Raw genomic sequence first — 57,671 nt, 5'->3', positions numbered from 1 at the left:
CGGCATGGTCGAGGACAACTACTACAAGCGAGGGCTGGCCATCAACGAGGTCATCGAGCAGGACGAGCATGCCGCCAGGCTGGGCCTGAGGGCCGACCTGCGTATCGATGACCTGACTGGTGACATGACTCTCGACCTGTCGGGAGAGCAGCGCCCCGAGCGCCTCTATCTGGCACTGATCTTTCCCACTCAGGGCGATCGCGATCTGGACCTGGTACTGGAACATGTCCGCGACGGCCGCTATGTCGGCCAGGTGCCTCGCCAGTTGCAACATCGCTGGTATATGCAGTTGCGTCCCACGCAGCAGGCCCCCGCCTGGCGGCTGACGGCCGAGGCCCGCCTGCCGACGCGCGAAGCCATCGCCCTGACGCCGGCCACCCAGAAGGACAACTGATGGGGTGGCCAGCATGAGCGTGGACGCCGGCGTGGAGGCGGCCGTTCGAGAAGGCCACTGCTATCATTGCGGCAGCGAGTTACCGGCGGGAGCCCCCTGGCGCATCCAGTTGGCGGACCAGGAGCATTTCCTGTGCTGCCCCGGCTGCGAGGCGGTGGCGCAGGCCATCGTCGCCGGGGGGCTGGAAAGCTACTACCGCTTTCGCAGCGAGCTCCCCGAACGCCCCGACGATCGTCAGGCGGTCCGCGCCGAAACCTGGGCGGTCTTCGACGACCCCGAACTGCAACGCCAGTTCGTGCATGCCGATAGCGGCGACGAGGGAGCACGGGTCACGACGCTGGCGGTAGACGGCATCACCTGTGCCGCTTGCGCCTGGCTGATCGAGCACCGCCTCAATGCACTGGACGGCATCGTCTCCAGTGCCATCAATCTTACTCATCACCGCCTGCGGGTGGCCTGGGATCCGCAGCGCCTCGCGCTGTCGCGGATACTCGCCGAGCTGGCAGCGATCGGATACGTCGCTCAGCCCTACGAACCCGACCAGGCCCAACAACGCCTGCAGCACGAGGAGCGCATGGGCGTGCGGCGCCTGATCGTTGCCGCCGTGGCGATGATGCAGGTGATGATGTTCTCGATCCCCCTCTATGTCAGCGGCTCGGAGGGACTGTCGACGGACTTCCTGGCACTGTTCCACTGGCTGTCGTTTGCCCTGACCACGCCGGTGGTGCTGTTCTCGGCCATGCCTTTCTTCCGCAACGCCGTACGCGACCTGCGCACCCGGGTACTGGGCATGGATGTGCCGGTGTCGATCGCCATCGGCGGCGCCTACCTGGCCAGTGGCTATGCGGTGATCAGCGGCACCGGCGAGGTGTATTTCGATTCGGTGGCGATGTTCACCTTCTTCCTGCTCTTCGGCCGCTACCTCGAGATGCGCGCCCGACGCCGAAGCGGCCAAAGCGGCAATGCCCTGTCCGGCGCCCTGCCGCTATCGGCGGTGCGCCTCACGGAGAGTGGCGCGGAGCGCATCCTTCCCGCCAACCGGCTCGAGGTGGGCGATCGTGTCCTGGTCAAGCCCGGTCACGGCGTCCCCGCCGACGGGGTGATCGAGGACGGCGAATCGAGCCTCGACGAATCCATGCTCAGCGGGGAGTATCTGCCGGTGACCCGACGCCTCGGCGACAGCGTCACCGGTGGCAGTCAGAATGTCGAGAGTCCCCTGGTCGTCCGCGTGACCCATGCCGGCCGCGATGCCCGGGTCGCCCGTATCGTCGACCTTACCGACCGCGCCTTCGCCAGCCGCCCCAAGATCGCCGAGGTGGCCACGCGCATGGCGCATCTGTTCGTGCTGCGCCTGCTACTGGTCACCGTGGGCGTGGCCGCGGTGTGGTGGTTCATCGACCCCTCGCGGGTACTGTGGGTCACGCTGTCGGTGCTGGTGGTGACCTGTCCCTGCGCCCTGGCGTTGGCCACCCCCACCGCCCTGACCGCCGGCCACGGCCAGTTGCGCCGACGCGGCGTCCTGGTCACGCGCGCCCATGCCATCGAAGGGTTGTCCCAGGCCACACGCGTGATCTTCGACAAGACCGGCACCCTGACCAGCGGCAAGATGCAACTGGTCGACACCCGACTGATCGATGAGAAAGGCGGCAATGCCGAGCAGGCGCGCTCCCTGGCCGCGGCGCTGGAAGCACACTCCGAGCATCCCATCGCCCGGGCCTTCCGCCCGTTCCGCCTGGCCTCGGTACACGCCAGCGACGTGACCAGCCATCCCGGCCTGGGCCTGGCCGGCCGGGTCGACGGCCGTCACTACCGCCTCGGCAAGCCCGACTTCGCCGCCCCCGCCCAGCGCCTGACGCCCCCGGGCGAGGGCCAGTGGCTGCTACTCGCCGACGAGGGCGAGCCACTGGCCTGGTTCGCCCTGCACGATCACCTGCGCGAAGACGCCCCCGCCACCGTGGACGCCCTCCGCGCCTTGGGAGTCGAAGTCGAACTGCTGTCCGGCGACAGCCCCGAAGCGGTCGGCGAACTGGCCACCCAGCTGGGAATCGGGACCTGGCATGCCGCGGCCAGTCCGGAAGACAAGCTGGCTCGTATCAAGGCGCTGCAGGCCGAAGGCGAGACCGTGGTGATGGTCGGCGACGGGATCAACGACGTGCCGGTACTGGCCGGCGCCGACGTGTCCATTGCCATGAACGGTGCCACCGACCTGGCGCGCACCAGCGCCGATGCCGTCTTGTTGAGCCCCCGACTTTTGCGTATCGTCGAAGCCATCGAGATCACCCGCGCCGCGCGCCGTATCATTCGCCAGAACCTGATCTGGGCGGTGTGCTATAACTTTTCGGCCCTGCCGTTGGCCGCCATGGGTATCGTTCCCCCGTGGGTGGCAGCACTCGGTATGTCGGCCAGCTCACTGGTGGTGGTGGGCAACGCCCTGCGACTCGGTCGCTTTCGGAGTTCGCACACCCCCGATAGCGTCTCTCGTGTGCAAGCGGAGCCCGCATGAGCATACTCTATCTGCTGATCCCGCTGACGCTGATTCTGTTGGCCATCGCCGTGTGGGCCTTCTTCTGGGCCGTCAAGAACGACCAGTTCGAGGACCTGGAAGGGCCGGCCCACCGTATCCTCTTCGATGAGGACGAAAACGACCTTCGGCCCGAGGAGCGTCGCCGTCGCGCTGAAGCCCGCCGGGTCACCCAGGACGATGCCGGCGGCGACCCGGCACCCGATAACGACGAGACATCCCCCCGCTAATGGATCCGACCGGCCTCGACCTGCCCCCCCTGGCCGCCGCCTTCGTCTTTGGCCTGCTGGGTGGCGCGCATTGCATCGGCATGTGCGGCGGCATCATGAGTGCCCTGAGCTTCGCCGTGCCTCCCAGCATGCGCAGTGCCACGCGACTCTCCGGCCTGCTGCTCGGCTACAACCTGGGACGCGTCTCGAGCTACATGCTCGCCGGCGCCATGGTCGCCGGCCTGGGTACCCTGCTAGGGGGGGTCGCCGGCGAGATACGCCTCGTGCTGCAGGTGCTGGCCGCGGCCATGCTGATCCTGATGGCACTGTACATCGCCAACTGGTGGAAGGGACTGCTGCACGTGGAGGCCCTGGGCCGCCGCTTGTGGCGCCACCTGGAACCGCTCGGCCGCAAGCTGATGCCGGTGGTCAGGATTCCCCAGGCGTTCGCGCTGGGGGCGGTGTGGGGCTGGCTACCCTGCGGGCTGGTCTACTCGATGCTGGCCTGGAGCCTGGCGGTGGCCGAACCGGTGCGGGGCGCGGCCCTGATGGGTGCCTTCGGCCTCGGAACCCTGCCGGCACTGCTGACCACGGGCTTCGCGGCGCGTGGCCTCGGCAGCCTGATTCGCCACCCGGCCACCCGCACCCTCGCCGCCACGCTGATCATCGCCTTCGCCATCTGGCAGCTGTGGAACCTATTGCCCGCCTCGCCCAGCCCTTCACATCACTGAGCCCGAAGCCCGAAGCCCGAAGCCCGAAATCAGTGTGTTCTTCAAGCTTCCAGCCGCGAAGCGGCGCTCTTCCAGCTTCGAGCTTATGACTTACAGCTCGTTGAACGCCTCGATCCGCATTTCGCGCTGACGCGCCTGCTTGACTTCCAGCCCCTGGAAGTCGAACAGCTCGCGGTCGGCGAGTTGCGAGGGCGCCACATTGGTCACCGCCTTGAACATGGTTTCCAGTCTTCCGGGATGCTTGGCCTCCCACTCGGCGAGCATCTCCTTGACCACCTGGCGCTGCAGGTTGGGCTGCGAACCGCATAGGTTGCAGGGAATGATCGGGAATTGCATCTGCCGAGCGAACTCGGCGATGTCGGCCTCACGGCAGTAGGCCAGCGGACGGATGACGATATTCTTGCCATCGTCGGAGAGCAGCTTGGGCGGCATCGCCTTGAGGCTGCCGCCGAAGAACATGTTGAGAAACAGCGTCTCGAGGATGTCTTCGCGGTGATGGCCGAGCGCTACCTTGGTGGCACCGATCTCCTCGGCGAAACCGTACAGCGAGCCACGCCGCAAGCGCGAGCACAGTGCGCAGGTGGTCTTGCCTTCCGGCGTCTTCTCCTTGACCACCGAATAGGTATCGCGTTCGAGGATCTGGTAGTCGACACCGATCGACTCGAGATACTCGGGCAGCACATGCTCAGGGAACCCCGGCTGCTTCTGGTCGAGGTTGACCGCCACCAGCGAGAAAGCCACCGGTGCATTGCGCTGCAGGCTCCTGAGGATCTCCAGCATGGTATAGGAGTCCTTGCCACCGGACAGGCACACCATCACCTTGTCGCCATCCTGGATCATCCCGTAATCGATGATCGCGTTGCCGACCTGGCGCCGCAAACGCTTTTGCAGCTTATTGAATTCGCGCTTTTCCTTGGCGGATGCTACCTCGGTGGCATCACGCCCCGCCTCATCGGGACGGGGCTGAAAAGCGGCATGGGTCATGATGGCATCGGACATGATCACACGAAGAATGACGGAAAATGGACACCCATCATACCACCGCCGGCGGGACGCTGACGATCACCCCCCGGAATCACCAGAGAGCGCAGCATCCAGCAGCAGGGGTCGCTCAGGGCTCAGCCTCCACGTTGCGCACTCTTGTGCAGTCGCACATACATCAATGCGGTGGTGACCGCGTCCCCGAGCGCCGTATGGCGCCCCATGAGCGGCACCTGAAGGGCGGATGCCACGCTTTCGAACCCCGGACACGCTTCAAGCTCGGGGTGGTTACGGCGTAGTCCACGGGCATAGCGTTGTGCGACATCGATCACGCTATTGGGCAGATCGAAGCCCACATACGGCCGCAAGTGGCGGTTGATCACCGTAAGGTCGAAATCGATGTGCCAACCCAGCAAGGGGCGGTTGCCGACGAATTCCAGCAGCTTGGTCAAGGCGTCGCCAACACAGTCTCCGCCGTCGAGGTCGATACCGCGCAGGCCATGGATACGGATCGAATCGCCGGTCAGGCTCGCTGGGCGCTGCAAGCGCAGATCCAGGGAGTCGCTGGTCAGCACGCGATCACCACGCACCTTGACCGCCGCCATCGATACCAATTCCGCGCTGCGCGGATCAAGCCCGGTGGTTGCGCAGCCGATGGCCACCAGTTCATCGCCCGTATAGGGATTGAACAACCATCCATAGTCGCCACCAGCCTGGCGGCGGCGATCGGCGGCACGCCTCAGTGTCCTCAACATCGCCATGCTCCTGTCATGCCCGGTCGCGTCATGTCGTCAATACTCGAGGTGAAAACGGTGTGAAAGACGTTGCTTGAAATCCTTGACGATATGCAGTGCCTCGCGCAGCAGGTCACGTTCGAGTGACGACAACTCCTGCACCACCACACGATTGGCATCGCGTTCCTTCCCATCGCCACCCAGACGCGCCAGTTGCTGCTTGAGACGCAACTCGGTGAACAGTGACAGCGCCTCGCCCAGATCCTCGGCAAAATGCTCCTCCAGTCGCCCCTCCTCGGCCAGCGCATCGAGGCGTTCCAGTGTCGAGGTGGCCCGGATGCGCCGTTCCAGCGCCAAGGTGCGCACTCCATGGACGATGGGAAAGATAGCGCCCTTCTTGATATCGATGCCGTGCTGCGGTTTCTTCAGCGAACCGAACAGGGTCAGCGGCGTGGAAAAGCGCAACGCGGCACGCGCGAAATGCGATAGCAGCAACTCATCGTGCGAACAGCGCTCGAACAGTTCGTCGCGCAGCCTCTCCAGCAAGCGTGGGTTACCCGTCACCGCATGGGCGTCGAGCAGGATCGCCAGGTTCATCAGGCTGTCGCCGTCGCGCCTGCCGGCCCAGCGGGCGATCTTGCCGCGCCATTCCGACTCACTGCCCACCCAGGCCGGATTGGAAACCATGATATTTCCCGGGCAAGGTGGATAGCCCAGGCGAATCAGGGTTTCGGTGACCCGTTGCATCTGTGCCTGGCAATCCGGCCAATCGGCATCGTCGGCGAGGATCAGGCCGTTGTCCTGGTCGGTCTTGAGGATCTGCTCCCCGCGCCCCTCACTGCCCATCACCATCAGACAACTGTGGTCGAGGTGATGAGCATCGACCAAAAAGCCGAAGGCCTTGGCCATGATGCGGCCATTGAGCGCCGCCAACAGCCCCATGGCGAAGCGCAACTTGACTCCCTGTGCCATCAGCGCCTGCACCAGTTCCGGTGTGCGGGCACTGGCCCTCACCAGCTCATCGAGGCTATCGGCCTGTTCCACCTGCAGGCTGACCACGTAACTGCGGCTGGAGAAGTAGCTGAGCACGTCGGTCAGCTCGACCACACCGACCGGTTTACCCTCCTCTACCACCACTACCCTGGCCACCTTGTGGCGCGTCATGTGCACCAGCGCTTCGAACAGGTACTGGTCGGGCCTGGCGGTCACCAGCTCGAAATGGGCAATACCGAGGACACGACTGGCCTGGTCGAGCCCTTCCACGATCAGGGCATTGAGCAGATCGGTCTTGGTCACCATGCCGTAACGCTCGCCACTGCCCACCAGCAGGCTGTCGGCATGGCTATCGTTGAGCGTATTGACCGCCTCGGCAATGCTGGTGGTCTCGCCGACCAGCAGCGGCTCACGCATGCACTCGCTGATTCTGGCCAGCATGAAGCCGGCCATGGTCACCCCTCCCGCGGCACGCCGCTCGGTCAGCAGTCGTGCCTTGTGAGCCAGGCTCTGGCGGAAGAATTCAGCGAAGGCCGGATAGTCGTCGCACAGGCGCTCGAACAACGCCTTGGGCATCAGGTAGCAGAGGCTTTCCTGCTCGGTCTTGAAACGGTAGCGGCTCTTGCCGTTCAGGATGCTGATAGCCCCGAACAGATCCCCCGCCGTGTAGTGGCCGATACGTGCCTGAGCACTCGGCAGCGTAGTGTCCAGCTCCGCGACTTCGCCCTTGTGGATCAGAAAGACGAATTCGCCGGGCCGGCCTGCGTCGAGGATGATCTCGTCGCTGTCGAAGTAGGCCAGATCGATGCCACTGCGCACACGCTCCCGCCCAGCCTCGTCGAGCAGCGTGAAGGGGGGTTGAGTGAGATCGACATCGATCATGAGCCTGCCCTCGTCATGTTGAACGAACCTACGCCGCCCCCGCGCCGAACGGACAGAACATTCAGTGTTTTCTTTACCGAACCACCCTGCTGCTGCTCTTTGACCCAGCGTCCCATCCAAGAATGCTTGGCTGATACCGATACATTCCATGGTCGCCGGTGTTATTCGTGAAGGTAGGCATGACGGCAGCGCCTTCCGGGCTCGACACGGCTGCATCGCGCAATCGTCTTGCCATTAGCCGACAAAATGATTCGCTCGGCATCAAAAACCTCGACGGCCTGACAGGGCGACTCGTATCGTAATGGTTCCGCCAGAATAGCAACCTAATGTTTTAAGACAAAAGCTAGACTATCGTTCTAGGCAACGCGGACTAGACTATTGTTCCATATGCTGCCGCCCTAGACCATCGTCCTATACTTGGCCTACCCAGGCTGCTCTTATCTGCAAGAAAAATTCACAACCCATTGTTTTTAAAAAACTTTATTTACAGACCACTCCATCAACTTTTCCTTATGATACCAAAGTATGGGATTTTATTTCTCCATTTGTTGATCAATATTGCTCTTGACTCATAGGGGCTAATCGCACGTCGATAATATGCTTCGACGAAGGGATAACAACTAAACTCTCAGTGCAACTCCCTCACATCACAACAAGCGGAGAGCAACACTATGGCAGACGATAAATCCAATGCCGCTGCTTACTGGAAGGCGAATGTCCGCCTGATCACCGGCTGCCTGATTGTCTGGGCACTGGTGTCCTATGGCTTCGCCATTCTGTTACGTCCAATGCTGTCCGGCATTCCCATCGGTGGCACGGATCTGGGCTTCTGGTTCGCCCAGCAGGGATCCATCCTGACCTTCATCGGCATCATTTTCTTCTATGCCTGGAAAATGAATCGGCTCGACAAGAAGTTCGGTCTTGAGGAGTAAGCCAGCATGAGTCAATTTGCGATCAACGTTCTCTTCGTCGGAGCCTCCTTCGCCCTCTATATCGGCATCGCGATCTGGGCCAAGGCCGGTTCCACCAAGGACTTCTACGTCGCCGGTGGCGGCGTTCACCCGGTCACCAACGGCATGGCGATCGGGGCTGACTGGATGTCCGCGGCATCGTTCATTTCCATGGCGGGTCTCATCGCCTCCGGAGGCTATGCCAACTCCACCTTCCTGATGGGCTGGACAGGTGGCTATGTACTATTGGCCTTGCTACTGGCCCCCTACCTGCGCAAGTTCGGCAAGTTCACCGTGCCTGAATTCATCGGCGACCGTTTCTACAGCAGGTCGGCGCGTCTGGTGGCGGTGATTTGCCTGATCGTGGCTTCGGTCACCTATGTTATCGGCCAGATGGCTGGTGCCGGCGTGGCCTTCTCGCGCTTCCTGGAAGTCGAGGCGACCACGGGCCTGATCATCGCCGCCGTCGTGGTGTTCTTCTATGCGGTGCTGGGGGGCATGAAGGGCATCACCTACACCCAGGTGGCCCAGTACCTCGTACTGATCGTGGCTTACACCATTCCCGCGATCTTCATTTCCCTGCAGCTTACCAGTAACCCCATCCCCATGTTCGGCCTGTTCAGCACACATAGCGAATCGGGCGTACCGCTGCTGGCCAAGCTCAACGAGGTGGTCACCGCCCTGGGCTTCAACGAGTACACGGCGGACGTGGACAACAAGCTGAACATGGTGCTGTTCACGTTGTCGCTGATGATCGGTACCGCCGGCCTGCCGCACGTCATCATCCGCTTCTTCACGGTACCCAAGGTGGCCGACGCGCGCTGGTCCGCAGGTTGGGCCCTGGTGTTCATCGGCCTGCTCTATCTGAGCGCGCCGGCCGTGGCTTCCATGGCGCGCCTGAACCTGGTCACCACCATCTATCCGGACATGGCGGGCCAGGTCGAGAACTACGAGGAAGCGGCAACAAACCCCATCGCCTACGAAGAGCGACCCGACTGGATCCGGACCTGGGAAGAGACCGGCCTGATCACCTTCGAGGACAAGAACAACGATGGCAACATCCAGCTCTATAATGGTGCGGCCGATTTCTCCGAGCGCGGTTGGGAAGGCAACGAGCTGGAAGTCAACAACGACATCCTGGTACTGGCCAACCCGGAGATCGCCAACCTGCCCGGCTGGGTGGTCGGCCTGATTGCCGCTGGTGGCTTGGCCGCGGCCCTCTCCACCGCAGCCGGCCTGCTGCTGGCGATCTCCTCGGCCATCAGTCATGACCTGATCAAGGGGGCGATCAATCCCAATATCACGGAGAAGGGCGAGCTCCTGGCCGCTCGGGTGTCGATGTCCCTGGCTATCATCGTGGCCACCTACCTTGGGGCCAACCCGCCCGGATTCGCCGCCCAGGTCGTGGCGCTGGCCTTCGGTATCGCCGCCGCTTCCCTGTTCCCGGCCCTGATGATGGGGATCTTCTCCAAGCGCATCAACAACAAGGGTGCCATCGCCGGCATGCTCGCCGGCCTGATCTTCACCCTGGTGTACATCTTCATCTACAAGGGCTGGTTCTTCATCCCGGGTACCAACAACCTGCCGGATACCGCGGATAACTGGGTGCTCGGCATCTCACCGCTCTCCATCGGCGCGGTAGGTGCCTTGATCAACTTCGCCGTGGCCTACGCTGTCTCGAGCGCCACCGAAGAGCCGCCGCAGGAAATCCAGGATCTGGTGGATAGCGTGCGCTATCCGAAAGGTGCTGGCGGTGCGATCAGCCACTAAGTCATAATGATCCCCGGCCCGGCAGGCCCGGGCGCGGGATCGAACCCAATCGGGCTTCCCACCGGGAAGCCCGATGTCATTGAAGAAGGGCGACACATGATTTGGCATCTGATTGCAGCACTGTTCGCCGGCCTGGCGGCGGCGGGAGTGGGGCTGCTATTGCGTTCCCTGAGTGGCAAGCGGTTGCCACGCTGGATCATTCCGGTATGCGGTGGCCTGGGCATTCTCGCGTTTCAGATACACCACGAATACTCATGGTTTCACTACAAGCAGCAGCAATTGCCGGAATCGGCCAAGGTGGTATCCACCGAGGAAGAGCGAATGTTCTGGCGCCCCTGGACCTATCTGTTTCCCCTGACCGTTGCTTTCAGCGTCGTCGACCGGGACAACGTAGTGACCACGCAGGGCAATGAGGAACGGCTGGTCGAATTCATCCTGTATCGCTTCGAGAAGGAATACATCGACGTGGTGAAGCATCAAGCGCACCTGATGAACTGCACGGCCCGGGAAACGCTACCGCTGATGGGCGACGAGCGCCGCCCCCGTGTCTCGGAACTGCGTCGCGTCGAGGCCTCCGATCCCCTGTTTCAAGCAGTTTGCCCCACGCCGTGACCCGTCGGGCTCGCCTCCGTTGCTGTCCCGCCATGGTGGCCCGGCTGCCCTCCTGGCCTGCATTGCCCTAGAATAGGCGCACACAGAGGGGGAGTATGCATGTTCGCTGGCTGGCTCTTGATCGCCATTTCGTTGACCTACATCGCCGTGCTGTTCGCCATCGCCTGGCGCGGAGACCGCCGTGCCCAGGCGCATGGCGCTACCCAGCGCCGGCCGGTGATCTACAGTCTGGCACTGGCCATCTACTGCACCTCCTGGACCTTCTATGGCGCCGTGGGCCAGGCGGCGACCTCGGGGTGGTCTTTCGCCAGCATCTTCGTCGGCCCGATCCTTACCTTCCTGCTGTTCTGGCCGGTGCTGGCGAAGATGATCCGGGTGGCCAAGCACCAGAACGTGACATCGATCGCCGACTTCATTGCATCGCGCTATGGCAAGACCCAGTCGCTGGCCGCCTTCGCCAGCTTGGTGGCGTTGATCGGCACCCTGCCCTACATCGCCCTGCAGCTCAAGGCGGTATCGGCGGCCTTCACAGTGCTCACCAACACCTCGGATATGACCCGAACTCCTCTGTTCGCCGATACCGCTTTTTATGTCGCCGCGGTGATGGCGCTGTTCGCGATCCTGTTCGGTACCCGTCACACCGACGCCACCGAACACCACGAAGGCCTGGTGCATGCCATCGCCTTCGAATCGCTGGTCAAGCTGCTGGCCTTCCTGGTACTCGGCGCCTATGTCACCTGGGGCATGTTCGATGGCCTGGGCGACCTGCTGGGGCGCGCCGACCAGCAACTCGAGCTGCAGCGTCAACTCGCCGAGCAGGATTTCGGACACAGCTTCTGGGCCCAGACGCTGCTGGCGATGCTGGCGATCTTCTGTCTGCCACGCCAATTCCATGTCGCGGTGGTCGAGAACACCCATCGTGACGACGCTACCCGGGCACGCTGGCTGTTTCCGCTGTACCTGGTCGCCATCGGCTTCTTCGTGCTACCACTGGCAGCCGCCGGCCTGACCATCTTTGCCGGCACCGGGGTGGAGCCGGATACCTATGTGCTGGCGCTGCCCATGGCCGCCGACAACGAGTTGCTGACCCTGCTGACCTTCATCGGCGGGTTCTCGGCAGCCACCGGCATGGTCATCGTCGCTGCGGTGGCGGTGTCGATCATGATCTCCAACGAGATCGTCATCCCGCTGCTGTTCCGCCTGCGCTGGTTCGACGCCAAGCCCCGCGACTACGGACGCCTGGTGCTGCGCGCTCGCCGCGTGACCATCGTGGTGATCCTGGCCCTGGCCTACGGCTTCTACCAACTGATCGCCGAATACAGCACCCTGGCCTCCACCGGCATGCTGTCGTTTGCCGCCGCTGCCCAGTTCGCTCCCGCCCTGCTGGGCGGTCTGTACTGGAAGCGTGGCAACCGCCTGGGGGTCATCGTCGGCATGAATATCGGCTTCGCAATCTGGGCCTATACCTTGCTGTTGCCGGCACTGATCAATGCGGGCATGCTGCCCGGCAACTGGTTGGATGGTGGCCCCCTTGGCATCGCCTGGCTGTCACCCAACCAGTTGTTCGGCCTCAATATCGGCGATGGCTTCACCCATGGGGTGATGCTGTCACTGGGGCTCAATCTGTTCTGCTATATCTTCGTCTCGCAGATGACCCCCCAGCGGGTGGTCGAGCGCATCCAGGCCTCGCTGTTCGTCGACAGCGTCGAGACCCGCCAGACCTCGGTCAACCGGCCCTGGACCGGCGCCACCACGGTGGGCGATCTTAAGGTATTGTGCGAACGCTTCCTGGGCGCCAGTCAGGTGAGCCGCGCCTTCGACGACTATGCCAGGCGCACCGGCAAGTCGCTGGAGGATACTGCTCGCGCCTCCATCGACGTCATCCAGTTCACCGAACGCTTCCTGGCATCGGTGCTCGGTGCCTCCTCGGCGCGCATTGTCGTCAACTCAGCCCTGCAAGGCCGCGGCATCGGTATCTCGGACGTGATCTCGATCGTCGACGAGGCCTCGCAGGTGCTGGAGTTCAACCGTGCCCTGCTGCAGGCCACCATCGAGAACATCAACCAGGGCATCAGCGTGGTCGATCAGAACCTGCGGCTGGTGGTATGGAACCAGCGTTATCTGGAGCTGTTCCGCTTCCCCGACCACCTGATCCGTGTCGGCGCGCCGATCGACAAGATCTTCCGCTATAACGCCCACAACGGCGAATACGGCCCCGGCGACCCCGAGGAGCATGTCGACCTGCTGATCGACAACATCCGCCAGGGACAGCCCCATCGCTACGTGCGCTACCGCCAGGACGGCAGTGTGCTCGAGGTCCAGGGCAACCCGATGCCCGGCGGCGGCTTCGTCTATACCTACCAGGACATCACCCAGCAGAAGCGCATCGAGGAAGCGCTGATCCGCTCGGAAAACAATATCCGCATCTACACCGACAACGTCCCCGCATTGATCGCCTATTTCGACAAGGAGTGTCGCTACCTCTTCACCAACCGCGCCTACGAGCAGGCCTTCGGTGTCGATCGCAACGCGGTCATCGGCGAGCGCGTGGAGAGTGTGATGCCGACGGCCATCGCTCGTGAGCGGGCACCATGGATGAAACGTGCCCTGGATGGCGAGCGCGTCAGCTTCGAGATCTCGTTGGACGATGGCGAGGGGGGCACCCGCTACATGCTGGTCACCTATACGCCTCACTTCGGCGACAGCGGTGCGATCCTCGGCTTCTTTGCCCTCTATCAGGACATCACCGAGCGGCGCCTGGCGGAAATCGCCCTCAAGGAGACTAACGAAAACCTCGAGGAGCGGGTGCGCGAACGTACCCAGGCGCTGTCGGAAGCCAACGCCGCCCTGCGTCAGGAGAACCGCGTGCGGGCCGAGGCCGAGCAGGCGCTGCGCCAGGCCAAGCAGGTCGCGGAAGATGCCAATGCCTCCAAGACACGCTTCCTGGCCGCCGCCAGCCATGACCTGCTGCAACCGCTCAATGCCGCAAGGCTGTTCACCTCGGCGCTGTCCCAGGACATGGACGCCACGGACATGAGGCGTACCATCGGCCATATCGACAATTCGCTGCAGGCCGCCGAGGAGTTGCTCGGCACGCTGCTGGACATTTCCAAGCTGGACGCCGGTGCCTTGACGCCCCGCCGCAGCCACTTCGCCCTGTCCGAGATTTTCCGCCCGTTGCGGGCCGAGTTCGAGGTCATGGCCGAGGATCGTGGCCTCGATCTGGTGGTGGTAGCGACCCGCTGCTGGGTCGACAGCGATGCCCAGATGCTCAGACGCATCGTGCAGAACTTCCTGTCCAACGCCATCCGCTACACCCAACAGGGTCAGGTGCTGCTCGGCTGCCGCCGGCACGGCCAGCGGCTGTCGATTGAGGTCTGGGACAGCGGCCCGGGGATTCACGAGTCCAAGCTCAGCGAGATCTTCCAGGAATTCCGCCGTCTCGATCAGGCCTCGCGACACAAGGAAAGCGAAAAGGGGCTGGGCCTGGGATTGTCCATCGCCGACCGCATGAGCCGCGTGCTCGATCACCCGATTCGGGTCCGTTCCTGGGAAGGCGTTGGGACAATGTTTTCGGTCAGTGTACCGATGGTGACACCGGAAGCACGCGAACAGGCGGCCGAGGACGCCCCACCGAGGCGGGCCGGTAACAAGCTGGCGGGCGCCCGGATCATTTGCATCGACAACGAGACGCTGATCCTCGAGGGCATGAAGGCGATGCTCTCCGGGTGGGGCTGCGAGGTATTCACCGCCACCTCCATTGGGGGGGCCAAATCGGTCCTGCGCCACCTCGACAGTGATCCCGATGCCATCCTCGCCGACTACCACCTCGACAACGAGGTCACCGGTCTGATGGCACTGGAGGCCTTGGCCGAACGTAGCGAGGGCGCCGTACCCGGGATCGTCATCACTGCCGATCGCACCGAAGAAGTCGCCGAGGAGATCAAGCGCAGCGGCTACCAGTTGTTGCTCAAGCCGGTGCGACCCGCCGCCCTGCGCGCGCTATTGACGCGCACCCTGCAGGCCAGCCGCGCGATGCGACAGGAAGGCTAGCGCGCTTCGCGCGAGCTGGAAGCTGGAAGCTGGAAGCTGGAAGCTGGAAGCTGGAAGCTGGAAGCTGGAAGCTGGAAGCTGGAAGCTGGAAGCTGGAAGCTGGAAGCTGGAAGCTGGAAGTCAGGATGGTGGGGTGCCCACCAGAAACAGCAACCCCCCAGTGAGCCTCCACGGGGGGTTTCTTCAAGCTTCCAGCCGCGAAGCGGCGCTCTTCAAGCTTCTAACTAGGTTTAGGATTCTTCCACTTTGGGCGGTTCGACCTCGAGCTTCTGGGCGGCGATCACCGCCTGGGTCCGCGAATGCACGCCGAGTTTGCGCAAGATGGCGGTGACATGGGCCTTGATGGTCGCCTCGGAGACGCTCAACTCGTAGGCGATCTGCTTGTTGAGGAGCCCCTCGGTGAGCATGTTGAGCACCCGGAACTGCTGCGGGGTCAGGGAAGCAATCGCCTCGGCGAAGCGTGTCTCGTCCTCGTCGGCTTCACCCATGGCCGCTGCCAGCTCGGGCGGCAACCACACTTCACCATCGAGAATTTCCCCCACCGCCTCGGCGATCAGCGATAGTGACGACGACTTGGGAATGAAGCCGGAAGCACCATAGTCGATGGCCCGGCGTACCACATGCGGCTCATCGCTGCCCGAAACCACCGCTACCGGAATATCCGGTGTCTGGCCACGCAACTGAATCAGACCGGAAAAACCGTGCGCACCAGGCATATGCAAGTCGAGCAGGATCAAGTCTGCGTCCGGATGACGAGTCACCACCTCGGTGGTTGCTTCCATGGTGTCGGATTCGACGATCTCGGCCTGAGGAGCCAGTTGGCGCAGCGCTTGCGTCAGAGCGGCGCGGAACAGCGGATGGTCATCGGCAACGATGAATTTCTGGGCAAAGGCCATTGGGTCTCCTCCGGTTCCATCATGCAGCGAACAGGATTGCTGGCTGCCTCGGCGCAGGTCTGGTTCGCCGTTACTCATCGGCATGTTACCCCATGGCGTACAAGATTCCCAAGCACATGACGCAACTGTCGACAACGCTTGGACGAAATATGAAAAAGCCGACCACAAGGGTCGGCGAAAAGGACAGGGGATACGCATGGCTGGCGTGCTCTGTGTAAGCCGATCAGGGCCTTCACCAAGCCGCTGAAGCTCCAAGTGAAACGTATCCCCATCGGTACCACCTTAGCGGTTGACGCGATTGGCGATCAGCTCATCGACCACACTGGGATCGGCAAGCGTGCTGGTATCCCCCAGACCTTCGTATTCGTTGGCGGCGATCTTGCGCAGGATACGACGCATGATCTTGCCCGAACGGGTCTTGGGCAGGCTCGGTGCCCACTGGATCACATCCGGTGTGGCGATCGGCCCGATATCCTTGCGCACCCACTGGGTCAGTTCCTTCTTGAGCTCATCGCTGTATTCGTACTCGTCCCCCAGGGTGACGTAGATGTAGATACCCTGGCCCTTGATGTCATGCGGGTAACCGACCACGGCGGCTTCGGCCACGGCCTCATGAGCCACCAGCGAGGATTCGATCTCGGCGGTGCCCATGCGGTGACCCGAGACATTGATCACGTCATCGACGCGACCGGTGATCCAATAATAGCCGTCCTCGTCGCGACGACAGCCGTCACCGGTGAAGTACATGCCCTCGTAGTTCGAGAAGTAGGTCTGCACGTAGCGTTCATGGTTCTTCCAGATCGAGCGCGCCTGACCGGGCCAGGAGTCGAGAATCACCAGGTTCCCCTCGGCAGCCCCTTCCAGTTGGTTGCCTTCGTTATCGACCAGTGCCGGCTGCACGCCGAAGAAGGGACGGGTGGCAGACCCCGGTTTCAAGTCGATGGCCCCGGGCAGCGGCGAAATCATGATGCCGCCGGTCTCGGTCTGCCACCAGGTGTCGACGATGGGACACCGAGAGTTGCCGATCACCCGATAGAACCACTCCCAGGCCTGGGGGTTGATCGGCTCCCCCACCGAGCCCAGCAGGCGCAGGCTATCGCGCGTGCTGGAAGCCATCACATCGTCGCCATGGGCCATCAGCGCCCGCACCGCCGTTGGCGAGGTGTACAGGATCGCCACGTTGTGCTTGTCGACGACCTCGCCCAAGCGGCCGTTGGTGGGGTAGCTGGGCACCCCCTCGAACATCAGGGTGATGGCGCCATTGGCCAGCGGACCATAGACGATATAACTATGACCGGTGACCCAGCCCACATCGGCGCTGCACCAATAGACTTCCCCATCCGTGTAGTCGAAGACGTACTGGTGCGTCATGGCGACATGCAGCAGATACCCGCCGGTGGTGTGCTTGAGACCCTTCGGTGCGCCGGTGGAACCGGAGGTATAGAGGATGAACAACGGGTCCTCGGCATTCATCGTTTCGGCCGGGCACTCGCTGTCCTGCTTGTCGACCAGTTCGTGGAACCAGACATCACGTCCTTCGTGCCAATCGATCTCACCACCGGTGCGCTTGACCACCAGCACCGTCTCGGCGACATCGGTCCCCTCGCGCGTCAAAGCGGCATCGACGTTGTCCTTGAGCGGTACCTGCTTGCCGCCGCGTACCGATTCATCGGCGGTGATCACCACCTTCGACTGGGAGTCGACCACACGCTGTGCCAGGGCATCCGGCGAGAAGCCCCCGAACACCACCGAGTGAATCGCGCCGATACGCGCACAGGCGAGCATCGCCATGGCCGCCTCGGGAATCATCGGCATGTACAGGGTGACGGTGTCGCCCTTCTTGACCCCCAACTCCTTGAGGGCATTGGCCATCTGACAGGTCCGTGCATGCAGCTCACGATAGGTCAGGGTCTTGGATTCACTGGGGTCGTCTCCTTCCCAGATGATCGCCGTCTGGTCGCCGCGCTGCTCAAGGTGGCGATCCAGGCAGTTGACACTGGCATTGAGCTCGCCATCCTCGAACCAGCGGATGTCGACATTGTTCGAGGCAAAGGAAGTGTTCTTGATACGTGTCGGAGTCTTGATCCACTCCAGTCGCTTGGCCTGTTCGGCCCAGAAGGCCTCGGGGTCATCGACCGACTGCTGGTACATGGCCAGATATTTTTCGTTGTCGGCCCAGGCACTAGCGGCGAAGTCTTCGCGCACTGGATAAACGTTCTGGTGTTCGGTCATGGAATTACCCCTATCCAGGATAGTGATCCGAGAAAGTTCATGTTGCCGACCCCCACGTTGTTGTTAGTGAGCCGACCCGGGAAGCATGTCCAGCATATACTGGGGGAACCGTGACGCCTTTTAGACATTGGTATTAACATTTTACCATTTAATATCAATGTCTTATGATAAATTTTTCGCCTCCTGGCGGCCCACATAGACCAAAGTCTGGGCACATTGTCGACATTGGTAGCGCGTCCCGCGGCGAGCCAGCGCATGGCGACGAGCGGTAAAATGATGCTCGTCACAACTACAACGATAGCAGTAAGGAGCGGGGCTTGAATGCCTCACATCGAAGCGATGGGTAACCCGGGGTTCGAGCCCGAACAGGCGGCGCATCACCGTTTGCCACTCACGGCCATGCGGACGCATGCGTGGTCCTCCCTCGAGATGCTGGATCAGCCAGTGCGCCATCTCGTGAGGCACCACCTCGCGCAGGAACGGATGGCGATTTTCGCAATAAAGCACCGGATTGAAACGCAGGCCGCCACGCCCGAAGTGCGCCTGCCCGGCACTCTTGCCGCGCAGGTCGAGCCATACTCGCGGCCTCGGCAATTGGGGATGCACCTCGCGACATCGCTGCCAGGCCGCTTCGACCTGGGCCTCCAGGCAAGCGCGTAGCGCCCTCTCATCGAGGGCCTCGAGGTCAGCCGCGGTGGGGATGGGGAGCGCTGATGTCGTCATGGGATGCTAGAATGACCCGCCATGTCGGCAGCGTCCAGTGGCGCTGCGTACCTTCGGCACGTTTACCGCCCATCACCGACTGCGAGAGTTCCGATGCCCGAGACACCCGTGCCCCAGCCGCTGCTCGATGACGATGCCCTGGATCGCCTCGACGACTTCCTCGAGTCGGAGCGGGTCGATGCCGAGGCCTTGGATCTGATCGGCGCCCATGGCTTCCTGGTGGCCCTGGCAGTGGCCCCCAGGGAAATCGATCCGGCGACCTGGATCACCGAGCTGTTTCACGGCGAGCCGGAATTTGCCGACGATGCCCAGCGCCGCGAGATCCTCGCGCTATTCGAGGCCCTCAGGGACAATGCCATCACTGCCCTCGACGAAGGCCTGCTGCCGGAACTGCCCTTCGAGCTGGAACTGGGCGACATCGCCCCGGCCGAGACGCCGATCGGCGACTGGTGCGCCGGCTTCATGGAGGCCGTGTTTCTCGACGAAGCGGCCTGGTTCGAAGGCGACGAGGAAGCCGCCGCCACCCTGCTACTGCCGTTCATGGCGCTATCGGGGCTGTTCGACGACGAGCCCGACATGGCCGATCTGGCCAATGACCCGATGCGCCTGGAAGACCTGGTGCAACAGTTGCCCGAACTGGTGCTGGACCTCTACCTCCACTACCGGGTACCGCCGGAAAAGCCCAAGCCCACCCCTCGCAAGAAGAAACCCGCGGGGCGCGGCAAGAGGCGAAAGACGTAAGATCGCTGCTTCGCGGCACTTCGTGCCTTCTTGACCATTACCGCAGCCTTGTCAGCCAAGCGTCCAGTGTGCCGAACAGCCATTCGCGCAGCCGCTGCCAGCGGGGCCGTTTGGCCCAGCGGGCCGGGTCGATCTCATGGCTAGCCGCGAAATTGCGTTCAAATAACGCAGCCACTTCACTGGCAAAGCGGCCATCATGGACTTCCTGGTTGGCTTCCAGGTTCCACTGCAGGCTCCAGTGATCGAAATTGCACGATCCCAGAGTGCACCAATCGTCGGCCAACGAGAACTTGGCATGGATGAAGGTCGGCTGGAACTCGAAGATACGCACCCCGGCACGCAACAACCGGCCATAGAAGCGCTGGCCGGCATAACGCACGACCGGGTGATCGTGGGCATCGCCGGGTAGCAGCAGCCGTACATCGACGCCCCGCTTCGCCGCTCGAGCCAGGCGCAGGCGCAGGCTGAAAGTCGGCACGAAATAGGGCGTGCAGATCCAGATACGGCGCGTGGCAGTAGAGATCTGCCGCTGCAGCGAATGGCGGATCGCTTGATAGCGATAGCCCTGCCCCCATACCACTCGCCCGCGCATGCCGTGGTAATCGGAGTGCTCAACGATATCCAGTGCCAGATGGCGCACCAGGCCGGCCTCGCCGCTACCGCGGGTCAGGGGAGAATCCCACAGCCGCGAGAACAACCGCACCCAGTCGGTGACCACCGGCCCCTCGATACGCACTGCCACCTCGTACCAGGCATCCAGGAACTGGTCCACGGCGCCGAACCCACCGGTAAAGGCCACTCGGCCGTCCACCACCACCAGCTTGCGATGGTCACGGGTCAGGTTCCTGGCCAACGAGTGGAATCCCAATGGGTTGAAGAAGCGCAGTGCCACGCCGCGTTCGCTCAGGCGTGTGCGATCCTCTTCGGTCAGCCCCATGGCCCCATAGCCATCGAGCATCAGCATCACCGTCGCACCACGTTCGGCAGCGCGACCGAGGGCATCGATCACGCCCGCTGTCAGGCGCCCGGATTCCATCAGGTACAGCTCGACCAGAATCGAGGAGCGGGCCTGTTCGATGGCCGTGAACATCTCCGGGATAAAGCGCTTGGCCTCCGGCAACAAGGTGAAGCGGTTGCCCTCTCTCCACATGCCGCGCATGTCGATCTCCTGCATTCCCTGGACCGTCATTGACGCACGTTTGCGCCCCTGGAGAAAGATTGCCCCCTGCGGCAAGGGCAGCCTTACCGCTATACTGGCGGCCACCCTTAGACACAAGGCAACGGAATGGCCTGGCGTTCCTTTCTCACGAACCTGTTGCACACGCCTTTGCGTCGCTTGCTCGCTGCCTGGGTCGAGCTGCGCCTGATCGAACCCGAGCCCGAGCAACTCGCCATCGACCGCCACCTACCGACGCTCTATGTCCTGGCGCACCCCGCGCTGTCCGATGTCCTGTTGCTGGAAAACCTCTGCGACCGTCATGGCCTGCCCTCGCCTCGTAGCCGGCTCGATGTCGGCCAGCGGCCGCTGCGCGCCTGCCTGGCACTGCCTGCCGCCAAGCGCCGTTTCGGCCGCCGCTCGTCACCCACACCGCCTTTCACTCCGCTCATCGACCACCTTGCCGCCCATCCCGAAGACCAGATACAACTGGTACCGATCAGCGTGTTCTGGGGGCGCGCACCGGGCAAGCGGTTCGGCTTGTGGAAACTGCTCGCCGCCGATAGCTGGCCATTCACCGGCCGTTTGCGCCGCGCCCTGGCGGTGATCGTCAACGGTAAGAATGTCGAGTTGCATTTCGGTGCCCCGCTGCGTCTCAGCGAACTGCTCGACACGCGCCCCAGCGCAATCACCAACCGCAAGGTGGCGCGGCTGCTGCGAGTCCACTTCCGACGCCTGCGCACCCGGGTGCTGGGACCCGATCTCTCCCACCGCCGCACGTTGATCGATGGGGTGGTAACCAGCCCCACCGTAAAGCAGGCGATTGCCGAAGTCGCCAGCGCCCAGGGCCGCTCGGAGGCAAGGATCGAGAAACGCGCCTGGCGCTATGGCCGCGAAATCGCCTCCGATATGTCCTACCCGGTGCTGCGCTTCATGGACCGGCTACTCGAACACCTGTGGAACCGCCTCTACGACGGGGTCGAGGTCCAGGGGCTGGCCCAGGTCAAGGCATTGGCCGGGGCGCATACCTTGGTATACGTGCCCTGCCATCGCAGCCATATCGACTATCTGCTGTTATCCTATGTGCTCTACCGCGAAGGCCTGATGCCGCCACATGTGGCCGCCGGACGCAATCTCGACATGCCCCTGATCGGCGGCCTGCTGCGCCGAGGCGGGGCCTTCTTCATGCGCCGTAGCTTCAAGGACAATCGCCTGTATGGCGCGGTGTTCAATGAATACCTGCACCGCCTGCTGTCGCGCGGCCATCCGCTGGAATACTTTATCGAGGGCGGCCGTTCGCGCAGCGGCCGTATGCTTGCGCCACGCCCGGGCATGCTGGCCATGAGCCTACGCTCCCATGCCCGCACCTCGCTGCCCGGCACCAGCGGCAGCGGCCGGGGGCTGGTCTTCGTTCCCCTCTATATCGGCTACGAGAAAGTGCTGGAAAGCGGCAGCTACCTCAAGGAGCTCAAGGGCCTCCGCAAGCGCAAGGAGTCGCCACTCAGCGTGCTCCGCGTGCTCGGCCAACTACGCCAACCCTTCGGGCGGGTGGCAGTGAACATCGGCGAGCCGCTGCACCTGGATGCCTTTCTCGATCGCCATACCCCACAGTGGCGGTCCCAACGCGCCCTATCCCGCCCCCCCTGGCTGACCCGGGCCGTGCCACGCCTGGGTACCGAACTGGCGCAGCGCATCAACGCCGCCGCAGCGCTCAATGCCGTCAACCTGGTAGCGCTGGTATTGCTGGCCACGCCGCATCGGGCCATCGAGGCCAGGTTGCTCGCCCGCCAGTTGCGCCTGCTGGTCACGCTGCAGCGCCGCCTGCCAGGCGCGCCCCATGTCAGCCTGCCCGAGGGGGAGCCCGAGGACTGGATCGCCCGCGCGGCCGACCTCGGCTTCATCGAGCGTCGCGATCAGGCCCTCGGCGAACTGGTGCTGGCCGATGCGGCACAGGCCAGCCTGCTGAGCTGGTACCGCAACAACGTCTTGCACCTGTTCGCGCTGGCGGGACTCACGGCCTTTGCCTTTCACTACAATGCTCGTCTGCGGCTGGCGGAACTCCACGACCTGGTCGCGCCGAGCTGGCCGATCCTGTGTCGGGAACTGTTTCTCGCGCCGTCGGCATCGCTCGAGGCTGCCTTGCACGCGATGCTCGAGACGCTTGCCGACGAGGGGCTTCTGGAATCCTGGAGAGATGCCTGGCAACGCCCCCGCGGTCAGCTAGAGGCCAACGAGTGCCTGCAGTTGCTTGGCCGGCTGATACAGCCGACGTTGGAGCGCGGTTTCCTGCTGCTCACGACCCTTTTGCGCCGGCCCAGCGGCACCCTGAGCCGTGAAGCCCTCATCGAGCAGAGTCGCCAGCTTGCCGAACGCCTGGCACTGCTCTCGGGGCTCGAGGCGCCGGAATTCTTCGACGTGCGGCTGTTCGACGGCCTGGTCGAGTCGCTGCAGAGCGAAGGCTGGCTATGGCAGGAACAGCAATGTCTGCACTACGGCCAGTCCCTGGAACGCGCCGCGCGTCAGGCCAGCACCTTGTTCGATCCGGCGCTACGCCAGCGACTGCTGCAGATCACCGAGGCGCGTTAGGCAGTGCCCTATGCACATACAGGTCGTATCGGCTGGTCTTGCCCTCGATGACATGCGCCGGCGCCGGACCGGCGATGGCGGGCGCCGTGCGCGGACGCTTGACCGCTACCCGATGGGTCGCGACATCCAGTGCCGCCTCCAGCAGGCGCGGGGCGTCATCGTCGTCGCCGGCCAGATCGCGGAAGATGCGCATCTCCTTCTTGACCAGCGCCGACTTGGTGCGGTGGGGAAACATCGGGTCGAGGTGAATCACCTGAGGCGAGAAGCCGGCCGCGGCCACCATTGCCGCCAGCCCACGACAGGCGTCGCCATGCGCCAGACGCAGGCGCGCAGTGATGGGCGCCGTTTCCGGGTCGCAAGCGGCACGCGCCAGGGCATCTTCGAGCAGGGCGAAAATCACCGGCACCCGCTCGATCATCAATACCTCGGCCCCCAGGCTCGCCAGCACGAAGGCATCGCGCCCCAGTCCGGCGGTGGCATCGACGACATACGGGGACTGCGTCTTGCCCAGCCCACATGCCTTGGCGACGAGTTGTCCGCGTCCACCCCCGAAACGCCGCCGGTGCGCCGCCTTACCAGCGACGAAGTCGGCCCTGAGCGGTTTGCCATAGCGGTGTTCGTCACCAGCCAAGACCAGCACGCCATCCTCCTGCATCAGGGTCAACCCCGCCCCGGGCGTGGCCACCCATGGCAATCCCAGGCGCTTGGCCAGAGGCTTCAAGGCATCCCCGCAGACACTCACGGTAGCCGTTTCCTTCATCGGCTCTTCTGCCAGGCAACCTTGTCACGCAGATACACCGGCTGCACCAGGTGCGCCTCGCGGCCTTCACCGGCGGCGAACTGTCGCGCGGCCAGAAGCACCATGTCCTCGGCCGCGGGTGCCAGGTCGCTCAGGTGCTGGCTGATCCCGGCCTGTACCTGGGTCGGCAGCGAGTCCCACGATGCCCAGCCCGACCCCACGCCCACCCAGTCGGCTTCCTCATGCCCCTTGGGCAACGTCAGGCGGTCGGGCGGCAGCACGGCTTCCTCGGCCAATGTTTCGAGTCGACCGTCATGACAGCGATATGCGGCGACATACAGTTCGCCCATACGGGCATCCAGCGCCGGCATCACGTAACGCAGGTGATAACGGCGATGAGCGGCGAGCGCCAGCGCTTCCAGGGTCGAGATGCCCAGCAAGGGCTTGTCGGCACCGAAGGCCAGTCCCTGGGCAACCCCGGCGGCGATACGCAGACCGGTAAAGGAGCCGGGGCCACGGCCATAGGCCAGGGCATCGAGCCGTTGGATCTCGATGCCGGCCTCGGCCAGCAATTCGTCGATCATCGGCATCAGGCGGCGGGTGTGCTCGCGAGGAGTCAAGGCGAAACGCGCCAGTACCTGCGCCTCCCGCCCTTCTTCGTGAATCAGCAAGGCAGCGGAACAGGCGCTCGAGGAAGCGTCCAGGGCCAGCAGAGTCGGCATAGCGTTATCGAATGTCGTGGCTAAGGGAAAGTGGGCGCATTATACGCCAACGGCCCGCGAGATGCGGGCCGTCGTGGTCACAAGCGAGAGGCGAGAGGCGATCAGCCCTCCAGGGCCTCGAGCACCTGCCGGCGGATATCGGTCACACTGCCCACCCCCTCGACGCGATGATAGGCCGGCGCGGTCTGTGGGTCTTGCTTGGCCCACTGCCGGTAGTAGTCGACCAGCGGCGCGGTCTGTTCATGATATACCGCCAGGCGGTTGCGTACCGTGGACTCGCGGTCATCATCGCGCTGGATCAGGGGCTCGCCAGTGACGTCATCCTTGCCGGCCTCCTTGGGCGGATTGTACTCGACATGATAAACCCGCCCGGAGCCGGGATGCACACGGCGACCCGCCAGGCGCTTGACGATTTCCTCATCGTCCACGGCGATTTCCAGCACATGATCGAGCTTGACGTTGGCCTCTTTCATGGCATCGGCCTGGCGAATGGTGCGCGGAAAGCCGTCGAACAGGAAGCCGTTGGCACAATCAGGCTGGGAGATGCGTTCCTTGACCAGGGCGATGATGATGTCATCGGAGACCAGGCCGCCACTGGTCATGACCTCCTTGACCTTGAGCCCCAGTTCACTGCCTTCCTTGACCGCCGCGCGCAACATGTCGCCGGTGGAAATCTGCGGGATAGCGAATCGCTCGCAGATGAATTGGGCTTGGGTACCTTTACCGGCACCCGGGGCGCCCAACAGGATCAAACGCATCTGTACAGCTCCTTGAACGAATTGAAAGGTATTTTTGTAAAAAGCAATTAAGCGTGACGATACCCGGGGCGCCACGCACAAACAAGCGGCCATGTCCCTTGCGATGCTTCTTCGAAGTGGGAATTGACCTTTATCAACAGCCCATTACCCCTTGAATAACACTTTGGTCTGGGCGAGGCTCAATGCGCATAAACACCAACGGCGCCCGCGGGCGCCGTTGGGTGACCGAAGCTTTCCGGTCGAGGCTTACAACAGCAGACGACGAATGTCGGTCAATACCTGGCCCAGGAAGGCGGTGAAGCGCGCGGCATCGGCGCCATTGACCGCACGGTGGTCGTAGGACAGGCACAACGGCATCATCAGCCGCGGCTCGAAGGCCTTGCCGTCCCATACCGGCTTCATCTGCGCCTTGGAGATGCCCAGGATGGCGACCTCCGGGGCATTGACGATCGGCGTGAAAGCGGTACCGCCGATCGAGCCCAGGCTGGAGATGGTGAAACAACCGCCGGTCATCTCCTCGCGCTTCAGCTTCTTGGTCTGGGCCTTGCCGGCGAGTTCGACGCTTTCCTTGGCCAGCTCGATCAGCGACTTCCGGTCGGCATCGCGGATCACCGGCACCATCAGGCCGTCCGGGGTATCCACCGCCACGCCGATATGGACGTACTTCTTCCACACCAGGGTCTCACCACCGGCCTTGAGGCTGACGTTGAACTGCGGGAATTTCTGCAGCGCGAACGCACAGGCCTTGATCAGGAACGGCAGCGGCGTGAGCTTGGCGCCCTGCGCCTCGGCCTCGGCCTTCATCGACTTGCGGAAAGCCTCTAGCTCGGTGATGTCGGCCTCGTCGAACTGCGTGACGTGGGGCACATTGAGCCAGCTGCGATGCAGGTTGGTGGCCCCCATCTTGAGCAGCCGCCCCATCGGCTTCTCCTCGACCTCCCCGAACTGGCTGAAGTCGACTTCCGGAATCGGCGGAATGCCCGCACCACCCACCGCAGCGGCAGGCGCCGCCGGAGCCTGCCCCTGCTGCGCCATCACCTGCTTCACGTAGGCATGCACGTCTTCCTTGAGCACCCGCTCCCTGGGGCCGCTGGGCCTGACCAGACCCAGGTCGACGCCCAGCTCGCGGGCCAGCATGCGCACCGCCGGGCCGGCGTGCACCAGTTTGCTGTCACGCGGCTTCTGCAGTGCCACCTGCGCTTCGGGGCTCGGCCTCGCAGCGGGAGTGGCGGCCTTCTGTTGCTGATCCTGCTTCAGCGGCGCCGGCTCGGCCTTGTCCGGGGCGGCACCCGGCGCCGCGGCAGCCGGAGCGCCGGCCACCTCGATATAGCCGATCAGGTCGCCCTCGGAAACGGTATCGCCTTCCTTGACGGTCAGCTCGACGAGCTTGCCCTTGTAAGGACTCGGCACATCCATGCTGGCCTTGTCGGATTCCAGGGTGATCAGCGGGTCCTCCTCCTCGATCTCATCACCGGCATTGACGGCGATCTCGATGATCGGCACGTCGCTGGAGCCTGACAGGTCGGGGATGCGGATCTCCTTGCGCTGCGGCTCGCCCGTGGCGACTTCCTGCGGCCCGGGCTCGCCCGGAGCCTGTACCGCTTCCGCCGCGGAGGCCGGCTCGAAGGTCTCTTCGGCGACGTCGCCACTGGCGATCTCCATGGTGCCGATCACGTCGCCCTCGGAGACGGTATCGCCCTCCTTGACGGTCAGCTCGACGAGCTGGCCCTGGTAGGGGCTCGGCACGTCCATGCTGGCCTTGTCGGACTCGAGGGTGATCAGGGTGTCTTCCTCGGCGACCTCATCGCCTGCGGCCACCGCAACGTCGATGATCTCGACATCGCTGGAGCCGCCCAGATCCGGCACCCTGATCTCCACGGTGCGCTTGCCGCCGCCGGGGGACGGGGTCGCCGCGAGCTTTTCCTCGGCGGCCGGCTCGGGCTTGGGTTCAGGGGCGGCGGTGGCCTTTTCCTCGGCCTGCGCGCCGGTGCCTTGGGCTTCCAGTTCGACGATATCGTCGCCCTCGGACACGGTATCGCCTTCCTTGACCAACACCCTGAGGACCTTGCCGCCCTTGGGCGCGGGCACGTCCATGCTGGCCTTGTCGGATTCCAGGGTGATCAGGGTATCTTCGGCCTCGATGACATCGCCTTCCGACACCGCGATCTCGATGATTTCGACATCGGTGCTGCCGCCGATGTCGGGGACTTTGATGATTTCGCTACTCAAGGTCGCGCTCCTTTCGAATCGTGCTTGCCACAGGCGCCCCCTCGAGGGGTGGCATGGGGGCCGCAGTCCCCATCACGGCGCCTGCTGCGCTGGTCAATGGCTCAAGACACCAAGGGATTGGGCTTGTTGGGGTCGATGCCATACTTCTTGATGGCGTCCACCACGACCTTGCGGTCGAGCTCGCCACGGTCGGCCAGCGCCTTGAGCGCGGCCACGGTGACGAAGTAGCGGTCGACCTCGAAGAAGTGACGCAGCTTCTCACGGGTGTCGGAACGGCCGTAGCCATCGGTGCCCAATACATGATAGTCGGTCGGCACCCAGGCACGAACCTGATCGGCGAACAGCTTCATGTAGTCGGTGGAAGCAATCGCTGGCCCCTGACGACCCTCCAGGCACTGGGTCACATGAGGCTTGGCTGGCTCGACATCCGGCTTGAGGAATGCCTGGCGATCGATCTCCAGGGCCTCACGACGCAGCTCATTGAAGCTGGTCACGCTCCAGATGTCGGCACCGATGTCGTACTCGTCCTTGAGCATCCTGGCCGCAGCCTCGACTTCGCGCAGGATGGTGCCACTGCCCAGCAACTGCACATGGCCCTTGCTGCCCTGGGTCTCGCGCAACAGATACATGCCCTTGATGATGCCATCGACGGGAATCTCGTCGAGCGCGGGGTGCTCGTAGTTCTCGTTCATCACCGTCAGGTAGTAGAAGCAGTTCTCCTTGTCAGCGAACATGCGCTTCAGGCCGTCCTGGACGATCACCGCCACCTCATGGGCATAGGTGGGGTCGTAACAGCGGCAATTGGGGATGGTCGAGGCCTGGATATGACTGTGGCCATCCTGGTGCTGCAGGCCTTCGCCGTTGAGGGTGGTACGCCCGGCGGTACCGCCGACCAGGAAGCCCCGCGCCTGCATGTCGCCGGCCGCCCAGGCCAGGTCGCCGACGCGCTGGAAGCCGAACATCGAGTAGTAGACGTAGAACGGCAGCAGCGTCATGTTATTGTTCGAGTAGGAGGTCGCCGCGGCGATCCACGCCGACATGGCGCCGGCCTCGGTGATGCCTTCCTCGAGGATCTGACCCTTCTTGTCCTCGCGGTAGAACATGATCTGGCCCTTGTCCACCGGCTCGTACTTCTGGCCTTCCGAGGTGTAGATGCCGAGCTGACGGAACATGCCCTCCATACCGAAGGTGCGCGCCTCGTCGGGGATGATCGGCACTACGCGCGGACCGAGCTTCTTGTCCTTGACCAGGCCATTGAGCACGCGCACGAAGGCCATGGTGGTGGAGATCTCACGCCCCTTGGAGCCGCCGGTCTGGGAGGCGAAGGTCTTGTCGTCGAGATCGGGGATCGGCAACGCTTCGAAGTCACTGCGGCGCTGAGGCAGGTAGCCACCCAGGCGCTCGCGTTGCAGGTGCATGTACTTCAGCTCCGGACTGTCGTCGTCCGGCTTGTAGTACGGCACTTCCTTGAGCTGCTCGTCGGTCAGCGGAATCCCGAAGCGGTCGCGGAATTTCCTCAGCGCCTCGTATTCCATGCTCTTGACCTGGTGCGCCTCCATGGCAGCCTCGCCATCACCACCCCCCATGCCGTAGCCCTTGACGGTGTGAGCCAGGATCACGGTGGGCTTGCCATTGGTGTGGTTGACCGCCTCATGATAGGCCGCATAGACCTTGTAGGGGTCATGGCCACCACGGTTGAGGCGCCAGATGTCCTCGTCGGACATGTCCTTGACCAACTCGGCGGTCTCCGGGTACTTGCCGAAAAAGTGCTCGCGGGTATAGGCACCGCCGTTGGCCTTGTAATTCTGGTAGTCGCCGTCGACCGCCTCGTCCATGCGCTTCTGCAGCACGCCCTTCTTGTCCTGCTCGAACAGCGGGTCCCAGTGCCGCCCCCAGATCACCTTCAGCACGTTCCAGCCGGCACCGCGGAACACGCCTTCCAGTTCATCGATGATCCGCGAGTTGCCGCGCACGGGACCGTCGAGGCGCTGCAGGTTGCAGTTGATGACGAAGATCAGGTTGTCGAGGTTCTCGCGCCCGGCCAGCGAAATGGCACCCAGGGATTCGGGCTCGTCGCACTCGCCGTCGCCCATGTAGCACCAGATCTTGCGATCGTGCATGGACTTGAGTTCGCGCGAATCCAGGTACTTCATGACATGCGCCTGGTAGATCGCCTGGATCGGGCCCAGACCCATCGACACGGTGGGGAACTGCCAGAAATCCGGCATCAGCCACGGGTGCGGATAGGACGACAGACCATCGCCATCCACTTCCTGGCGGAACTTGTCCATCTGTTCCTGGCTCAGGCGCCCTTCGAGGAAGGCTCGTGCATAGACCCCGGGAGCCACGTGTCCCTGGATGTAGATCAGGTCGCCCTCGAAATCGCCCTGGGGGGCACGAAAGAAGTGATTGAAGCCCACGTCGTACAGCGTGGCCGCCGACATGAAACTGGCGATATGGCCGCCAAGCCCCGGGTTGGCGCGGTTGTTGCGGATCACCTGCGCGATAGCGTTGTAGCGAATCAACGAGCGTATACGCCGCTCCATGAACAGATCGCCGGGCATGTGCGCCTCGCGGTGCACCGGGATACTGTTGCGATGGGGGGTCGTCACCGAGAAGGGTACCCGCATGCCGTCACGACGCAGCCGATCGGCCAGACGGCTCAGCAGGTATTGGGCGCGTTCCTCGCCCTCACGATCCAGGACCGATTCCAGGGATTCCATCCATTCCGTGGTTTCGACCGGATCGAAATCTTCTCTTGCCTCCAGACTCATAGACGTCTCTCCGAATGAAGATATTGTGTCGGTCTGCCCTCACCCAAAGGTGGAGGGGCGTGTGGCGCTCTTCAGTGCGGGCGTGACCTTCTCTGGGTCACATCACCGTGGAAAAATACTCGATGTTGCTTACTTACAGGATGTAGGCAATTTACAGAAATGTTCATCGATCATTCGAATTCCGGCCCCGAAGATACCGTAAACGGGCCCTCATGCCAATTAGGATAAACATGGAAATTCTTTCCATTTGGCTTGCTGCAGCGCAATACACGCTATTTCAATGGGTGATTCCCTGTTTCACAAGGGTGAAATAGAATGTAGTTAAACTACGCAGTTCGCTGCGCCGACGGCGACCGTTCTGCGTACAGACAACGACGAAAATAGGCCCAGTCGAAAGCGGGCCCGGGGTCCGTCTTGCGCAGTGGGGCAATATGCGCATGGCTAGTGATGCGCTCGGGCGACAGTGCCGGGTAATGGGTCATGAGCGCGACCGTGACCCGCGCCAGGCTGCGGTACTGGGCATCGCGGTAAGCGCTGACCTCATCGCCTTCCAGTTCGATCCCGACCGCGAAATCGTTGAGTTCACACCGCTCGCGCTCGCCATCGAACCAGCGCGAACGCCCGGCATGCCAAGCGCGACGATCGAAAGGCACGAACTGCACGCACTCGCCGTCGCGGCGAATCAGCAGATGGGCCGAGACGCGCAGATCGGCGATCGTGGCGAAATAGGGATGGGCCCGGGGATCGAGGGTATTGGTGAACAGCCGCTCGATATGCTCCCCACCAAACTCGCCGGGCGGCAGACTGATCGAATGCAATACCAGCGCCGATACCTCGCCATGTGGCCGCGCATTGTGATTGGGCGACTCTACCCGACGCGCCGCTTGCCACCACCCTGCTTCGATCGGCATCGCTCCCCCTGACGTCGACGCTGTGAATTCCCTATAATGGCTTTATTGTCGCACACTTGAGAGCCAGGTCAGCCATGCACTATTACGAAGCCCTCGCCGAAGACATCCGCACCAGCGCCGCCAAGATGCTGGCCGAAGACGTCGGCCCCGGTGACATCACCGCCCAGCTGATCCCCGAACATCAATGGGCCAGGGCCAGCGTCACAACGCGCGAAGCTGCCGTGCTGTGCGGTGTCGCCTGGGTCGATGAGCTGTTCCGGCGTCTCGACTCGCGCGTCAGCCTGACCTGGCATGCCGCCGATGGTGACCACCTCGACGCCGACAGCGTGTTTCTCGAGTTGGAGGGGCCGGCACGTAGCCTGCTGACCGGAGAGCGCGCCGCCCTGAACCTGCTGCAGACGCTCTCATCCACTGCGACCCGCACCCGGCAGTATGTCGACCTGATCGCCGACACCGGGGTACGCCTGCTGGATACTCGCAAGACGCTGCCCGGCCTGCGCCTGGCACAGAAATACGCCGTGACCTGCGGTGGCGGCCACAACCATCGCGTCGGCCTGTATGACGCCTTCCTGATCAAGGAAAATCATATCGCTGCCTGCGGCGGAATCGCGGCGGCGGTCAAGGAGGCTCGCAACATCGCCCGTGACCTGCCGGTCGAGGTGGAAGTCGAGACCTTCGAGGAACTCGACCAGGCCCTCGAGGCCAAGGCCGACATCGTCATGCTCGACAACTTCGGGCTCGACGACATGCGCGAGGCGGTGCGCCGCAATGCCGGACGCGCCACCCTGGAAGCCTCGGGGAACGTCAGCGACGCGACACTGCGCGACATCGCCGAGACCGGGGTCGACTGCATCTCTTCCGGCTCGCTGACCAAGGATGTCAAGGCCGTCGACCTGTCGATGCGCATCACGCATACCGAGCGGCGCTGAGCGGGGCTCAGGTCTCGATCACGCTCAGCCGCTTGCTCAACCTCAGCCGCGGCAGGCACTCACCGCCGCGCTCGACCCACTCTTCACCGTGACAGGTCCAGCCGCGCCGCACGAGGCCTTCGCCCAGCATCAGGCTGGCCTCGATCTCGACCCGTGATACGCCCTGTTCACGCAGGAGGCGTTCGGCGTGAATCAATAGGGTGGACCCGATGCCGCGGTGCGCCAGCGACGGCCATACATACAGCGTCTCGATACGCCCATGGGGCACATCCAGCTCGAGAAACCCCACGCAGCGCCCATCGCAATCCGCCACCAGGGTGGTGAATAGCGCCTGCCGCGCGGCCCAGGCACTGGCATCCCGCGGCAGCACTGCTGCCCAGGCCTCACGCTGGGCGAGGCTATAATGTGCGGCTGCGCCCTGCATTACCGCATGGTGAAAAACCTCGGCTTGATCCAACGCATCCCGTGGCAAGGCTTCGCGATACAGGATGCGGGATGCTGCGCTTGATTTCGCCATCGGGAGTTCAATCATCGAAACGCACGGCAGTGAAGCTCGCGGCCATGGGATGGTCACCGGTTTCCATGCCTTCCTCGCGCACCAGTTGCACCGTCTGCAAACCGGCCGCCGCCGCCGCATCCAGTTCCGCCACCACATCCGACAGGAACAGCACCTCACCGGCCGGCACGGCGATGGCTTCGACAATGCGTCGATAACTCTCCACCTCGCGCTTGCCGCCGGTGGTGGTATCGAAGAAACCCGAGAACAGCGGCGTCAGATCGCCGAAGTCGCTATAACCGAACAGCAGCTTCTGGGCCTGAACCGAGCCGGAGGAGTAGACATAAAGGGCAATCCCCGCCTCATGCCAGCGCTGCATCTCCTCGGCGGCGTCGGGATAGACGTGGCCGGTAAACTCGCCGTCCTTGAAGCCCTGCTCCCAGACCATGCCCTGCAGGGCCTTGAGTGGTGTGGCCTTGCGGTCGGCATCGATCCAGCCCTCGAGCAGGGTCGTCACATGCTCCAGGTCGGCGTCCGGCTCGCCCGCCAGCTCGCGAGTGGCATGGATCTGCGCAGCCACCTCGGGCTCATCCTGGTGGCGACGTAGAAAGTCGCTCAGATAGGCACGCGCGTAGGGAAACAGCACCCGGTGCACGAAGCTGATGGCGCCGGTGGTGCCCTCGATATCGGTGACGATGGCACGAATCATCATGCCGTCCCCTGGCCTTGCTCGGTGGGCAACGCCTCGAAACGCGGAAAGTGTGAGGCGATCGACTCCCCGGTGAAATTGGCCACCCAGCCTTCGGTGTTGGTAAACAGGCGGATCGCGGTGAAGTCCGGCTTGGGGCCCATATCGAACCAGTGCGGCGTGCCCGCCGGCACCGACATCAGGTCGCCTGCCGCGCAGCCGATCACATAGACCTTCTCTCCCAGGTGCAGATAGAAGATCCCCTCGCCACGCACGAAGAAGCGTACTTCATCCTCGCTATGGCGATGCTCGTCGAGAAACTTCGCCCGCAGGGTGCCCTTGTCCGGATGATCCGGCGTCAACCCGATCACATCGGCAGTGGCGAACCCCGACTCGGCCTTGAGCCGTGCCACATCATCGGCATAGGCGGCCAGCACGGTTTCCTGATCGGCGTCCGGAGCCAGTTCGTCGTCCGTCGACCAGCGTTCGAAACGCACACCGTGCTCGGCCAACTCCGCAGCAATACGATCGCCCTCGCGGGTGGTCAGCAGCGGCTGCTGGCCGTCGCTCTCGTGATACACATGCAGAAAACTCATGGCAGTCGCCTCCTAGGAATCGGCTCAGCGGCGCAGGGCCAATTCACACTCGAACAGAAAATCCAGCGCCTCGACATGGCGCAGGCAGGATGGCATGTCGCGCGCCCAGGTATAGAGCCCATGGCCACGGATCAGGTAGGCGCAACAGTCCTCGTCGGCCAGCCGGTAACGCACCGCCTCAGCCAGGGCAGCGATATCCTGGGTATTATCGAAGATCGGCACCGCGACGCGGGCCTCGTGTGTGGTCACGTTCTCCAACGCCTTCTGCAACTCGTAACCCATCAACCATAGGGTAGCGGATGCTTCCAGACGCGACAGCACCGTCGCCGCCTTTGAATGGGTATGCAGCACCGCGCCGGCGGCGGGCCGGTCCTCGTAGAGCTGACCGTGCAGTCGCGCCTCGTCGGACGGCTTGAGGGAACTGCCGACCGGCGTCGCCGCGAAGTCGGTGACCAGGATGTCGGCCGGCGTGAGGCGCCCCTTGTGGCGCCCGGAAGCGGTCACCGCCATATGCTTGCCGTCCAGGCGCACCGAGAAGTTGCCGCCGGTGGCCGGTACCTGGCCGGCGGCATGCAGCTCGCGGCCAGCCTCGACGATGGTTTGCTGGGCACGCGCCAGATGTTCCAGATCGATCACCATGATCGCCTCGTGGGGTGGATATCAGGCGCAGCCTACACAAGCCTGGCCCCCTCGCCAATAGCTTATCGCACCTCGGCCCCAGCCACGGCATAATGCCCGACATGACCGACAAGACACCCTCTTCCGCCTCGCCCGAACCGCTGATACCGCCGTTTGCCCTGGACGTCATCGGGCGCATCGAAAGCGACTACCCGGACAAGTTCGGCATTCCCCGCCAGCCCGGCCTGGCGCGTGCCGCCCAAGCCCGGCTGGTTCTGCTGCCGCCCTTCGATGATCCATTGGCGGTGCGCGGCCTCGAACACTTCAGTCATCTGTGGCTGAGTTTCGTCTTCCATCGCAGCCCCCCGCGCTGGACCCCACTGGTGCGCCCACCGCGCCTTGGGGGCAATGCCAAGATCGGGGTCTTCGCCAGCCGCAGCACCCACCGCCCCAACCGCTTGGGACTGTCGCTGGTGGAGTTGACGGGGATCGATACTTCGCGGGGCGTACGGCTCGAACTGCGTGGCCATGACCTGCTCGACGGCACGCCGGTGCTGGATATCAAGCCCTACCTGCCATGGGCGGAGTCCCTGCCCGAGGCATGCGCCGGCTTCGCTCCCGAGGCCCCGCCTCAGCGCCCGGTGACATTCTCCCCAGAGGCCGACGCCGCCTTGGCCATCCGCACCGATCGCGACTCACTGCGCGAGCTGATCGTGCAGGTGCTGGCCCAGGACCCGCGTCCGGCCTACCGGAACGGCGCCGAGGAACGCCGCTACGGCCTGCGCCTACGCGATGTGGATGTGCGCTTTCGCGCCGAAGAGGACGAGGAAGGCAGGGTCAGGCTGCGGGTCGTGGAGATCGTAAACGTCCGAGGGGGCCCTTAGGCCCCCCTCGGTCTTGTTTGGCGCTCGCTCAATTGAAGTCGACACCGATGCGTCTGCCCACCTCTTCATAGGCCTCGATCACGCCGCCGAGTCCCTGGCGGAAACGATCCTTGTCGAGTTTCTCGCGGGTCGTGGCGTCCCACAGCCGGCAGCCATCGGGAGAGAACTCGTCACCGAGCATGATCTGGCCGTGGAACATGCCGAACTCCAGCTTGTAGTCGACCAGCAGCATGCCTCCCTCGCCGAATAGTGTCTTGAGCACGTCGTTGACCTGATAGGTCAGCGCCTTCATCTGCTCGAGTTGAATCGGCGTTGCCCAGCCAAAGGTCTCGGCCAGTGACTCGTTGATCATCGGGTCGTGCTGGGCGTCGTTCTTGAGGAACAGTTCGAAGGTCGGCGGACTGAGTTCGCGGCCTTCCTCGACGCCCAGACGGCGGCACAGACTCCCCGCGGCGAGATTGCGCACCACACACTCCACCGGGATCATGTCGAGCTTCTTGACCACACATTCGGTATCGGAGAGCAGGCCATCGAAGTGGGTGGGAATCCCCGCTTCCTCGAGCTTGCCCATGATGAAGGCATTGAACTTGTTGTTGACCATGCCCTTGCGGGCCAGCGACTCTACCCTTTCGCCGTCGAAGGCGCTGGTGTCATCGCGGAAGTGCAGGATCAGACGGTCCGGATCATCGGTGTGATAGACCGACTTGGCCTTGCCAGCATAGAGTTCTTGACGCTTTTCCATAGGAGTCTCCGAATATTGTGACTCAGATGACGGTCTGCCAATCCAGGCCCGAGTCCTGTGCAGCCACCAATAGCCGTGCTTCATCGCCATCGAGCAGCGGCACCAGGGCTTCCAGTACCAACTCGGGGCGGTTGTTGTGTTCCGACAGGTGCGAACAGACGATGCGTTGCAGGCGATCCAGGCCCAGCGTCTTGAGCAGCTGCGCCGCCTGGCTGTTGGCCAGGTGCCCCCAGTCACCACCCACGCGACGCTTGAGCCTGGGGGGATAGGGCCCTTCGGCCAGCATCCGCCGGTCGTGATTGCACTCCAGGATCAGGGCATCGCAACCGTGGAAAGCCTCCATCACATGGGCGCTGGGGTGCCCCAGGTCGGTCAACACGCCGAGACAGCGCCCATGGGCACGAAAGCGGAATTGTACCGGCTCGCGGGCATCATGGGGTACCGTCACCGGATCGATTTCCAGCCCCTTGATCGCGAAACGTGCCTGAGGCGTGATCCAGTGGTGGCGCGGCACTTCGCCCAGACGCCCCGACAACCAACTGCCGGGGGTGAGATAGACCGGCAACCCATGACGGCGTGCCAGCGCTCCGACACCGCCGATATGATCGCCATGCTCGTGAGTCACCAGGATCGCCTCGAGTTGACGAGGATGCAGCCCCACTTGCGTCAGGCGTCGTTCCGTCTCGCGCATGCCGAAACCGCAGTCGACCAGCACATGGGTCTCGCCATCGCTGACCAGCGTGGCATTGCCCTTGCTGCCACTGCCCAGGGAAGCGAAACGAAGTGCCCCGGGCGCCTGCACGCCGGCCGCCTCCTCGTTAGGCATCAGCGCAGCAGAGCCGCCACGCGTTCGAGGAACTCCCGTGAGTCGTCGGCCGTGAAGGCCCGCTCGCTCTCATTGCTCACCCGTACCAGGGTCTGGCCACTGGCCGGCTCCAGCGTCAGGCGCAAGCGGGCCGGCGACTGGTCGGTCACCGGGCTCAGCAGGGTCGACAGGATGCCACCGGCACGCCTGGCCCGGGGCAGATAGTCGACCACGAATGCCAGCGTCGCAGGATCCTGTTGCTGCAGCATTTCCAGGCCCTGCTGGTCGAAACTGGCCTCGAGCCGATCACTGAGTTCGGCCCAGGTACGCTCGGCATCGGCCTCGACCAGCAGCAGCCAGTCATCGTTGCGACGCTCCAGATGTACGGGATTCGTCGATGCCGTCGCCTGTCGGCTCGCCAACGACGAGGCGGTGGCGCTCTGACCTCGAGCACTCAGATAGCGTTCCAGTGCCGCCAGGCAGGCATCGTCGGTGCGCCCACCCTGTTCACAGCGCACCTCGCTGACCGAGGCTTTCAGCCCCGTCCGCACGCTGAGAGTACCGCTGTCGGTGGTCAGCACACCGCGGCTGGCATCGCTGGCGGTGACCGTCAGTCCCCGGCTGCTAGCGAAGTCCTCCAGGCGCGGCCACACTTCGCCGGGAGCGGCATCGACCACCAGCCAGCGTTGCGCGCCAATTTCGCGGCGTTCGACGTAGGCCTGCATGGCAACCCCCGCATCCTGCGGTCGCGGTGGCACGAAGCCGTCGTCGGGGGTGCGAAACTCGCGACTCGCCTCGGGAACCGGCATGAGCGAATGAGAGCGAATGGCATCGCTCGAGCGGGGCAACTGCAGGGGAGCTGCGTTATGCGCCTCGGTATAGTCGATATTGCGGTCATGATAGTAGCCATCTCGCGCGCAGCCGGTAGCCACCAGAGCGATCGATACCACCAGTGGCATCCATTTCAGCGCAGGGTTCATGCATCCACCTTGAGTCGTCTATCCGCCGTTGTGAAGTTGGCGCGTTTCAGGCCTCGACCACGCCGGCAAGCTGCAAGGCCTCGCCGACCGTGGAGTGATATTTCTCGGACAGCCAGGTCAGCGGCAAACGAATGCCGGCCTCGGCATAGCCCATGCGGTTCAGGGCCCACTTGACGGGGATCGGATTGGCCTCCACCCCCAGGACGGTATGCAGTGGCATCAGCCGGGTGTTGATCTGGTGGGCCTTGTCGACATCACCGGCCACGGCTGCGGCGCACAATTCGTGCATGGCGCGGGGCGCGACATTGGCTGTCACCGAGATATCGCCGTGCCCCCCCATCAGCATGAAATCGCAAGCCGTGGCATCGTCGCCGGAATAGAGCATGAAATCGCTGCCCTTGAGTCGCTCGACGAGCTCCTCGGCCCGCTCCAGATTACCGGTCGCGTCCTTGAGGCCAACGATGTTGTCGAGCTCGGCCAGGCGGAACACCGTCTCGTTGTAGAGATCCGAACAGGTCCGTCCAGGGACGTTATAAAGGATCACCGGTAAGTTGGCGCCCTCGGCCACGGCCCTGAAATGCCGGTAGAGGCCTTCCTGGGTCGGCTTGTTGTAGTAGGGGCATACCGACAAGCAGTAGTCGGCGCCCACCTCCTTGGCATAGCGTGCCAGTTCCACCGCTTCCGACGTGGCATTGGCCCCCGTGCCGGCGATGACCGGGATGCGCCCGGCGACCTCTTCCACCACGGTGCGAATCACATCGAAGTGCTCGGCGAACGACATGGTGGTGGGTTCCCCCGTGGTGCCGGCAGCGACGATGGCATCCGTGCCGTTGTCGAGGTGGAAGTTCACCAGACGACGCAGCGCCTCCCAATCGATCTCGCCAGCGGCCTTCATCGGTGTCGCCAGGGCGACGATGCTGCCTGTGATCATTCTGCGGATCCTCTTCGGTTCAAATGACGCCCAAGTCATGCATTGACAATGGGTAAATGGTACTCAGGCGGCGAAAGCCTGTACAGCGAGCAATGCCGTTGCTTGATGCTGACTTTACAGCGGCCCGCCAGTTGCGTGTAATCAATGGCGTCTTCGTGCGTCACCCACCATTCAAGGAGCAATAGATGAGCGTCACGCTTGGACAACCGGTTCCCGATTTCACCGCCCAGGCCACCAGCGACACCACCGTGAGCCTCGCGGAGCTGAAGGGAAAGCAGGTGGTGATCTACTTCTATCCCAAGGCCAGCACCCCGGGTTGCACCACCGAGGGCGGCGATTTTCGCGACCGCAAGGATGCCTTCGCTACCGCCAATACCGTGATCCTCGGCGTATCGCGCGACGGGCTGCGCGCCCAGGAGAACTTCAAGACCAAGCAGGGCTTCACCTTCGAACTGGTTTCCGACAAGGACGAAACCCTGTGCCGGCTGTTCGATGTCATCAAGCTCAAGAAGCTGTACGGCAAGGAGCACCTGGGCATCGAGCGCAGCACCTTCCTGATCGACAAGGAGGGCAGGCTCGCCCGTGAGTGGCGCGGGGTCAAGGTGCCCGGCCATGTCGACGACGTGCTCGAGGCCGCACAGCAATTGCATGCCGGCTGACATATCCCCGCCCTGCCCGACCAGGCGGCAGGGCTCTCATTCCTCCGAGAGCGCCTCGATGGACTCCTCCGCCTCTCCCCCCTTTGACTTGATGCTGCGGGGCCAGGCATACACCAGCGCCTTCAATAACGTGGCCAGGGGAATAGCGAAGAAGATGCCCCAGAATCCCCAGATCCCGCCGAAGAACAGCACCGCCAGAATGATCGACACCGGATGCAGGTTGACCGCCTCGGAAAACAGCACCGGCACCAGTACGTTGCCGTCCAAGGCCTGCAGCACCCCGTAGGCAATGATGACATAGAGGAACTGGTCACTGATCCCGAAGTGAAAACCGGCCACCGCCGCTACCGGCAAGGTGGCCACCGCCGCACCAATATAGGGCACCAGTACCGAGAAACCGACCGATACCGCCAACAGCGCCGAATAGGGCAAACCAAAGAAAGCGAAGGTCAAGAAGGCCGTGGTGCCCACGATGATGATCTCGATGAACTTGCCACGCACGTAATTGGCGATCTGGGCATCCATTTCATGCCAGATGCGCGTCATCAGGTCGCGCTTGCGAGGCAACAGCCACAGCATGAACCCCACCAGGCGATCGCGATCCTTGAGCATGAAGAACACCAGGATCGGCACCAGCACCAGATAGATGATCAGCGCCAGCACATTACCCAGCGAAGCCAGCGATAGCGTCAGGGCCCGTTGTCCCATCTGGGTCAGCTCGCGGCCGGCCGCGCCGATCCAGTCCTGGATCTGATCCGGTGTGACCAGATTGGGGTAACGCGCCTGGAGATCGTCCAGCAATTGCTGGCCACTGGCGAACATCCGCGGGGTTTCCTGCACCAAGCCGACCAACTGGTTCCAGATCAATGGCATGACAATGAGGGCCATTGCCAGCAGCATGCCGAGGAAGGCCAGGAACACCACGATTACCGACAAAAGATGGGGGATACCGCGTCGTTCCAGCCAGCTCACCGCCCCCTGCAGCAGGAAGGCGATGATCAGCGCGGTGAAGAACGGGGCCAACATGCGCCCCAACCAGATCACCACGGCGAATCCCAGCACCAGTACCACGAGCAGGATCACCGCTTCCTCATCAGAGAAATAGCGCTCGACCCAGCCCTTGAACACCGCGCGGAGGGTCATGCCCCCGACCCTCTGCCACCCTTGCGGATCCAGTAGCGATAGACCTCACCCTGCTCCTCGCGGGCCGGCATCTCATGCTCACTCTGAGCGATGAAAGTCTCGAAATCCCGCCATGAGCCGGCATCGGTGGCCAAGACCTCCAGCAGCTGCCCCGCATCCAGGCGTGACAAGGCCTGCTTGGCTTTCAACAACGGCAGCGGGCAAGGCAAGCCGCGGGCGTCGAGCACATCATCAGGTTGCAGGGCCATGCGATCTCCCGGGAAAATATCGAATCAGGGACGCCAGGCACCGCTGGCAACGAAATCCCTTGGAATTTAAAGGCACTTTGACCAATGAATCAATGTCAGAAGAAGGCTCGGGTAAAACGAGGCAACCCATGTTCCATACCCTGAAACCCTGGCTCGTCGCCGGGCCCTTGATACTGGCCGGCTTACTGGCATCGCCGGCCGTCGCGATCGACGACTATGGCCTGCCGCAGCTCGGCACCACTACTGCCAGTGTATCGGGCAACGAGGAATATCGCCTCGGCCGCGCCTGGCTGCGCCAGTTCCGGGCCCGCGCCTCCACCTGGCAGGATCCCATCGCCCAAGACTATGTCGAGTCGCTGGTCGACCAGCTCATCCCCCATAGCGAACTCTACAATACCCGAACCACCGTGACCCTGGTCGATAGCCGCCTGCTCAACGCCTTCGCCGTGCCCGGTGGCGTGATCGGCGTCAACTCTGGGCTGTTCGCTTTCGCCAAGGATGAAGCCTCGCTGGCCTCGGTGCTGGCGCACGAACTCGGCCACCTGTCACAGAATCACTATGCGCGGCGCATGGAGCGCGCCGAGGAAACCCAGATCCCCGCCATGGCAGCGATGCTCGCCGGCATGCTGATCGCCGCCGGCGGCGGTGGCGACGCCGGCATCGCCACCGCCATGGGCTCCCAGGCTGCCTTCATTCAGGACCAATTGGCCTATTCCCGGCGCTTCGAGCAGGAAGCCGACCGCATCGGCCTGCAGACCATGGCCCAGGCCGGTTACGACCCCCAGGCCATGATACGCATGTTCCGTGCGATGCAACGCGTGGCCGCCCTGCAGGGGGGCAACCCGCCAGAGTTCCTGCTGACGCACCCGGTGACCGAATCACGCATCAGCGACACCGAAGCCCGTGCCAGGCAGATCCGCGTGAGCCAGCCACGCGACACCGGCCCCTCCTTCGACATGATTCGCGCCCGAGCGTTGCTCGACCTTAACCGCAGCAATCCGAGCCAGGCGACCACCCAATTGGTCCAGGACGACCCCGACCCGATGGCCAGGCGCTATCTGGCGGCCCTGATCGACGCCGAACGCGGCCAGACCCAGGCGGCCCTGACAGCACTCGATGCGCTGGCAAGCGAACTTCCCGACCTGCCGTTGATTCCGGCGTCGGCGGCCGAAGTGTCCCTCCAGGCGGGGCGCTACGACGACACCATCGAACGCACCCGCCGACTGCTGCGGCTCATGCCCGACTACACGCCGGCCCAACGCCTGCTGGGCGAGGCCCTGCTGCAGCGCGATCCGGGCCAGGCCTTCCAGGTATTGCGCGAACTGACCGAGCAACGCCCTGAAGACCCGCAGCTCTTCGTGCTGCTGGCCGAAGCGGCCGGTCGCAGCCATCATGAGGCCTGGGGCCATCTGGCACGCGCCGAATACCTGCAACTGACCGGGCGCATCGACCGTGCCATCCGCCAACTGGATGTCGCCGAGGAGGCGGCCAAGCGTACTGGCGACCCTACCGTCACCAGCCGCATCGAGAAACGCCGCGAAGACTTCCTCGACTATCGCGAAACGATGGAGAAGTTTTGAGCCGCGAGCCGCGAGCCGCGAGAATGATGATAGCCCGCGATATTGTTGCGAGCTTAATTGCTCGTAGCCCGTAGCCCGTAGCCCGTAGCCCGTAGCTTAGGAATGGAAATTGAGCATCCGCTCAAGCGGCTTGAGCGCCTTGGTGCGCAGCTCGGTATCCACGAACACCTCGCCACTGCCGTAACGCAACGCACCGGCCAGGTTATCCAGCGCATTCATGGCCATCCACGGGCAGTGAGCGCAGCTCTTGCAGGTGGCGCCGTTGCCGGCCGTCGGCGCCTCGAACAGCAGCTTGTCGGGCACCGCCTGCTGCATCTTGAAGAAGATCCCGCGGTCGGTTGCCACGATCAGCTTGTCGTGGGGCAGCTCCTTGGCGGCCTTGATCAACTGCGAGGTGGAACCGGTCACATCGGCCAGCCCGACCACCGGTGCCGGCGACTCGGGATGGACCAGTACCGCGGCATCGGGATAGAGCGCCTTGAGATCCTCGATGCCCTTGGCCTTGAACTCCTCATGGACGATGCAGGCACCGTCCCACAGCAACATGTCGGCGCCGGTCTTTTGCTGGATGTAATTCCCCAGGTGCTTGTCCGGCGCCCACAGGATCTTCTCGCCACGCGCCTGCAGATGCTCGATGACATCGACGGCGATGGACGAGGTCACCACCCAGTCGGCACGCGCCTTGACCGCCGCCGAGGTATTGGCATAGACCACTACGGTGCGGTCGGGGTGCTGATCGCAGAAAGCACTGAACTCGTCGGCCGGACAGCCAACGTCGAGCGAGCAGGTTGCCTCCAGGGTCGGCATCAGTACACGTTTTTCGGGCGACAGGATCTTGGCGGTCTCACCCATGAAGCGCACCCCGGCCACGACCAGGGTCGAGGCCTCGTGGCGAGCGCCGAAGCGGGCCATTTCCAGGGAGTCGGCCACACAGCCCCCGGTTTCTTCGGCGAGTTGCTGAATGGCATCGTCGGTGTAGTAATGCGCCACCAGCACGGCATTCTGCTCGTGCAGCAGGCGCTTGATTTCATTAACGTGCGCCTCGTCCTCGGCGGGAATCCGAGTCGGGCAATAGGCACGGACCAGGTGCTCGCGCACCTCGGCTCGGGAGGTCATGATCGTCATCGTGTCTACCACTGTGACTGGCAGGGGCTCCCCCTGCATGGCACCAGATGCGTCGTAGGGCCGGCTCTCCGCCTGCCGCGACGCCCCTGACGGCGCGAGCGATGCGACTCCCGCGCCGCTCGGCCATTGATCATTCTAGACCATAACATACCGCGATTTCTCCCCTTTTCTCGGCACAGGGGGTTGTGGGCACCCACAGAAAAGCGCCCTCGCCTCCGCAGAGACAAGGGCGCTGATCGAAATGCTGGTGGGTCGTGTAGGATTCGAACCTACGACCAATTGGTTAAAAGCCAACTGCTCTACCAACTGAGCTAACGACCCGCAACGCCTGCGCCGGCTACCAGGCACAGAACGGCGGCGGTGATGGTGGGTCGTGTAGGATTCGAACCTACGACCAATTGGTTAAAAGCCAACTGCTCTACCAACTGAGCTAACGACCCGCCGCCGAACTATCGCGAGGGTTCACGTCACGTTTCCCCTCCCGACAGGGCGCACATAGTACTGGCAACGCCCCGAACTGACAAGTACTTTTTCAGCCAAATCAGTGCTTGCGCGGTGACTTGGGCTTGCGCATGGCCTGCACCGGGCGACGCTTGTGCTTGTCACGACTCCAGCGGTTCTTCTCGTCCGGGGTCAGTTCCGGCACCTTGCGCGGCGCGAGCCCGGCCAGGCTCGAGAGATCGTCGATCTCGTCCTGGTTGAGCTCCGTCCATTCCCCGGCCTTGGCACGCTTATCGAGGAAGATATTCCCGTAACGCACCCGTTTGAGACGACTCACCGTCAGCCCCTGGGACTCCCACAGCCGACGCACCTCACGGTTGCGGCCTTCCATGATCACCACATGGAACCAGGTGTTGATACCCTCGCCGCCGAACTCCTGCACATCGGTGAAGCGTGCCGGACCATCCTCGAGCATCACGCCCTCGACCATGGCCACGACGCTCTCCTTCTTCACCTCGCCCATCACGCGCACGGCGTATTCACGCTCGATCTCGGTGGAGGGGTGCATCAGGCGGTTGGCCAACTCCCCGTCGGTCGTGAACAGCAGCAGGCCACTGGTATTGATGTCCAGGCGGCCGATCGCGATCCAGCGCTCGCCCTTGAGGCGCGGCAAGCGCTCGAAGACGGTGCGCCGCCCTTCGGGGTCCTTGCGGGTGCACAGCTCGCCCTCGGGCTTGTTGTACATGATCACCCGGCGCGGGACTTCCTCGGCACCACGCAAGGTTATTGGGCGGTCGTCGAAAGTCACCTTGTCGCGGGCCTCGACACGGTCGCCCAGGGTGGCCACCCGGCCATTGACCTTGACGCGCCCGGCGCCGATGGCGGTTTCCATCTCGCGGCGCGAGCCCAGCCCGGCGCGGGCAAGAACCTTCTGCAGTTTTTCGCTGGTCGTACTCATGACTCGTCAGACATCTCATCGGTTGAGGTTGTCGCGCCCGCGTGTCCGTCTTCCTCGACGGTCTCGCGGGCACGTTCGGCCAGGCGGGCTTCGAGATCGGCGAAGCTCAGCCTGGACCGTGTGGACGCCTTCTCGGCGTGTACTTCATCGTCGGCCGTCCCGGCCGGTGGGTCGCCATCGGCGCCCTCCTCGCGGGTGCCGGCCTCGACGGCGGAGGCGTCGTCCTCCGCCGGCCATTCGTTCTCGTCTTCCTGCACGGGCTCGTCTTCTTTCTGGGCGGCACGCTCCTCGAACATGGCATAGCGCTCCTCGAAATCCTTCAGCTCGTGCATCGGCGGCAGACCGTCGAGGGTCTTGAGGCCGAAATCGTCGAGAAACTGCCGGGTCGTGGCGTATACCGCCGGCCGCCCGGGCACGTCGCGCTGCCCCACCACGCGGATCCAGCCGCGCTCCGACAGGGTGCGCATGATCGAGGAACTCACCGCCACCCCGCGCACCTCCTCGATGTCGCCGCGCGTCACCGGCTGGCGATAGGCGATCAGCGCCAGGGTCTCCAACAGTGCCCGCGAATAGCGCTGGGGACGCTCGTCCCACAGCCGCGACACCCAGGGCGACAGTCGCGAACGGATGCGCAGCTGGAATCCGGAGGCGGTCTCGACCAGCTCCAGGGCACCATGCTCCAGGCGTTCGTCGAGGCGTGCCAGGGCCGCGCGCAGGTCGCGACGTGGCGGGCGCTCGTGGTCGTCGAACAGGGCCTCCAGGCGCTCCGGCGACAATGGCTCGCCGGCCGCCAGCAGGGCCGCTTCGAGGATCTCGTCCAACTGGCTGACGGGTTCGTTCATCCTGTCACTCACTTTCACCGTGTGGCGCTGGCTGCACCGCGGGCAGCGACTCCTCGGCAGGGTCAACGGCAAAAGGGCTTTCGCCTGTTTCGTCTTCGTCCTCCAGGGCGGCTTCCTCGCCCCCGGCCGCAATCCTGGCACGCAAGTGGATCGGCGACAACGGCGCATTCTGCACGATCTCGATCATCGCCTCCTTGGCCAACTCGAGAATCGCCATGAAGGTCACGATGACCCCGGCGCGCCCTTCCTCCAGGGTGAACAGCGATTCGAAGGGCGTGTAGTGCTCATGGTTCAAGCGCCCCATGATCGCCAGCATCCGCTCGCGGGTCGACAGCACCTCGCGGCTGATCTGGTGCGACTGGTTCAGCTCGGCGCGGCGCAGGATGCCCGACAACGCGCGCAGCAGCTCATCGAGCTCGACCTCGGGATGCACCACCCGGGTTTCCAGCGGCGGCAACCCGGCCTGGGCGGGAAACCAGTCACGCCCCTGGCGCGGCAGCTCGTTAAGCGATTCCGCGGCCAGCTTCAACTGCTCGTATTCCTGCAGGCGGCGGATCAGCTCGGCGCGCGGGTCGCTCTCGTCGTCCTCGTCGTCGCCCTTGGGCGGGCGCGGCAACAGCGTCCGCGACTTGATCTCGGCCAGCATCGCCGCCATCAGCAGGTACTCGCCGGCCAACTCGATCTCCAGCGCCTTCATCAGCTCCACGTACTCGATGTACTGGTGGGTGATGGCCGCCACGTCGATGCTCAGGATATCCAGATTCTGGCGCCGAATCAGGTACAGCAACAGATCCAGCGGGCCTTCGAAGGTCTCGAGAAATACCCGCAGGGCCTCGGGAGGAATATAGAGGTCCTCGGGCGCATCGAAGATCGGCTCGTCGAACAGCCGCGCCAAGGCCTCCGCCTGCTGCGCGGCGGGAGCCTCCAAGGTGGCGGTCGAAGGCGTATCGCTCACGCGTGGCCTGGCCTCCTGTGATTCCCGGTCGACGGATTGATCGTGCAGTCTAGCAAGACCTGGGCCTCCAGGGTAAGCCGCGGCCTTTCATGGCGTCTCGGCGGCGCTGTCGGCCCGGCGATAACGCCCGATGTAATCGAACAGCTTCTCGCGCACCTGCCAGTGACGACCGACCCGGCGCCCGACGACGAAGTCCGGAGCGCGCAGGCGGCTCTGACCTTCGATCACCTCATGCGGTGAAACGGGCCGCCAGGCGACTTCCGGCGCACGAAGATGATCGCGCAGGAACACCGCCGCGAAGGCAGCCCGTTGCGGCGGAGTCTCCAGCGCGAACCATTCGTTGAGCGTGGCACCATCCTCGTCGTGATAGGTGACCTTGAGCCGCTCGAGCCCGCGCCCGTTGCGTGCCGTTTCTAGTTGCATGCCACTGACCCTGAGCACTAGCGCGTCCTTGAGACGCAGGGCCTCCTTGAGCTTGTCGTCGGGGTCGACCAGGCGCGCCTGACAGTCATGGCATTGACGGGCGGCGATGTCGTTCTCGGCCCCACAGCGATCACACGTCTTGAAGCGGAAGCGAAAGTCGCACTGATGCCGGCCGCCGTCACTTTCCACCAAACCCTGACAACGACGGCCGAAATGCTCGATGACGATCTCGCCGTCGCGCTTGCCCCAGAACAGGTTGGCATGGCCGCAGGCCGGGCATTCGACCTGCACCGGTTCCGAGCCGGAATCGGGCCTGGGCGAGCCGACCTCGGGAGCGTAGAGATCCCAGGGGTTGCCGGCGTAATCGAGGATCAGGCAGTCCGACTTGCCTGGTGCCTGACGCAAGCCCCGGCCGACGATCTGCTGATAGAGGCTCACCGATTCGGTAGGGCGCAGGATGGCGATCAGGTCGACGTGCGGCGCGTCGAAACCGGTGGTCAGCACCGCCACATTGACCAGAAACTTGAGCCGCTCGTTCTTGAAGGCGTCAACCAGACGCTCGCGCTCGCCGGACGGGGTATTGCCGATGATCAGCGCCGCTTCGTCCTTGGGCAGGTAACCGAGAATCTCCTCAGCGTGCGCCACGGTGGCGGCAAAGAGCATCACACCCCGGCGGTCGTGAGCGCGCTCGACGATCTCGGCGATGATGCCGGGAGTGACACGTTGGCCACTGACCACGCGATTGAGATCGTCCTCGCTGAACAGGCCGCGTGTCGACGGCACCAATGCCGAGAAGTCGTAGCGCTCGACGGCGACGTCGATGCGTTTCGGCTCAGCCAGATAGCCCTGCTTGACCATCAAGCGCAGTGGCTGTTCGAACACGCAGTCGGCAAAGAAGCAGTCCGTCTCGCCACGCACCATGCCGTGATGATGGCGATGATAGATGAAGCCCTGCCCCAGCCGAAAAGGCGTCGCGGTCAGCCCCAACACCTTGAGGCGCGGGTTGGCCCGGCGCAGGTGGTCGATGACCTGATGGTAACTGCTATCGGCCTCCAGCGAGACGCGATGGCACTCGTCGATCACCAGCAAGGTGAAATCGCCCCACTCGCTTGCTGGGGCAGCGAAGGCGTCGAGGTTACGCACCACCGACTGTACCGAGCCGAACACCACCTGGCGACCACTCTCCTTGCGCCCCAGGCCGGCACTGAAGATATCCGCCTCGAGCCCATAGGCCCGGTACTTGGCATGGTTCTGCTCGACCAGTTCGCGCACGTGAGCCAATACCAGCACCCGCCCACGGGCGAGCCGCGCCAGTTCGGCGATCACCAGTGACTTGCCGCTGCCAGTGGGCAGCACCACGACGGCCGGTTCGTCACTGGCCCGAAAATGCTCGACCACGCGACGAACCGCCTGCTGCTGATAGGGGCGTAGCGTAGGCGTTGGCATTGCTGCGTTGACGGTGTGGTTCATGCCACTCTTCAAGCCGAAAGAGAAAGCATTCTACGCGTCGCCGGTCACCGGCCGCTAGCCAGTGCTCGCCCTTGAGACTCCTGTTCCAGCCACACTAGCCCTGAGCCACTTGGCACATTCGTCGACTGCCAATAATGTGACGGCAATCCCCAACAGGCTGGCCCATGTCTGCAGCGAGACCGGCGCGACGCCGAGCACGTCGCTGAGTCCGGGGGTATACATCGCAGCAATATGGATGCCATGCGCGGCCAGGATGGACACCAGCAGCAGCGGGTTGCTGCGCACGGGTATCCGAAAGAAGGAGCGATATTCGGAGCGACAACTCAACAGATGAACATTCTCGAACAAGACCATCAACAGTAGCGTGAGGTTGCGAGCCTGGGTTTCGCCCATGCCCATCACGGAATGCAAGTAGAAATAGACGCCGAACGCCACGAGGCCGATATAGCAGCCGGCCACCAGCACGTTTTCTATCATCCTGCGGTTGAATATCGGCTCGTCGGGCGCACGCGGGGGCCGTTCGAGCACCCCCGGCTCGGTCTTCTCGAGGCCCAGGGCGACGTCCTGGATGCCGTTGGTCACCATGTTCAACCACAATAGTTGAATTGCGGTCAGCGGGATCGGTAGTCCGAAACCGAGGGCAAGAAAGAACAACAGCACCTCGGCGGCCCCTGTAGCCAACAATAGCCAGACGACCTTGCGCACATTGTCATAGGCCGTGCGACCCCATTCGATGCCGGGGACAAGAGAGGCGAAATTGTCATCGGTGAGGATGAGATCGCTGGCACTGCGCGCCACATCCGTACCGCTCTCGCCCATGGCGATGCCGATGTTGGCACGATTCAGGGCCGGGGCATCGTTGACGCCATCGCCGGTGACGGCAACGAAATGCTCCGCGCGCTGCAACGACTCCACGATCTCCGTCTTCTGCAACGGCTCGGTCCGGGCAAAGACGCGGGCCCGGCCGATACGCTCGTCGGCGTCACTGCCCGCTTCGGACAAGGCACTGCCGGTAAGTACCTGTTCCGGTTCATCGGCCAAGTGCAGGCTGCGGCCAATGGCGTAAGCCGTATCCGGGTGGTCGCCGGTGATCATGCGCACGCCGACGCCGGCACCGTGACAGCGTTCGATCGCCCCCGGAACCTCCTCGCGTACCGGATCCATCAGTGCCGCAAGCCCCAGAAACTCCAAGCCACGAAGATGATCCTCATCCGCTGAAGCCACCGTACCTTCGGCAACCGCCAGCATGCGATATCCTTCGCCGGCCCACTCCTTCTGCTGCTGTTCGATGGCGCGGCGCGTCTCGTCGTCGAGGGAGCACATGTCCATGATCGTCTCGGGCGCGCCTTTGGCATGCGCCTTGAGCTCGCCATGCGTCTCATTGAACACCGCACCAAAGAACTTGGACGGCTCGAATGGGAGTCGCTCGCGTTCAGGATAGTCATCGGCAAGTCGCGCGCGGTCGATATCCAGCTTCTCGGCCAGTATCAGGAAGGCGAGATCGGTACTGTCACCGTCCACATTGCGAATCTCGCCATTCTCGACCTCGAGCGAGCCCTCGTTGGCCAAGGCACCGACAGTGGCGAATGCACGCAGCTTATCGCGCAGCGTATCATCAGGCGCCTCGCCATCGGCCGTAACCTCGCCCTGCAGATCTTGGGCTTCGCCACCGATCTCGACACGCCGATCCGGCGCCAGCCATATGCGTTGCACCGCCAGTTTATTGGCCGTCAGCGTGCCGGTCTTGTCGCTGGCGATCACGGTGCAGGAGCCCAAGCCTTCGACGGCGGCCAGACGGCGCACGATCACATTGCGTTTGGCCATGCGTGTGGAAGCGACCGATAGCGCAACAGTGATGGCGATCGGCAGTCCAGCGGGGATGGCGGAAACCGCCAGCGCCACGGCCAAGGTAAAAATATCGGTGAAGCCCGCGCCTTTGAGATATTGGATCAATGCGACGCCAGCCACCGCCGTGAGCGTGAATATCGCGATCCAGTTGGTCAGACGCTTGAGTTTGTGCACCAGCGGTGGGGTACCGCTCTCCTTGCGAGCGAGCGATTCGGCGATCTGCCCGATCTCGGTGTCCTTGCCGGTACGAATGACGATACCGGTGGCGTGCCCACTCATCACGGCACTCCCCGAATGCAGCAGGGTCGAGCGCTCGGCCAAGGGTGTTTCTTCATCGAGATCGGCCATTGCGTCCTTTTCGACCGGTGTGGACTCACCGGTGAGCAACGACTCGTCGACCTGCAGTCGGGTGCTGTCGATCAGGCGCAGATCCGCGGGTATGGCATCGCCCGCCCCGAGTATCACGATGTCGCCCGGCACCAGGTCGGTGGCATCGATTTCCTCGCGCTGCCCATCACGCAGTACATGTGGACGCAAGCGCACCACGTCCTGCAACGCCTGAGCACTGGATTCCGCCTGGTATTCCTGAAAGCAGCCGACTAACGCGTTGATCAGCAACACAGCGCCAATGAAAACGGCATTGGCAACACTGCCGATGGTCAGCGAAACGATTGCGGCGATGAACAGGATGTAGATCAAAGGATCCGTGAATTGGTGCAGAAAGATGCGCAACAGGCCGGCGCGCTTGTCCTCGGGAAGTTCATTGACCCCGTAATGCTCGAGCCTTCGCCGGGTCTCCTCAGCACTCAGACCACGCTCTGTGTCGCTATTGAATCGGTCAACGACCGCCTCCACCGACTCGGCATGAAAGGCGATGCTGGCGTGCTCTTCGCTTCGTCCCTGATCCGCCATGACTCCTCCGTCATGTCCCGCTGCTGTGGCAGGCAGTGCGTCATAGGAAGGCGTGCTTCACAGCATCAGCGTGGATCAGCCACGCAAGAAGGCTGCGAGCTTAGGTACTTCGATGCCGTACAGCATAGCAACAAGCATCACACCGGATGTGTAAAGACAAAGCTACCGTCGGTAACCCTCTTGCACGTAAAAAAAGAAGGCGACCCATGGGCCGCCTTCCGTATCCTGACGCCGTGCGCGAAGATCAGCCCAGCCAGGTGCGGGCGTTGCGGAACAAGCGCATCCAGGCGCCATCCCGGGTCCATCCGGCCGGGCGCCAGGAGTTGGTCACCGCACGCGCCACCCGCTCGGGGTGGGGCATCATGATGGTGACGCGGCCATCCGGCGTGGTCAGCCCGGTGATGCCGGCGGGCGAGCCATTGGGGTTGGCCGGATAGCGACTGGTGACCTGACCGTAGTTGTCGACATAGCGCAGGGCGATCTGCGAACTCCCCTGCATGGCACGCAGATGGCCGCTGTCGCGGAACTCGGCGCGGCCTTCGCCATGGGCGACCGCAATCGGCAGGCGCGAGCCTTCCATGCCGGCCAACAGAATCGACGCACTGTTCTCGACCTGGACCATCGACAGGCGGGCCTCGAACTGCTCGGACTCGTTGCGCACGAAGCGCGGCCAGTTCTCGGCACCGGGAATCAGTTCCTTCAACTGCGAGAGCATCTGGCAGCCGTTGCACACGCCGAGCGCGAAACTGTCGTCACGCGCGAAGAAACCCGCGAACTGTTCGCGGGCATGGGCGTTGAACAGCACCGACTTGGCCCAGCCGCCACCGGCACCGAGCACGTCGCCATAGGAGAAGCCGCCACAGGCCACCAGGCCCTTGAAATCCTCGAGCGACACGCGCCCTTCGAGGATATCGCTCATATGCACATCGACGGTCTCGAAGCCGGCGCGGTCGAAGGCCCAGGCCATCTCCACCTGGCCGTTGACGCCCTGCTCACGCAGTACCGCCATGGCCGGGCGCGCGAGGTTGACCTGGGGTGCATCGACATAGCGCGCGGCGATGTCTTCGTCGATATCGAAGGAAGGCTGAGCAGACAGCCCCGGGTCACGGTCGTCGAGCAGGCCGTCGAACTCGCTCTTGGCACAGTCAGGGTTGTCGCGCAGCGCCTGCAGGCGGTAGCTGGTCTCGCTCCAGGTGCGCTGGGTCAGCAACCGAGTGGTCTCGAGCAACGGCTCCTCGAACAGCGTCACACGCACCTGGTCGTCGTAGCGCGGGCGGGCGATGACGCCGCAGGTATCGATACCGGCGGCGGCAAACTGGGCCAGCGTGTATTCGGTATCGGCGCGGTTGACCTGGATCACCGCCCCCAGCTCCTCGGCGAACAGCGCGTCGACCGCCTCGTGCGGCTCATCGATCAACCAGTCTAGCTTTATCTCCAGGCCGGCATGGGCGGCGAAGGCCATCTCCAGCAGCGTTACCAGCAGGCCACCGTCACTGCGGTCGTGGTAGGCCAGTAACTTGCCATCGGCGTTGAGGCCCTGGATCACGCTGAAGAAGGCCTTGAGGTCCTCGGCATCGTCGAGGTCGGGGCATTCGTCACCGACCTGACCGTAGACCTGGGCCAGCGCCGAACCGCCCAGGCGGTTCTGGCCGGCGCCCAGGTCGATCAGGATCAGGTCGCTCTCGTCCTGTTCCAGATTGATCTGCGGGGTCAGGGTCCTGAGGGCATCGGTCACCGGGGCAAAGCCGGTCACAACCAGCGACAGTGGCGCAGTGATGCTTTTCTCTTCCTCTTCCTCCTGCCAAGCGGTACGCATCGACATCGAGTCCTTGCCCACCGGTATGGCGATGCCGAGCGCCGGGCACAGCTCCATGCCGACGGCATGCACGGCGTCGTACAGCGCCTGATTCTCGCCGACATGGTCGGCGGCGCTCATCCAGTTGGCGGACAGCTTGATGTCGGCAAGCTTGTCGATCGGCGCGGCGGCCAGGTTGGTGATCGCCTCGGCCACCGCCAGGCGGGCGCTGGCTGCCGGGTCGATCAGTGCCACCGGCGGGCGCTCGCCCATCGCCATGGCTTCGCCGGCATGGGTGTCGAAACTCGCCGTGGTCACGGCCACGTCGGCCACCGGCACTTGCCAGGGCCCAACCATCTGGTCGCGGGCGACCTGGCCGGTGATGGAGCGGTCGCCGATGGTGATCAGAAAGCTCTTGGAAGCCACCGTGGGCAAGCGCAGCACACGATCCAGCGCCTCGCGCAGGTCGAGATTGTCCAGCGCCAGCCCCGGCAGGTCACGGGTCTCGCGGGTGAACTCGCGCTGCATCCTGGGCGGCTTGCCGAACAGCACGCTCATCGGCAGATCCACCGGCCGGCTCTCGAAGTGGCCATCGCGGACTTCGAGATGGTGTGCCTCGGTGGCCTCGCCGACCACCGCATAGGGACAGCGCTCACGCGCACACAGGGCATCGAAGGTGTCGAGATCTTGCGCTGCCACGGCCAGCACATAGCGCTCCTGGGCCTCGTTGCACCAGATCTCCAGCGGACTCATGCCCCGCTCGGCGTTGGGCACGGCGCGCAATTCGAAGCGTCCGCCGCGATTGCCGTCCTTGACCAGTTCAGGCAGCGCGTTGGACAGGCCACCGGCCCCCACGTCATGGATGAAGCGGATGGGGTTGGCCTCGCCCAGCGCCCAGCAACGGTCGATGACTTCCTGCGCACGGCGTTCGATCTCGGCGTTGTCGCGCTGCACCGAGGCGAAGTCGAGATCCTCGCTGGAACTGCCCGAGGCCATGGAGGATGCCGCGCCACCGCCCAAGCCGATCAGCATCGCCGGGCCGCCCATCACGATCAGCTTGCCGCCGACGGGGATTTCGCCCTTTTGCACATGGCCTGCACGGATATTGCCGTAGCCACCGGCCAGCATGATCGGCTTGTGATAGCCGCGCCGCTCGATACCGCCGGCGCCCACCGCATCCTGCTCGTAGCTACGGAAATAGCCGGTCAGGTTGGGACGCCCGAACTCGTTGTTGAAGGCCGCGCCGCCGATGGGCGCCTCGAGCATGATCTCCAGGGCGCTCTTGATGCGCTCGGGCTTGCCGTAGTCGAAGGCTTCCCAAGGCTGGACGAATTCCGGGATGTGCAGGTTGGACACCGCGAAGCCTGTCAACCCGGCCTTGGGTTTGCCGCCGATGCCGGTCGCACCCTCGTCGCGGATCTCGCCGCCCGCCCCGGTGGCAGCCCCGGGGTAGGGAGCGATCGCCGTCGGATGATTGTGGGTCTCGACCTTCATCAGGATGTGAATCGGCTCCCCATGGGTGCCGTAGGACGCCGTCTCGCTCCCCTTGCCGATCAGCGGCGCGGGGAAGAAGCGGCCCGCCATGGCCCCCTCGATCACCGCGGCGTTATCGCTATAGGCCGAGAGAATGCCACCCGGCGAGCGCTCGTAAGTGTGCTTGATCATCTTGAACAACGAGCGTGGCTGAGGCTCGTCGTCGATCAGCCAGTCGGCATTGAAGATCTTGTGGCGACAATGTTCGGAGTTGGCCTGGGCGAACATCATCAGCTCGACATCCGACGGATTCCGACCCAGCCCCTGGAAAGCCTCGAGCAGGTAGTCGATCTCGTCCTCGGCCAGCGCCAGCCCCAGCCCCAGGTTGGCCGTGACCAGTGCCTCGCGTCCTCCCTCGAGGATATCCACCTGGCCCAGCGGCGCCGGCTCGTGATGGGCAAACAACTTGGCGGCATCCGAGGCGTTGGCGAGCACGGATTCCGTCATGCGGTCGTGCAGGACGGCGACGATCGCGTTGAAGGCGTCCAGCGAGAGCGGCCCGCCGAGCTTGACACGATAGGCGATGCCACGTTCCAGGCGCCGCACCCTGGTCAGGCCACAGTTCCTGGCGATGTCGGTGGCCTTGGATGACCATGGCGACAGGGTCCCCAGACGCGGTACCACAAGAAACAGGTGCCCTTCACGCGAGGTCGCAAGGCCCGCCGAGTCTTGATCCCGAGAGGCGATGCCATAATCCAGCAGGCGCTCGAGCACCGCCTGATCATCACTGGTCAGATCACCGTCGTGATCGACGAAGTGCACGTACTCGGCACGCAGCGATTCGACCTCGGGCACGTGTTTACGCAGGGCGGCCAGCAACTTGGCATGACGGAAAGCGGAAAGGGCGGGCGCGCCTCGCAGTTCGAGCATGTCGATAGAGCCTCTGAAGAAAGCGAAAAACGGGGCCGCGGCCTGCGGCAATGAGCGCACATGATACTGGAAAGCGTAGGCATGGCGAAATCCGAGGTCGACTCGAGGTGACAGTTCGCTCGACGGCCGGTAAGGTAAAACGTCTCATCGCCATCGCACACTGCCCATGCCCCAGGCCTTGTTTCGCCACCTGTATCGTTATCGCCGGTGGTACCTCCTACTGTTGTCCGCTCTGGTGTTGGCGCTGTTTCCCAACCGACAGGCGCCCCCTCAAGGCCGACACCTCGATGACATACGTCATCGCGATTTCATCGCGGTATTCACCCGCAACACCCCCACGACCTATTACGAGGGTCGCCACGGCCCTACCGGTTTCGAATTTGAACTGATCCGGCGCTTCGCCGATCATCTCGGCGTCAGCCTGTCGATGGACGCCAGCCGCAATATCGAGGGTGTCCTCGATGCCGTGCGCAGTGGTGAAGGCGACCTGGGTGCCGCCGCCCTGCCCCTGGACCCGACCCTCGAAGGCCTGTACTTCAGCCGCCCGATTCTCGAATTGCAGCCCCTGGTGGTCTATCGCCGCGGATTGCCGGCGCTGCGCGAACCGGCCGACCTGATGGGACGCAGCGTGGGCGCCATTCGTGGCTCGGGGGCGGGATTGATCCTGCGCGAGCTGCAGGTCGAACTGCCCGAACTGAGCTGGAAGGAAGCCGCCGATCTGGAGGTCGCCGACCTGCTGCAGCGAGTGGAAAACGGCAGCCTGGACGCCGCCGTCATCTATGCCCACCAGTTCAAACTGAATCGCCTGTTCTTCCCCGGCGTGGAAAACGGCTTCGAACTCGGCGAGCCGCTCAGCATGGCCTGGGCATTGCCTTCGGGTCAGGGGTTGGGGCTGCTGGAGGAAGCCAACCGCTTCCTGTACGCCCTGCAGCTCGATGGGACCCTGGATGAACTGGTGCAGCGCTACTTCGGCCACGACGATTACCTGGAATACGTCGGGGCACGTATCTTCATCAATGACGTGCACGAGAAGTTGCCCGACTACGCCGACCTGTTCCGCAAAGCGGCCCGCGACACCGGCTTCGACTGGAAGTTGCTGGCGGCGGTGGGCTACCAGGAGTCTCACTGGGACCCGCAGGCGACCTCGCCGACCGGGGTGCGCGGCCTGATGATGCTGACCAACCCGACCGCCGAGGAAGTCGGCATCGCCGATCGCCTCGACCCCGCCCAGAGCATCGACGGCGGCGCACGCTATCTGCTCCAGACCATGGACCGCCTACCGGAGGAGATCACTGGCACCGACCGTCTGTGGATGGCCTTGGCCGCCTACAATGTCGGCCTCGGACATCTGTACGACGCACAGCGGATCGCCGAGCTGCGCGGTGGCGATCCCCATGCCTGGACCGACGTGCGCGAAGCGCTGCCGTTGCTGCAGAATCGTGAATGGTACAGCCAGACGCGTCACGGCTATGCCCGCGGCGGCGAGCCGGTGATCTATGTTCGCAACGTCCGGCGCTATTACGAGGTACTCAACTACGTCGACCGTAGCCAGCAGCAGTTCTTCCAGCTCAATCAACGTGTGCCCGACGAAGACGATGACAGCCTGTTCAATACCGTCCCCCCGGTGCTCTAGGATGACGGCACGGCTCAGCGTCGCTCGGTGAAGAAATCGCGCAACAGACGCTTGGCCTGGATCGCCAGCAACCCGCCTTCGACGTCCACCCGATGATTGTGCCAGGGTTGGGCGAACAGGTTGGCCCGGGACTCGACCATGCCGGTCCTGGGTTCGGCGGCACCATAGACCACCCGCGCCAGACGCGCGTGAATGATCGCCCCGGTGCACATCAGGCAGGGTTCCAGGGTCACATAGAGGGTGCAGTCGTCGAGACGGTAGTTGCCCAGA

The 57,671-nt window shown here is 63.6% G+C and carries 46 protein-coding genes and 2 tRNA genes (2 of these 48 running past the window's edge); 15 read left to right on the top strand and 33 right to left on the bottom strand.

Annotation, left to right across the window (positions count from 1 at the left end; translation table 11 throughout):
* The 4 genes in view from ACFOEV_RS13600 to ACFOEV_RS13585 are tightly spaced (at most 13 nt apart) and all read left to right on the top strand, a layout consistent with a single transcriptional unit that may run on beyond the window.
* On the top strand, positions 1 to 394 hold the 3' portion of the coding sequence (locus ACFOEV_RS13600) for a FixH family protein (protein WP_386774811.1). Its footprint begins 128 nt before the window's first position; 394 of the gene's 522 nt are visible here — the last part of the coding sequence; the start codon falls outside the window, past its left edge; its stop codon occupies positions 392 to 394.
* Between the two features lie 13 nt (positions 395 to 407).
* Entirely contained in the window at positions 408 to 2,897 is a 2,490-nt protein-coding gene (locus ACFOEV_RS13595; protein ID WP_386774809.1) for a heavy metal translocating P-type ATPase, read from the top strand.
* Positions 2,894 to 3,145, top strand: coding sequence for a cbb3-type cytochrome oxidase assembly protein CcoS (gene ccoS / locus ACFOEV_RS13590; RefSeq protein ID WP_386774807.1), 252 nt, complete (start codon positions 2,894 to 2,896; stop codon positions 3,143 to 3,145). The genes ACFOEV_RS13595 and ccoS overlap by 4 nt, the downstream gene beginning before the upstream one ends.
* Complete coding sequence (locus ACFOEV_RS13585; RefSeq protein WP_386774804.1) at positions 3,145 to 3,855, top strand: sulfite exporter TauE/SafE family protein; 711 nt, start codon at positions 3,145 to 3,147, stop codon at positions 3,853 to 3,855. Before ccoS ends, ACFOEV_RS13585 begins: the two co-directional genes overlap by 1 nt.
* 90 nt (positions 3,856 to 3,945) lie before the next feature.
* Here ACFOEV_RS13585 and ttcA read toward each other — a convergent pair whose 3' ends face one another.
* From ttcA to ACFOEV_RS13570, 3 genes are all read right to left on the bottom strand, one after another.
* Positions 3,946 to 4,854, bottom strand: a complete 909-nt coding sequence (gene ttcA / locus ACFOEV_RS13580) for a tRNA 2-thiocytidine(32) synthetase TtcA (protein ID WP_386774802.1) — start codon at positions 4,852 to 4,854, stop codon at positions 3,946 to 3,948.
* 119 nt (positions 4,855 to 4,973) lie between these two features.
* Positions 4,974 to 5,591, bottom strand: coding sequence for a 3'-5' exonuclease (locus tag ACFOEV_RS13575; RefSeq protein WP_386774800.1), 618 nt, complete (start codon positions 5,589 to 5,591; stop codon positions 4,974 to 4,976).
* Positions 5,592 to 5,627: 36 nt separating this feature from the next.
* Positions 5,628 to 7,445: a putative nucleotidyltransferase substrate binding domain-containing protein gene (locus ACFOEV_RS13570; RefSeq protein WP_386774798.1), complete on the bottom strand. Its 1,818-nt coding sequence runs from the start codon at positions 7,443 to 7,445 to the stop codon at positions 5,628 to 5,630.
* A gap of 671 nt (positions 7,446 to 8,116) precedes the next feature.
* Here ACFOEV_RS13570 and ACFOEV_RS13565 point away from each other — a divergent pair.
* The 4 genes from ACFOEV_RS13565 (at position 8,117) to ACFOEV_RS13550 (ending at position 14,830) form a co-directional block, all read left to right on the top strand.
* Positions 8,117 to 8,377, top strand: a complete 261-nt coding sequence (locus tag ACFOEV_RS13565) for a DUF4212 domain-containing protein (RefSeq protein ID WP_386774796.1) — start codon at positions 8,117 to 8,119, stop codon at positions 8,375 to 8,377.
* A gap of 6 nt (positions 8,378 to 8,383) precedes the next feature.
* Complete coding sequence (locus ACFOEV_RS13560) at positions 8,384 to 10,165, top strand: sodium:solute symporter family protein (protein WP_386774794.1); 1,782 nt, start codon at positions 8,384 to 8,386, stop codon at positions 10,163 to 10,165.
* Between the two features lie 96 nt (positions 10,166 to 10,261).
* Positions 10,262 to 10,777 (top strand): hypothetical protein, encoded by a 516-nt coding sequence (locus ACFOEV_RS13555; RefSeq protein ID WP_386774792.1) that lies wholly within the window; start codon positions 10,262 to 10,264, stop codon positions 10,775 to 10,777.
* 99 nt (positions 10,778 to 10,876) lie between these two features.
* Positions 10,877 to 14,830, top strand: coding sequence for a hybrid sensor histidine kinase/response regulator (locus ACFOEV_RS13550; protein ID WP_386774790.1), 3,954 nt, complete (start codon positions 10,877 to 10,879; stop codon positions 14,828 to 14,830).
* Between the two features lie 230 nt (positions 14,831 to 15,060).
* Here ACFOEV_RS13550 and ACFOEV_RS13545 read toward each other — a convergent pair whose 3' ends face one another.
* From ACFOEV_RS13545 to ACFOEV_RS13535, 3 genes are all read right to left on the bottom strand, one after another.
* Entirely contained in the window at positions 15,061 to 15,726 is a 666-nt protein-coding gene (locus ACFOEV_RS13545; protein WP_386774788.1) for a LuxR C-terminal-related transcriptional regulator, read from the bottom strand.
* A gap of 282 nt (positions 15,727 to 16,008) precedes the next feature.
* On the bottom strand, positions 16,009 to 17,958 hold the full coding sequence (gene acs / locus ACFOEV_RS13540; RefSeq protein WP_386774786.1) for an acetate--CoA ligase: 1,950 nt from the start codon (positions 17,956 to 17,958) through the stop codon (positions 16,009 to 16,011).
* 162 nt (positions 17,959 to 18,120) lie between these two features.
* Positions 18,121 to 18,681 (bottom strand): SprT family zinc-dependent metalloprotease, encoded by a 561-nt coding sequence (locus ACFOEV_RS13535; RefSeq protein ID WP_386774784.1) that lies wholly within the window; start codon positions 18,679 to 18,681, stop codon positions 18,121 to 18,123.
* Positions 18,682 to 18,774: 93 nt separating this feature from the next.
* Between ACFOEV_RS13535 and ACFOEV_RS13530 the strand changes: the two genes are divergently transcribed.
* Complete coding sequence (locus ACFOEV_RS13530) at positions 18,775 to 19,422, top strand: YecA/YgfB family protein (protein ID WP_386774782.1); 648 nt, start codon at positions 18,775 to 18,777, stop codon at positions 19,420 to 19,422.
* A 37-nt stretch (positions 19,423 to 19,459) separates the two neighbouring features.
* On the opposite strand, the gene ACFOEV_RS13525 is transcribed toward ACFOEV_RS13530, so the two are convergent.
* A complete protein-coding gene (locus ACFOEV_RS13525) occupies positions 19,460 to 20,581 on the bottom strand; it encodes a phospholipase D-like domain-containing protein (RefSeq protein WP_386775133.1) in 1,122 nt (373 codons plus the stop codon).
* A 126-nt stretch (positions 20,582 to 20,707) separates the two neighbouring features.
* On the opposite strand from ACFOEV_RS13525, the gene plsB reads away from it, so the two are divergent.
* Positions 20,708 to 23,164 (top strand): glycerol-3-phosphate 1-O-acyltransferase PlsB, encoded by a 2,457-nt coding sequence (gene plsB, locus ACFOEV_RS13520; RefSeq protein ID WP_386774780.1) that lies wholly within the window; start codon positions 20,708 to 20,710, stop codon positions 23,162 to 23,164.
* Here the strand turns inward: plsB and ACFOEV_RS13515 are convergent.
* From ACFOEV_RS13515 to ampD, 6 genes are all read right to left on the bottom strand, one after another.
* Entirely contained in the window at positions 23,148 to 23,924 is a 777-nt protein-coding gene (locus tag ACFOEV_RS13515) for a class I SAM-dependent methyltransferase (RefSeq protein ID WP_449280240.1), read from the bottom strand. The two genes, plsB and ACFOEV_RS13515, sit on opposite strands and share 17 nt — an antisense overlap.
* A complete protein-coding gene (gene tsaB, locus ACFOEV_RS13510) occupies positions 23,921 to 24,625 on the bottom strand; it encodes a tRNA (adenosine(37)-N6)-threonylcarbamoyltransferase complex dimerization subunit type 1 TsaB (RefSeq protein ID WP_386774778.1) in 705 nt (234 codons plus the stop codon). The genes ACFOEV_RS13515 and tsaB overlap by 4 nt, the downstream gene beginning before the upstream one ends.
* Positions 24,626 to 24,726: 101 nt before the next feature.
* Complete coding sequence (gene adk, locus ACFOEV_RS13505; protein WP_386774776.1) at positions 24,727 to 25,383, bottom strand: adenylate kinase; 657 nt, start codon at positions 25,381 to 25,383, stop codon at positions 24,727 to 24,729.
* A gap of 246 nt (positions 25,384 to 25,629) precedes the next feature.
* Entirely contained in the window at positions 25,630 to 27,612 is a 1,983-nt protein-coding gene (aceF, locus tag ACFOEV_RS13500) for a pyruvate dehydrogenase complex dihydrolipoyllysine-residue acetyltransferase (RefSeq protein ID WP_386774774.1), read from the bottom strand.
* A gap of 101 nt (positions 27,613 to 27,713) precedes the next feature.
* The gene (aceE, locus tag ACFOEV_RS13495; RefSeq protein WP_386774773.1) at positions 27,714 to 30,386 is read right to left on the bottom strand and encodes a pyruvate dehydrogenase (acetyl-transferring), homodimeric type; all 2,673 of its coding nucleotides are present in this window, start codon (positions 30,384 to 30,386) and stop codon (positions 27,714 to 27,716) included.
* Between the two features lie 326 nt (positions 30,387 to 30,712).
* Positions 30,713 to 31,297: a 1,6-anhydro-N-acetylmuramyl-L-alanine amidase AmpD gene (ampD, locus tag ACFOEV_RS13490; RefSeq protein WP_386774771.1), complete on the bottom strand. Its 585-nt coding sequence runs from the start codon at positions 31,295 to 31,297 to the stop codon at positions 30,713 to 30,715.
* Positions 31,298 to 31,371: 74 nt separating this feature from the next.
* Here ampD and nadC point away from each other — a divergent pair, with 74 nt between their 5' ends.
* A complete protein-coding gene (gene nadC, locus ACFOEV_RS13485) occupies positions 31,372 to 32,226 on the top strand; it encodes a carboxylating nicotinate-nucleotide diphosphorylase (protein WP_386774769.1) in 855 nt (284 codons plus the stop codon).
* A gap of 7 nt (positions 32,227 to 32,233) precedes the next feature.
* Here the strand turns inward: nadC and ACFOEV_RS13480 are convergent, their stop codons facing one another.
* The 4 genes from ACFOEV_RS13480 to ACFOEV_RS13465 are packed head-to-tail and all read right to left on the bottom strand — an operon-like array spanning position 32,234 to position 34,645.
* Entirely contained in the window at positions 32,234 to 32,743 is a 510-nt protein-coding gene (locus ACFOEV_RS13480) for a GNAT family N-acetyltransferase (RefSeq protein ID WP_386774767.1), read from the bottom strand.
* A gap of 7 nt (positions 32,744 to 32,750) precedes the next feature.
* Complete coding sequence (mtnC, locus tag ACFOEV_RS13475; protein WP_386774765.1) at positions 32,751 to 33,434, bottom strand: acireductone synthase; 684 nt, start codon at positions 33,432 to 33,434, stop codon at positions 32,751 to 32,753.
* The gene (locus ACFOEV_RS13470) at positions 33,431 to 34,006 is read right to left on the bottom strand and encodes a 1,2-dihydroxy-3-keto-5-methylthiopentene dioxygenase (protein WP_386774763.1); all 576 of its coding nucleotides are present in this window, start codon (positions 34,004 to 34,006) and stop codon (positions 33,431 to 33,433) included. Before ACFOEV_RS13470 ends, mtnC begins: the two co-directional genes overlap by 4 nt.
* Before the next feature lie 24 nt (positions 34,007 to 34,030).
* The gene (locus ACFOEV_RS13465) at positions 34,031 to 34,645 is read right to left on the bottom strand and encodes a methylthioribulose 1-phosphate dehydratase (RefSeq protein ID WP_386774761.1); all 615 of its coding nucleotides are present in this window, start codon (positions 34,643 to 34,645) and stop codon (positions 34,031 to 34,033) included.
* A 101-nt stretch (positions 34,646 to 34,746) separates the two neighbouring features.
* Between ACFOEV_RS13465 and tsaA the strand changes: the two genes are divergently transcribed.
* The gene (gene tsaA, locus ACFOEV_RS13460) at positions 34,747 to 35,508 is read left to right on the top strand and encodes a tRNA (N6-threonylcarbamoyladenosine(37)-N6)-methyltransferase TrmO (protein ID WP_386774759.1); all 762 of its coding nucleotides are present in this window, start codon (positions 34,747 to 34,749) and stop codon (positions 35,506 to 35,508) included.
* A gap of 28 nt (positions 35,509 to 35,536) precedes the next feature.
* Here the strand turns inward: tsaA and purC are convergent, their stop codons facing one another.
* The 4 genes from purC to dapA are packed head-to-tail and all read right to left on the bottom strand — an operon-like array spanning position 35,537 to position 38,966.
* Positions 35,537 to 36,250 (bottom strand): phosphoribosylaminoimidazolesuccinocarboxamide synthase, encoded by a 714-nt coding sequence (purC, locus tag ACFOEV_RS13455; RefSeq protein WP_386774757.1) that lies wholly within the window; start codon positions 36,248 to 36,250, stop codon positions 35,537 to 35,539.
* A gap of 22 nt (positions 36,251 to 36,272) precedes the next feature.
* Positions 36,273 to 37,052: an MBL fold metallo-hydrolase gene (locus ACFOEV_RS13450; RefSeq protein WP_386774755.1), complete on the bottom strand. Its 780-nt coding sequence runs from the start codon at positions 37,050 to 37,052 to the stop codon at positions 36,273 to 36,275.
* Positions 37,053 to 37,075: 23 nt separating this feature from the next.
* Complete coding sequence (locus ACFOEV_RS13445) at positions 37,076 to 38,035, bottom strand: lipoprotein, NlpB (RefSeq protein ID WP_386774753.1); 960 nt, start codon at positions 38,033 to 38,035, stop codon at positions 37,076 to 37,078.
* A gap of 46 nt (positions 38,036 to 38,081) precedes the next feature.
* A complete protein-coding gene (gene dapA / locus ACFOEV_RS13440; RefSeq protein ID WP_386774751.1) occupies positions 38,082 to 38,966 on the bottom strand; it encodes a 4-hydroxy-tetrahydrodipicolinate synthase in 885 nt (294 codons plus the stop codon).
* Positions 38,967 to 39,151: 185 nt separating this feature from the next.
* Here dapA and ACFOEV_RS13435 point away from each other — a divergent pair, with 185 nt between their 5' ends.
* Positions 39,152 to 39,625 carry a peroxiredoxin gene (locus ACFOEV_RS13435; protein ID WP_386774749.1) on the top strand — a complete coding sequence of 158 codons (474 nt, stop codon included), beginning with the start codon at positions 39,152 to 39,154 and terminating at the stop codon, positions 39,623 to 39,625.
* Between the two features lie 36 nt (positions 39,626 to 39,661).
* Here ACFOEV_RS13435 and ACFOEV_RS13430 read toward each other — a convergent pair whose 3' ends face one another.
* Both ACFOEV_RS13430 and ACFOEV_RS13425 read right to left on the bottom strand, forming a co-directional pair.
* Positions 39,662 to 40,768, bottom strand: coding sequence for an AI-2E family transporter (locus tag ACFOEV_RS13430; protein ID WP_386774747.1), 1,107 nt, complete (start codon positions 40,766 to 40,768; stop codon positions 39,662 to 39,664).
* On the bottom strand, positions 40,765 to 41,016 hold the full coding sequence (locus ACFOEV_RS13425) for a sulfurtransferase TusA family protein (protein WP_386774745.1): 252 nt from the start codon (positions 41,014 to 41,016) through the stop codon (positions 40,765 to 40,767). The genes ACFOEV_RS13430 and ACFOEV_RS13425 overlap by 4 nt, the downstream gene beginning before the upstream one ends.
* 128 nt (positions 41,017 to 41,144) lie before the next feature.
* Here ACFOEV_RS13425 and ACFOEV_RS13420 point away from each other — a divergent pair, with 128 nt between their 5' ends.
* Complete coding sequence (locus ACFOEV_RS13420) at positions 41,145 to 42,596, top strand: M48 family metallopeptidase (protein ID WP_386774743.1); 1,452 nt, start codon at positions 41,145 to 41,147, stop codon at positions 42,594 to 42,596.
* A 96-nt stretch (positions 42,597 to 42,692) separates the two neighbouring features.
* Here the strand turns inward: ACFOEV_RS13420 and nadA are convergent, their stop codons facing one another.
* From nadA to purL, 9 genes are all read right to left on the bottom strand, one after another.
* The gene (gene nadA / locus ACFOEV_RS13415; RefSeq protein ID WP_386774741.1) at positions 42,693 to 43,721 is read right to left on the bottom strand and encodes a quinolinate synthase NadA; all 1,029 of its coding nucleotides are present in this window, start codon (positions 43,719 to 43,721) and stop codon (positions 42,693 to 42,695) included.
* Between the two features lie 245 nt (positions 43,722 to 43,966).
* Positions 43,967 to 44,042: transfer RNA gene (locus tag ACFOEV_RS13410), tRNA-Lys, on the bottom strand.
* 43 nt (positions 44,043 to 44,085) lie between these two features.
* Positions 44,086 to 44,161, bottom strand: a tRNA-Lys gene (locus tag ACFOEV_RS13405).
* Positions 44,162 to 44,262: 101 nt separating this feature from the next.
* Complete coding sequence (gene rluB, locus ACFOEV_RS13400) at positions 44,263 to 45,120, bottom strand: 23S rRNA pseudouridine(2605) synthase RluB (RefSeq protein ID WP_386774739.1); 858 nt, start codon at positions 45,118 to 45,120, stop codon at positions 44,263 to 44,265.
* Positions 45,117 to 45,962 (bottom strand): SMC-Scp complex subunit ScpB, encoded by an 846-nt coding sequence (scpB, locus tag ACFOEV_RS13395; protein ID WP_386774737.1) that lies wholly within the window; start codon positions 45,960 to 45,962, stop codon positions 45,117 to 45,119. The genes rluB and scpB overlap by 4 nt, the downstream gene beginning before the upstream one ends.
* A 4-nt stretch (positions 45,963 to 45,966) precedes the next feature.
* Positions 45,967 to 46,917, bottom strand: coding sequence for a segregation and condensation protein A (locus ACFOEV_RS13390; protein WP_386774735.1), 951 nt, complete (start codon positions 46,915 to 46,917; stop codon positions 45,967 to 45,969).
* A gap of 87 nt (positions 46,918 to 47,004) precedes the next feature.
* Positions 47,005 to 48,786, bottom strand: coding sequence for a DEAD/DEAH box helicase (locus ACFOEV_RS13385; protein WP_386775129.1), 1,782 nt, complete (start codon positions 48,784 to 48,786; stop codon positions 47,005 to 47,007).
* Between the two features lie 78 nt (positions 48,787 to 48,864).
* Positions 48,865 to 51,570, bottom strand: a complete 2,706-nt coding sequence (locus tag ACFOEV_RS13380; protein WP_386774733.1) for a cation-translocating P-type ATPase — start codon at positions 51,568 to 51,570, stop codon at positions 48,865 to 48,867.
* A 244-nt stretch (positions 51,571 to 51,814) separates the two neighbouring features.
* On the bottom strand, positions 51,815 to 55,768 hold the full coding sequence (gene purL / locus ACFOEV_RS13375; protein ID WP_386774731.1) for a phosphoribosylformylglycinamidine synthase: 3,954 nt from the start codon (positions 55,766 to 55,768) through the stop codon (positions 51,815 to 51,817).
* Between the two features lie 166 nt (positions 55,769 to 55,934).
* On the opposite strand from purL, the gene mltF reads away from it, so the two are divergent.
* A complete protein-coding gene (gene mltF, locus ACFOEV_RS13370) occupies positions 55,935 to 57,401 on the top strand; it encodes a membrane-bound lytic murein transglycosylase MltF (RefSeq protein ID WP_386774729.1) in 1,467 nt (488 codons plus the stop codon).
* Positions 57,402 to 57,415: 14 nt separating this feature from the next.
* Here the strand turns inward: mltF and tadA are convergent, their stop codons facing one another.
* On the bottom strand, positions 57,416 to 57,671 hold the 3' portion of the coding sequence (gene tadA / locus ACFOEV_RS13365) for a tRNA adenosine(34) deaminase TadA (protein ID WP_386774726.1). The gene runs 197 nt beyond the window's last position; the window shows 256 of its 453 coding nt (coding positions 198-453); its start codon lies off the right edge, out of view; it ends in the stop codon at positions 57,416 to 57,418.

This window comes from Litchfieldella rifensis (assembly GCF_042646605.1).
GTDB classification, from domain to species: domain Bacteria; phylum Pseudomonadota; class Gammaproteobacteria; order Pseudomonadales; family Halomonadaceae; genus Litchfieldella; species Litchfieldella rifensis.
Note: the sequence above shows the minus strand (reverse complement) of the source record. Positions and strands in the feature narration are given on the sequence as shown.

Coding starts and splice junctions, on each gene's coding strand:
- plsB (WP_386774780.1), top strand. CDS start 20,708: ATGGCCTGGCGTTCCTTTCTCACGAACCTGTTGCACACGCCTTTGCGT.
- ACFOEV_RS13560 (WP_386774794.1), top strand. CDS start 8,384: ATGAGTCAATTTGCGATCAACGTTCTCTTCGTCGGAGCCTCCTTCGCC.
- ttcA (WP_386774802.1), bottom strand. CDS start 4,854: ATGTCCGATGCCATCATGACCCATGCCGCTTTTCAGCCCCGTCCCGAT.
- ACFOEV_RS13570 (WP_386774798.1), bottom strand. CDS start 7,445: ATGATCGATGTCGATCTCACTCAACCCCCCTTCACGCTGCTCGACGAG.
- ACFOEV_RS13565 (WP_386774796.1), top strand. CDS start 8,117: ATGGCAGACGATAAATCCAATGCCGCTGCTTACTGGAAGGCGAATGTC.
- ACFOEV_RS13430 (WP_386774747.1), bottom strand. CDS start 40,768: ATGACCCTCCGCGCGGTGTTCAAGGGCTGGGTCGAGCGCTATTTCTCT.
- nadC (WP_386774769.1), top strand. CDS start 31,372: ATGCACTATTACGAAGCCCTCGCCGAAGACATCCGCACCAGCGCCGCC.
- ampD (WP_386774771.1), bottom strand. CDS start 31,297: ATGCCGATCGAAGCAGGGTGGTGGCAAGCGGCGCGTCGGGTAGAGTCG.
- ACFOEV_RS13525 (WP_386775133.1), bottom strand. CDS start 20,581: ATGCGCGGCATGTGGAGAGAGGGCAACCGCTTCACCTTGTTGCCGGAG.
- ACFOEV_RS13595 (WP_386774809.1), top strand. CDS start 408: ATGAGCGTGGACGCCGGCGTGGAGGCGGCCGTTCGAGAAGGCCACTGC.
- ACFOEV_RS13425 (WP_386774745.1), bottom strand. CDS start 41,016: ATGGCCCTGCAACCTGATGATGTGCTCGACGCCCGCGGCTTGCCTTGC.
- ACFOEV_RS13575 (WP_386774800.1), bottom strand. CDS start 5,591: ATGTTGAGGACACTGAGGCGTGCCGCCGATCGCCGCCGCCAGGCTGGT.
- ACFOEV_RS13480 (WP_386774767.1), bottom strand. CDS start 32,743: ATGGCGAAATCAAGCGCAGCATCCCGCATCCTGTATCGCGAAGCCTTG.
- purL (WP_386774731.1), bottom strand. CDS start 55,768: ATGCTCGAACTGCGAGGCGCGCCCGCCCTTTCCGCTTTCCGTCATGCC.
- ACFOEV_RS13555 (WP_386774792.1), top strand. CDS start 10,262: ATGATTTGGCATCTGATTGCAGCACTGTTCGCCGGCCTGGCGGCGGCG.
- rluB (WP_386774739.1), bottom strand. CDS start 45,120: ATGAGTACGACCAGCGAAAAACTGCAGAAGGTTCTTGCCCGCGCCGGG.
- mtnC (WP_386774765.1), bottom strand. CDS start 33,434: ATGATGATTCGTGCCATCGTCACCGATATCGAGGGCACCACCGGCGCC.
- nadA (WP_386774741.1), bottom strand. CDS start 43,721: ATGACGATCATGACCTCCCGAGCCGAGGTGCGCGAGCACCTGGTCCGT.
- aceE (WP_386774773.1), bottom strand. CDS start 30,386: ATGAGTCTGGAGGCAAGAGAAGATTTCGATCCGGTCGAAACCACGGAA.
- scpB (WP_386774737.1), bottom strand. CDS start 45,962: ATGAACGAACCCGTCAGCCAGTTGGACGAGATCCTCGAAGCGGCCCTG.
- ACFOEV_RS13380 (WP_386774733.1), bottom strand. CDS start 51,570: ATGGCGGATCAGGGACGAAGCGAAGAGCACGCCAGCATCGCCTTTCAT.
- purC (WP_386774757.1), bottom strand. CDS start 36,250: ATGGAAAAGCGTCAAGAACTCTATGCTGGCAAGGCCAAGTCGGTCTAT.
- ACFOEV_RS13385 (WP_386775129.1), bottom strand. CDS start 48,786: ATGCCAACGCCTACGCTACGCCCCTATCAGCAGCAGGCGGTTCGTCGC.
- ACFOEV_RS13435 (WP_386774749.1), top strand. CDS start 39,152: ATGAGCGTCACGCTTGGACAACCGGTTCCCGATTTCACCGCCCAGGCC.
- ACFOEV_RS13515 (WP_449280240.1), bottom strand. CDS start 23,924: ATGAAGGAAACGGCTACCGTGAGTGTCTGCGGGGATGCCTTGAAGCCT.
- ACFOEV_RS13585 (WP_386774804.1), top strand. CDS start 3,145: ATGGATCCGACCGGCCTCGACCTGCCCCCCCTGGCCGCCGCCTTCGTC.
- acs (WP_386774786.1), bottom strand. CDS start 17,958: ATGACCGAACACCAGAACGTTTATCCAGTGCGCGAAGACTTCGCCGCT.
- ACFOEV_RS13550 (WP_386774790.1), top strand. CDS start 10,877: ATGTTCGCTGGCTGGCTCTTGATCGCCATTTCGTTGACCTACATCGCC.
- ACFOEV_RS13445 (WP_386774753.1), bottom strand. CDS start 38,035: ATGAACCCTGCGCTGAAATGGATGCCACTGGTGGTATCGATCGCTCTG.
- ACFOEV_RS13545 (WP_386774788.1), bottom strand. CDS start 15,726: ATGGCCTTTGCCCAGAAATTCATCGTTGCCGATGACCATCCGCTGTTC.
- ACFOEV_RS13535 (WP_386774784.1), bottom strand. CDS start 18,681: ATGACGACATCAGCGCTCCCCATCCCCACCGCGGCTGACCTCGAGGCC.
- ACFOEV_RS13465 (WP_386774761.1), bottom strand. CDS start 34,645: ATGGTGATCGATCTGGAACATCTGGCGCGTGCCCAGCAAACCATCGTC.
- ccoS (WP_386774807.1), top strand. CDS start 2,894: ATGAGCATACTCTATCTGCTGATCCCGCTGACGCTGATTCTGTTGGCC.
- ACFOEV_RS13420 (WP_386774743.1), top strand. CDS start 41,145: ATGTTCCATACCCTGAAACCCTGGCTCGTCGCCGGGCCCTTGATACTG.
- ACFOEV_RS13530 (WP_386774782.1), top strand. CDS start 18,775: ATGCCCGAGACACCCGTGCCCCAGCCGCTGCTCGATGACGATGCCCTG.
- mltF (WP_386774729.1), top strand. CDS start 55,935: ATGCCCCAGGCCTTGTTTCGCCACCTGTATCGTTATCGCCGGTGGTAC.
- dapA (WP_386774751.1), bottom strand. CDS start 38,966: ATGATCACAGGCAGCATCGTCGCCCTGGCGACACCGATGAAGGCCGCT.
- tsaB (WP_386774778.1), bottom strand. CDS start 24,625: ATGCCGACTCTGCTGGCCCTGGACGCTTCCTCGAGCGCCTGTTCCGCT.
- adk (WP_386774776.1), bottom strand. CDS start 25,383: ATGCGTTTGATCCTGTTGGGCGCCCCGGGTGCCGGTAAAGGTACCCAA.
- tsaA (WP_386774759.1), top strand. CDS start 34,747: ATGACCGACAAGACACCCTCTTCCGCCTCGCCCGAACCGCTGATACCG.
- ACFOEV_RS13470 (WP_386774763.1), bottom strand. CDS start 34,006: ATGAGTTTTCTGCATGTGTATCACGAGAGCGACGGCCAGCAGCCGCTG.